This is a genomic window from Streptomyces sp. NPDC005878 (assembly GCF_040629815.1).
GTDB lineage: Bacteria > Actinomycetota > Actinomycetes > Streptomycetales > Streptomycetaceae > Streptomyces.
In genome coordinates this window covers 57,672-115,342 of the sequence record NZ_JBEXWK010000013.1, presented here as the reverse complement: position 1 = coordinate 115,342, position 57,671 = coordinate 57,672, and the positions used below count along the sequence as shown (strand labels likewise).

Here is a 57,671-nt window from a genome sequence, read left to right as displayed (position 1 = left end):
ACCTCGGACCTGGCGGCCGGGTTCCGTTACGGCATTCCGACCGTCGGCACCAGTGCGCACGCCTTCACGCTGCTGCACGACAGCGAGCGGGACGCCTTCCGGGCCCAGGTGGACTCGCTGGGCCGGGGCACCACCCTGCTGGTGGACACCTACGACGTGGCCGAGGCGGTCCGTACCGCCGTGGAGATCGCCGGGCCCGAGCTGGGCGCGGTGCGGATCGACTCCGGCGACCTGCTGCTCGTCGCCCACCGGGTGCGCCAGCAGCTCGACGAGCTGGGCGCCACCGGCACGAAGATCGTGGTCACCTCCGACCTCGACGAGTACGCCATCGCCTCGCTCGCGGCCGCGCCCGTGGACGCGTACGGCGTCGGCACCCAGCTCGTCACCGGCAGCGGGCACCCCACCTGCTCCATGGTCTACAAGCTGGTCGCCCGCGCCCACAGCGCGGATCCGAAGGCGCCGCTGGTGCCGGTGGCGAAGAAGTCGATGGGCGGCAAGTCCTCGATCGGGGGACGCAAGTGGGCGGCCCGGCGCACCGACGCGGAGGGGATCGCGGAGGCCGAGGTGGTCGGCACCGGGCCGGTGCCGCCCGCGCTCGCGGAGCGGCAGCTGCTGGTGGAACTGGTCAAGGGCGGCGCGGTGGTGGCCAGGGAGCCGCTGGACGCGGCCCGGGAGCGGCACATCGCCGCGCGCGGGACACTGCCGATGTCCGCGATGCAGCTGTCGCGGGGCGAGCCGGTGCTGCCCACGGAGTACGTGTGAGGCCGCACCCCGGGCCTTTGCGCACCAATTGCCCTCTGCCGTTGCCGCGGCGGAGTCTCTACGCTCGTTGAACAGCTCCCTGACCTAAGGACAGCCGACATGCACCGCGCGTTGATCGTCGTGGACGTTCAGAACGACTTCTGCGAGGGCGGCAGCCTCGCGGTCACGGGCGGCTCCGACGTCGCCGCTGCCATCACCGACCTGATCGGGCAGGCCGCCGGCTCCGTGTACCGCCATGTGGTGGCCACCCGCGACCACCACATCGACCCGGGCCCCCACTTCTCGGCGCACCCCGACTACGAGCGCTCCTGGCCGGTGCACTGCGTGGCCGGGACGGAGGGCGTGGGCTTCCACCCGAACTTCGCGCCGGCGGTCGCCAGTGGGGCCATAGACGCCGTCTTCGACAAGGGTGCCCACGCGGCCGCGTACAGCGGGTTCGAGGGGCGCGACGAGAACGGCGTGGGGCTGGCGGACTGGCTGCGCGAGCGGGAGGTCACCGAGGTCGACGTGGTCGGCATCGCGACCGACCACTGCGTACGGGCGACGGCGCTGGACGCGGTGCGGGAGGGGTTCGCGGTGCACGTGCTGCTCGATCTGACCGCCGGCGTCTCCGCGGAGACCACGGCCCGGGCCGTCGAGGAGATGCGGAGCGCAGGCGCGGAGCTGTCGGGGAAGCCGGTGGGCTGACCCGGGCCCCGCCGGCCCCGGCAGGGGGCTACGGCCGCAGCAGGGCCCTTATCGGGTGCCAGAGCTCGGCCCCCGGATGCGGCGCCGTGCGCCACAGCAGGCCGTCCGGGTGGTGCAGGACGGCCGTGATCTCGTCCGGCGTCGGCGGCTCGGTGTTGCCGCGCAGATAGACCGCGCGCAGCCCCAGGTTCCGCAGCCGGGTCAGGGCGCGGGCCCGGTTGGCCGCATGGACCAGGACGCGCACCTTGCGGCCCTCCCCGGCGGGGGACGGCAGCGTGAGCGCGACGACGACGCTGCCGTTCGGCAGCTTGCTGAAACCTCCGCCAGGCATGGCGTACCGCTCCCCCGTGAGACGTCGTGTCAATAAGGACTCGTAGGACGCACCTAAACACGATCGGCCGCCGCCCGCTAGAGGGCGACGGCCGATCGTGGTTTGACCTGCGGTTTTGCGTACTACTTGGTCGACGGACCCACCTTCACGGTGATCGACGAGCCGTCCTTGGGCTGCTGGACGATCGAGATCCGGGTGTTGGTGTCAGGAACCTGCACGCTTCCCGTGGGGTTCGCCTCGTACCAGTAGGTGCCCCGGTGGTCGTCGAACATCGGCACGCCCGGCTGCGAGCGGACCGTGGTCGCCACGTCGGCCTTGTGCAGCGTGATCGCGTTCGTCGGGTAGAAGCTGAACGCGGCGTCGAACGGCGTGATCTTGTTGCGCATCAGCGTGCCGTCGGCCCACTTCAGCGGCTTGGCGTGGGCGTCGATCGGAAGGATCTGGCCGTGGCCCGGGTGGACCGAGACGTTGTTGTCCTTCTGGGAGGTGTCCCACAGCCAGATCATCAGACCGGGCTGGTACGCGTAGTGCTCCACCCACGACGGGCGGGACTTGGCGAAGCCGAAGTTGTACGGGCCGACCTTGAGGGTCTGGTCGTACGACACGTACTGGCGGTTCTCCGCGATGTAGTACTGCGCGTAGTCGTTGGTGAACGACTCGCCGATGCGGGAGAAGTTCTTCGGCGTCCAGCCGTTGTCGTCGCCCTCGGCACCGTCGGTGAAGAGCGCGGCGCCGTCGGCGTTCACGGTGATCGCGTCGGCGGTGAAGCCCTTGCCGCCCGCGCCGCCGTCCGTGGCGTAGCGGAAGCGGAGGTCGATCTTCTTGCCCGCGAAGGCGTCCAGGTTGTACGAGAGCTTCTTGTACGCGCCCGACACGTCGGTCAGGGCCGGCTTGTCGCTGGGGTCGCGGCTGATCGGCTGGCCGTCGGCGGTGCCGTCCAGCGCGGTCCAGGTGGCGCCGCCGTCCGTGGAGGCCTCGGCGTACAGGAAGTCGTAGTCCAGCTCGATGTCCCACCAGCCCGACAGGTCCAGGGAGGCCTTGGACTTGCCGGTCAGGTCGACCGGGCGGGTCAGGGTGTTGTTGAGGTTGTCACCCGCGCCGCTCCACCACTGCTTGGTGCCCTCGGCGGGCTTCACGACCGTGGTGGTGACCGGCTTCTTCGGCAGCTCGACGACGAGCGCCTGCTTGTCCTTGGTGTTGTACTCCGACACGCCCAGCTTGGTGGTCGAGCGCGTCGCGGCCTTGACCGTGTCGTAGTTGAGCCAGCCCAGCTGGAGCTTGTCCCAGGCGGTCATGTCGCCCGGCATGTCGCCGATCGAGTCCTTGCCGGTGCCCAGCCAGGAGCCGGCCGACATCAGGGACCAGAAGCCGACCGAGTTCTCGGCCTGGTTGGTGGTGTCGTAGAGGTCCGGCAGACCGAGGTCGTGGCCGTACTCGTGCGCGAAGACACCGAGGCCGCCGTTCTCCGGCTGCATCGTATAGTCGCCGACCCAGATGCCGGTGTCACCGATCTGCGTGCCGCCGGCCTTGTTGTTCGAGGGGCCGGTCTTGCCCGCGTCCGTGCCGTAGGCGTACGAGCGGTGCGCCCACAGGGCGTTGGTGCCCTGGGCGCCGCCGCCGGCCGACTCGTCCTCGCCCGCGTGGACGATCTGGAAGTGGTCGATGTAGCCGTCGGCCTCGTTGAAGTTGCCGTCGTTGTCGAAGTCGTTGCGGTCCCACTGGTCGTACTGCGCCAGGGCCGCCTTGATCTGCTCCGTGGTCTGGCCCTTGGCCTTCTGGTCCGCGGCCCAGGCGTTGACGCCGTCACGGACCAGGTCCATCACGTTCGAGCAGTTGGTGGCGCCGCAGTAGTTCGAGCCGTAGCGGGCCTCGTTCGCGGGGACGCGCACCCAGTCGGTGACCGTGCCGTCGACCGAGTAGCGGCCCGAGGACGTCTTCTCGTAGTACGTCTTCAGGGAGTGCTTCTCGGTGCCGTCGGCGTTCTTGCCGGACCCGAAGTACAGGTCCTGGAAGTGCTGCCGGCTGTAGTCCGCCTGCCAGGCGGTGGAGTTGTCCTTGGTGCGGTCCGGCTGCTTGATCGTGTTGTGCGCCGGGCCGGGGGTGCCGCCGTACTTGACGACCGCGGGCTTGGGGCCGGTCGGACCGTCCGGGTCGAACATGGTGGTGCTGTCGACCTGGTCGCCGAAGTCCACCAGGACCGTGAAGATCTTGTCGGTCTTCTCCCGGGCGAGCTCGACGTACTTCTTGTCGTCCAGCTGGACGATCTTGGAGGCGCCCCGCTGCTGCACCTTCTTGTCACCCGCGATGACCTTCTCCAGCGCCGCCTGGCGCTGCTGCTCACGCTGCTTGGTGAACGGGCCCGGGATGTTGTCGACGTGCTTGCCCGAGACGGAGCCCGGGTCCCGCCGCTCGACGGGTGCCGGGCTCTTGGAGTCGGCCTGGGCGGTGGCGAACGCGGAACCTATCGCGCCGGTCGTGGCAAGGGCCACGAGTATGGCGGCAGCTCTGACCGCTCGTCTGTTGCTGGTCACTTGATGATGTCCTCCCCCGCGGCCGCAGGCACGGACCGGGGGTGAGGGGTCTGGTCTCCGGTGCGCGGCACGCGTCTCAAGTGACGACATTGGACCGGAGTTGCCAAGGAAAAGACAGATCTTGACTTGAGTCAGGCAATTACATTATGCAGAGCGGACGTTCCGGTATCCGAACGGTTCCGATGTGCTACCCAACCGGGACATCAGGTGCGCCTGTCCCACCTGATGGAATGCCGAATGACTCCGTGCGCCCCCCGTGCTCCGGCACCGTGGGTTAGGTCACGCTTACCATCGGTTCCGCAGGGGCAAGCACCGACGTAGAGTCGCTTGACAGTGCGATCCGGTTGCCCGGTCGAGAGACCCGCCCCCATCCGATGCCTGCCCCCGAGGACGGATACCGCCATGCCGCGTCCGACTGCCGCACAGCTCGCCTACGGTTCGGCCACCGTCGTCTTCTCGACCGTGGCCATGATTCTTCTCTCCCGGACCGACTCGGGTGTCGGCGTGGGAGTGATAGTGCTCGCCGCGCTCCTGCTGGGACTGCTGGTCGCCATGACGGTGCCCATGCCGAAGGCGGCGCGCACGGTCCGTACGAACCGTGCCGCCGCCGCCGGCGAGAGCGCCGAGCCGGGGGTGCGCGTCCCGGCCGACTCGGTGCGGAGCTGACGCGCCCCGCGGCCGGCCACCTGCGCGGGGTCAGTGGGCGGTGGACACCACCACCGTCTTGCCGGCCTTGTCGTGCAGGCCCTGCCGGTACGGCTTGTCCGTGAGGATCGTGATGATCAGGATGATCTGCCACAGGCACGGACAGCACAGCAGGGCGGGCAGCCACAGCACGGCCGTACGGGCAAGCGCGGCGCTCGTGGTGGGCACACTGCCGTCGTTGAGCATCGCGACCCGCAGGTTCAGCAGCTTCTTGCCGACCGTCTGACCGTCGCGCTTGAGCATGAGGGTGTCGTACGCGAGATACGCCACGATGCCGATGAGGTTCCAGGCGAGTCCGCTGCCGCTGTACGCACGGGAGATGACGTCGGAGGTGTCCTCGCCGGTCCTCGTCTCGTACACCCAGCGGTCCGAGGACGCCCACTCCAGCAGCGCGAGCGGGATCGCGATCAGCAGCGCGTCGATGACGCGGGCGAGCAGGCGCCGCCCGAAGTCGGCGAGCGGCGGCATCCCGCTGAGCGGGTCGGGGCCGCCGTACTGGTTGCCGCCGCCGTACGGGTCGTACGGCGGCGGGGTGCCGCCGTACGGCGATCCGGGCGGCTGGTCGTAGGGGCTCCCGGGGGGAGGGCTTCCGTACGGACCGCCGCCGGGGGGAGGGGTGCCGCCGCCCGGAGGCGGGCTCGCGCCGCCGGGGGGCGGACCCTGGCTCCAGCCGGGAGGGGGCTGGGAGGGCTCGGACGGCTTCTTGAGGAACGGGTCGTCCTCAGGGGGCTGGCCGGGCGGCGGTTCGTTGCTCATGCCCGCAGTCGACCGCGCGGGATGAGGCCCCGCAACGGCACGGGGCCCGTTCGGGGTACGGCCGCCGCCGGGCCCCGCTCCCCGGCTCCCCGCGCCCCGGCTTCCCGCTCCCCCGCTTCCCGCTCAGGTCCCCGCGACGAAGGTGCGGGCCGCCTTGTCGTGCCAGCACTGGCGCCAGGGGCGGTCGAAGAGGCACCACACGACGTTGAGCACCCCGACGGCGAGCACCCCGAGGACGCCGTAGACCAGCCAGCGGCGCAGGGCCGCGCCGAAGGCCGGGGGCTCGTGCGACTCGATGTCGCGCACCTGCACCCGCAGCAGCCGCTTGCCCAGGGTGCGGCCCCACTTGGCGGTGGGCAGCGCCTCGTAGACCACCCCGAGGAGCAGGAAGGCGCCGAGCACGATGGCGAGGCAGCCGGCGGTGGTGCCGTCCAGGAGGTAGACCGTCACCGTCTCGCCGGAGAGCTTCGCGGCGTCGATCTTCTCCTGGATGTGGTCCGCGGCCTTGATCCCGAGCGGTATGGCGAGCGCGGCGAGGGCCGCGCCGAGCACCGCGGTGTCCACCAGCCGGGCGGCGAGGCGCCGGCCGATCCCGGCGGGCCGGGCCGCGGTCTGCGCCCGTGCGGCCCGCAGGAACGGATCCTCCACGGGCGGCTTCCACGGCACCACGGGCTCCCCGGGGCCCGCCTGCTCCTCGGGCCGCGCCAGTTGGTGCACCTGCTGCGCCCAGGAGGCCGATCCCCCGCCGGGCCCGGTGGTAACCGGCGAGGCGGGCGGGGCGGACTGCTGCTCTACGGGAGCGGGCTGCGGGGCGAGTGGCGCCGAGGGCAGCGCGGCCCGGACGGGCGCCGAGGGGACGGCCTGCGGGGCACCCTGCGGCTCGGCGCCGCGCGGGTCGGCCACGCGCGGGTCGCCCGCGACGCGCGGGTCCCCGGACCTCGCCCGGCCGGGCAGCGGCTGCGCGGGCAGCGACTGCACCGGGACCGGCGCGCCGGACGGGCTCCCGCCGTGCCCCTGCCCCGGCGGGACGGGGGCCGGGCCGGCGGGGGACGGCAGAGGCGCCCCGGACCGCTCGGACGCCGACCCGGCGGGCAGCGGCTGCGGCTGGGACTGAGACTGCGGCAATGGCTGCGGCCGACCGGCCCCGGGCTGACCGGGGAACGGCTGCGGCCGACCGGCCCCGGGCTGACCGGGGAACGGCTGCGGCCGACCGGCCTCGGGCTGACCGGGGTACGGCTGGGCCGGGAGCGGCTGACCCGAAAGCGGCTGGGCGGGCAGGGGCTGAACGGGAAGCGGCTGCGCGGGAAGGGGCTGCGCCGGAACGGGCTGAAGCTCCTGCCCGGCCTGACCCGCATGCCCCGCCTGCCCACCCGGACCCGCGTGCCCGGCCTGACCACCCTGGCCGACGTGACCCGTATGGCCCGCCGGCCCGGCCGGACCCGCATGCCCGCCCTGTCCGGCCTGACCCGTATGCCCCGCCTGCCCCGCCTGCCCCGGACCGGGGTCACCCGGCTGGCCCCACGAGACCCGCCGCGCCGCGTCGTCGCCGAAGCCCGACTGGTGGGAGGCGTCCGCGTGCCAGGCCGGGCCGGGTTCGGGGCGGCTGCCGTGGAGGGGGGCGGCGCCGGTCTCGTCGAGGAAGACCGGGCCGGTCTCCTCCACGGCCGGCGCGGCGGCGGGCGCGGGCATCGGCGGGGCCGAGGCGAGGGCGGGCGCCGCCGGGGCCGCGCCGGCGGGCGGGACGGGCATGGCCTCGCCCTCCGCCGGGGCGGGCCGGCTCGTACCGGGCACCCAGGCGGCACCGTTCCAGTACCGGACATATCCGGGGATGGACGGATCTGGATAGAAGCCGGCGAGGGGGGTGCCGTCGCCGGTGGCCGGGGTGGGGGCGCTCATCACGGTCCCGTATCTGCTCGTGGGCCTCGTCAATACAAGGGTCCACATCTACCAGACGGGCGAGGGCCCCCGGGCGGGTCCGTCGGTACCGGTCCCTATCCGGTCACGCCGCGAAGGCCTTCCGCCCGCCCCGGGACCTGGCCACGGCCCCGTCCGGACCCGGTCCCGGGGCCGTCGGAAAAATCTTCGGGAAGTCGCGTCATAGCGGCGCCGCACCCCGCTCTCACCTGGTGCGGGCCGTTCCCGGTCCGCGTACGCGGAGAGGAAAGGCACTGTCATGCACACCGTGGTGGAACGCGAACTGGAGCTCAAACTCGTGCTGTCGCCCGAGCGCAGCATCCCGGTCCCGGCCCGGCTGACCTACCGCACGGACGACCCGTACGCCGTGCACATCACCTTCCACGTGGGCACCGACCACCCCGTCACCTGGACGTTCGCCCGCGAGCTGCTCGTCGAGGGGGTGTTCCGGCCGTGCGGGCACGGCGACGTCCGGATCTGGCCCACCAAGGTGGACGGGCGCAGTGTGGTTCTGATGGCGCTCAGCTCGCCGGACGGCGACGCGCTGCTGGAGGCGCCGTCCGCCCAGGTGTCGGCGTGGCTGGAGCGGACGCTGCGGGTGGTGCCCCCGGGTTCTGAGGCCGGGCGGCTCGGTATCGACGACGGCCTCACCGAGCTGCTCGCCACCACGACGGGCCGCAGCCGCGCCGAGGAGCTGTACCTGAACGACCCGTGGCCCTCGGACGAGTCCCGGCCGGAGGAGGGTGCGTGACGGGCCGGGACGGTGCCGTAACGGTTCCTCAGAAGAGCTTGCCGGGGTTCAGCAGGCCCAGCGGGTCGAAGGCCCGCTTGACCGCGCGCTGCATCTCCACGCCCACCGGGCCGAGTTCCCGGGCCAGCCACTCCTTCTTCAGCACGCCCACGCCGTGCTCCCCGGTGATCGTGCCGCCCAGTCCCAGACCCAGCGCCATGATCTCGTCGAAGGACTCCCGGGCCCGGCGCGACTCGTCCTCGTCGGCCGGGTCGAAGCAGACGACGGGGTGGGTGTTGCCGTCCCCGGCGTGCGCGCAGACGCCGATCGTCAGGTCGTACTTCGCGGCGATCGCGGAGGTCCCCGCCAGCATCTCGGCGAGCCGCGAGCGCGGGACGCACACGTCGTCGATCATCGTGGCGGGCTTGATGGTCTCCAGCGCGGTGAGCGACAACCGGCGGGCCTGGAGCAGCAGTTCGGACTCGGCGGCGGACTCGGCCGGCACCACCTCGACGGCCCCGGCCGCGGTGCACAGCTCCCCCACGGCCGCCAGGTCGGCGGCCGGGTCGGGGGTGTCGAAGGCGGCGAGCAGCAGCGCCTCGGTGGTGTCGGGGAGGCCCATGTTCGCGAGCCGGTTGACGGCTCGTACGGTCGTGCGGTCCATGAGTTCGAGCAGCGACGGCGTGTGGCCGCGCTCCATGATCGCGCAGACCGCTTCACAGGCGGCGGCCGCGGAGGGGAACTCGGCGGCGAGCACCAGTTGCGGGGGCGGCGCCGGCCGGAGCGCGAGGACGGCCTTCACCACGATGCCGAGGCTGCCCTCGGAGCCGACGAAGAGCCGGGTCAGATCGTATCCGGCGACGCCCTTGGCGGTGCGCCGGCCGGTCTCCAGGAGGCGGCCGTCGGCGAGGACCACGTCCAGACCCAGGACGTACTCGGCGGTCACGCCGTACTTCACACAGCACAGTCCGCCGGACGCGGTGCCGATGTTCCCGCCGATGGTGCACTGCTCCCAACTGGACGGGTCCGGCGGGTAGTAGAGCCCGTGTTCCATGACTTTCCGGGAGAGCACGGCGTTGACGACGCCCGGCTCGACGACCGCGACCCGGTCAACCGGGCTGATCTCCAGGATGCGGTCCATCCGGACCAGGGACAGCACGAGGCATCCCTCGGTCGCGTTGGCGCCGCCGGACAGGCCCGTGCGGGCACCCTGCGGCACGACCGGGACGCGCAGCTCGGTGGCGGTCCGCATCACGTGCTGGACCTCCTCGACCGTCCGCGGCAGCACCACCGCGGCGGGCGCCCCGGCGGCGCAGAAGCTCGCCATGTCGTGGGTGTAGGAGGCGGTGACGTCCGGGTCGGTGATCAGCGCGTCGGCGGGCAGGCCCGCGCGCAGCCGGTCGAGGAGGACGCCCGGTTCGGGGGCGGGCACGGCGACGGGCTCGGCTCCATCGTTCATGATCCCAGCCTGGCACCCGGGGCCATCGGTGTGAAGTCTGCGCGGCCCGGCGGGCGCGGGCGGGATGTGCTCTTCGTATCGACGCACAGTGATCGCCATGGAGACCGAAGACGAATGGCCGCCGCGCCGACGGACCCTGACGCTGCCGCCGCCCGCCCGGCCGACGCCGCTGGAGCCGGCCGGACCGCCGCCCGCCCGCACCGCGCGCCGCACGATGATCGGCGCGGCGGTCGCCGCGCTGCTGACCGCCGGGGTCCTCGTGGTCCTGCCGCAGACCCGGCTCGCCGGCCACGACGCGCCGCCGCCCGCGCCGGGGCCGGTCGCGCGGGCGCTGACGGCGGTGGGGGCCGGGGCGCCCGCCTCGGCCGCCGAGCTGACCGCGCTGATCGCCGACCGGCGGGCGTGGGTGCGCGCCCACCCCGCCGACGACGCCTCCTGGGCGGTGCTGGGCTCGGCCTATCTGGGGCGGGGCCTGCGGTCGGCGGACTCCTCGTACTACCCGCGCGCCGAGTGGGCCCTGCGGCGTTCGCTGGCGGTCCGCCCAGCCGCCCGGGGCAACGCGGCCGCCCGCATCGGCCTGGCGGCGCTGGCCAACGCGCGGCACGACTACGCGGCGGCGCGGACCATCGCCGAGGAGGTGCGCCGGGGCGACCCCAAGCGGTGGACGGTGTATCCGGTGCTGGTCGAGGCATACATGGGCCTGGGTGACCTCAAGGGCGCGGCCGGGGCGGTGGAGAAGCTGCTCGATCTGCGCGGCGGCTCCACGGCGCTGGCCGCGGCGGGCGCGGTGTACCGGGAGCGGGGCTGGCGCGAGGACGCGGCGGCGTCGCTGACCGAGGCGGCCGCGTACGCCGCCACACCGGTCCAGAAGGCGGACTGCCTGCGGCAGTTGGGGGACCTGGCGTGGGACCGGGGTGAGCCCGCCGAGGCGCTCGCGCACCACGCGGCGGCGCTGCGCACGGATCCGGGCGCGCACGCGGCGCTGGCGGGCCGGGCCCGCGCGGAACTGGCGCTCGGCCGTACGGGGGCGGCGCGCCGCGACTACGCGGCGGCGGTCGCCCGTCTGCCACGCCCCGAATACCTGCTGGAGCTGGGCGAGTTGTACGAGTCGCTGGGGCTCGCCGCCGACGCCCGCGCCCAGTACGCGCGGCTGCGGGCGCGGGCCGCGTCGGACGACGGCCACGGGGTGCGGGACGCGCTCGTCCTGGGCCGTTTCGAGGCGGACCACGGCGCCCCGGAGGCGGCGGTGGAGCGGCTGCGCGCCCAGTGGCGGCGGGCGCCGAGCGCGGCGGTGGCGGACGCGCTGGGGTGGGCGCTGTACCGGGCCGGGGAGCCGGAGGAGGGCCTGGTGTTCGCCAGGGCGGCGGCGGAGAAGGGCGGCCGGACCGCGCTGTTCTCCTATCACCGGGGGGTGCTGGAGCGGGAGCTGGGCCAGTACGGTCCCGCGCGGCGTTACCTCGACGAGGCGCTGCGGACGAATCCGTACTTCTCGCCGCTGCTGGCGCGGGAGGCCCGGGAGCAGTTGGAGGGGCTCGGAGAGCTGCCGGAGGGGGGCCCGAAGGACATGTACGGGTCGGCGGCGCCGCCCAAGCAGACGCCGTAGCCCCGCCCGGGCCGCCGCCCCTGAACACCCGCGGCCGGCAGGCGGGAACAGCCGCGGCCCCCACGGGTCAGGTCCGTGGGGGCCGCGTGATCGTGAAGGTACTTCAACTGGCCTGCGCGGGAGGCGGGTTGCGGGTCACAGGTTGCCGCGCTTCTCCTGCTCGCGCTCGATCGCCTCGAACAGCGCCTTGAAGTTGCCCTTGCCGAATCCCATGGAACCGTGCCGTTCGATCATTTCGAAGAAGACCGTCGGCCGGTCCTGCACCGGCTTGGTGAAGATCTGGAGGAGGTAGCCGTCCTCGTCCCGGTCCACCAGGATCTTCAGCTCGCGCAGGGTCTCCACCGGCACCCGGGTCTCGCCCGCCCACTCGCCCAGCGTGTCGTAGTACGAGTCCGGGGTGTCCAGGAACGCCACGCCCGCCGCGCGCATCGCCCGTACCGTCGCGACGATGTCGTTCGTGGCCAGCGCGATGTGCTGGACGCCCGCGCCGCCGTAGAACTCCAGGTACTCGTCGATCTGCGACTTCTTCTTCGCGATCGCGGGCTCGTTGATCGGGAACTTGACCTTCAGCGTCCCGTCCGCGACGACCTTCGACATCAGCGCGCTGTACTCGGTCGCGATGTCGTCGCCCACGAACTCCTTCATGTTCGTGAAGCCCATGACGTTGTTGTAGAACGCCACCCACTCGTTCATCCTGCCGAGCTCGACGTTGCCCACGCAGTGGTCGATCGCCTGGAACGTGCGCTTGGCCGGCGGCTCGACGATCGGGTCGGCCGCGACGAAGCCGGGCAGGTACGGGCCGGTGTAGCCGGACCGGTCGACCAGGGTGTGGCGGGTCTTGCCGTACGTGGCGATCGCGGCGAGCACGACCGTGCCGTTCTCGTCCTTCACCTCGTACGGCTCGGCCAGGCCCGTCGCGCCGTGCGCCGTGGCGTACGCGTAGGCCGCGCGCGCGTCCGGCACCTCGATCGCGAGGTCGACGACTCCGTCGCCGTGCTCGGCCACGTGGTCGGCCAGGAAGCGGCCGTGGTCGGTGGACGCCTTGATGACGGAGGTGAACACGAACCGGGCGGAGCCGTTGGTCAGGACGTACGAGGCGGTCTCACGGCTGCCGTTCTCCGGTCCGGAGTACGCGACGAGCTTCATGCCGAAGGCGGTCGAGTAGTAGTGCGCGGCCTGCTTGGCGTTGCCCACGGCGAAGACGACCGCGTCCATTCCCTTCACCGGGAAGGGGTCGGCCTGCCGGGCGGTGTCGGGCGTGTGATCGATGGTCTCAGTCATGACGGCAGGCTCCCCCCGTCCTGCAAGGTGCGCAATAGTTTGCGTCAGCGGTGGACAATCTGCCCAGCCGGACCCCGCCGGGTTCCTGCTTTCTGTACATCGTGACCATCCGGAGAGGCTCATGGCGATCGATCATCTGGACGGGCGGCTCATCGTGCTGCTGGCACGGGAGCCGCGTATCGGGGTTCTTGAGGCGTCCCGCAGGCTCGGCGTGGCGCGCGGCACGGTCCAGGCCCGGCTCGACCGGCTCCAGTCGAACGGGGTGATCCGGGGGTTCGGCCCGGACGTCGACCCGGCGGCCCTCGGCTACCCGGTGACCGCCTTCGCGACCCTGGAGATCAAACAGGGCCAGGGCGCCGACGTACGGGCGCACCTGACCACCGTGCCCGAGGTCCTGGAGCTGCACACCACCACCGGCCACGGGGACATGCTCTGCCGGCTGGTGGCCCGCTCCAACGCCGACCTCCAGCGGGTGATCGACCGGGTCGTGGGCTTCGAGGGGATCGTCCGGGCCTCCACGGCGATCGTCATGGAGAACCCGGTCCCGCTGCGGATCATCCCGCTGGTGGAGCAGGCCGCGGAGGACTCGGCCAGGGGGTGAGGGACGGACGCGCCGGTCCTTCACCCCCTGCCGGATCGCTCCGCACTGATCACTCCGCACAAGATCCCTCCGTACAAAGATTCCGATGCAAAGAAGTAGTTGCAAAGAAAGGGTTGCAACGGATCCTTTGCGGCTCTACGGTTGTCCCATGACCGAGAACGACGACCCGCGACCGGACACCGCCCAGCCCGAGCCGCGCGAGCGGAAGCTCGACGCGCACTCGCTGCGGGGCCTGGCCCACCCCCTGCGCATCCGGCTGCTGGGCGCGCTGCGGCACGACGGCCCGGCCACCGCCTCCCAACTGGGCGAACGGCTCGGCGAGTCCAGCGGCGCGACCAGCTACCACCTGCGCCAGCTCGCCGCGCACGGCTTCGTCGAGGACGCGCCCGAGCACGGCAAGGGCCGCGAGCGCTGGTGGCGGGCGACCCACGAGGGCACGAGCTTCACCGAGGAGCTGCACCACGACAAGGACCCCGAGGTGCGCGGCGCGGTCGACCTGTTCAAGCACGAGATCGCGACCATCCACACCCAGGAGCTCTCCACCTGGCTGGGGACGATGAACGAGTGGTCCGACGAGTGGTCCGCCAACGCCGACATGAGCGACTTCACCCTGCGGCTGACCGCCGCGCAGTTGCGCGAGCTGAACGAGAAGACCCACGCGCTCATCGAGAGCTACCGCGACCTGGCCCACCAGGACACCGACGACACGGCCCAGGTCCGCGTCCATCTGCACGCGTTCCCGCGCAAGAGCTACTGAAGCGAACCCCCCGACCGGCGAAGGGATCACGCACATGCTGCCCGACACGTACACGTACCTCACCCTGCACGAGTACCGCGCCGCCGAACTCCGCGAGGAGGCCGCCGCCCACGCGCTCGCCCCGCGCCGCGAACCCCACCGCATACGTACGCGGGTGGGCCTGAAACTGGTCGCGTTGGGCACCCGCCTCGCCCAGCCCGCCCCGCCGCGCCACCGCACCCGTATCGCATGAGCGGCGCCGGGGGGCACGAGGAGGAGCACGGGGAGCGCGGGGAAGGAGGCGGGCGGCACGAGGAAGGGGGCGGCCAGGGGCGTACCCGCACTCCCCTGGCCGCCGTCCTGACGGCCAACACCATCTCCACCGCCGGAAGTTCACTGACCCTGATCGGCGTTCCCTGGTTCGTCCTGGAGACGACCGGGAGCGCCGGACGGGCCGGGGTGGTGGCCTTCTGCGCCACCCTGCCGATCGTGGTGGCCGCGCTGGTCGGCGGCCCGGTCATCGACCGCCTGGGGCGGCGGCGGGTGAGCGTCGGCTCCGACCTCGTCTGCGCGCTCGCCGTCGGCGCGGTCCCGCTGCTCCACTTCGCGGGAGCGCTCCCCTTCTGGCTGCTGTGCGCGCTGATGGCCGTGGAAGGGCTGGCCGCGACGCCCGGCCGGACCGCCCGGTACGTCCTGGTGCCCGACCTCGCCGAGCGCGCCGCTACGACCCTGACCCGCGCGGCCAGTCTCTTCGACGCGGTGCAGCGCGGCGCCCGGATGGCGGGCGCGGCCCTCGCCGGGCTGCTGATCGCGCTGGCCGGCGCCGAATCCGTCCTGCTCCTGGACGCGGCGACGTTCGGTACGTCCGCGCTGCTGGTCGCCCTCGGCCTGCGCGGCACCCGCGCGGCCGAGCCGGTACGGAACGCGGCGCCGGTCTCCCTCACCACCTACCGGGCCGAACTCCGCGAGACGTACGCCTACTTGCTGCGCGCCCGGCTGCTGCTCGCGGTCAGTGTGATGGTCATGGTCACCAACGGCCTCGACCAGGGCTGGAACGCGGTCCTGCTGCCCGTGCACGCCGAGCGCGAACTGGGCGGCTCCACCCAACTCGGCCTGCTGACCGCCGCGTTCGGGGCGGGCGGGCTGCTGGGCGCGCTGCTGTACGGCGCGGTGGGCCACCGCTTCCCCCGGCGTGCGGTGTTCACCACGGCCTTCGTCCTGGCGGGCGCGCCCCGCTTCGTGGTGGCCGCGCTGACCGGCTCGGCGCTGCCCCTCGCGATCACGATGGCGCTCGGCGGCCTCGCGGGCGGCATGCTCAACCCGATCCTGACGACGGTGACGTACGAACGCGTCCCCCAGGAGCTGCGCAGCCGCGTCTCCGGCGCCCTGACGGCCGGCTGCGAGCTGGCGATGCCGCTGGGCGGCCTGGGCGCGGGCCTGCTGGTGGACGGCGCCGGGGCGCGGGGAGCGCTGCTGGTCGCGGGCGCGGTGTATCTGGCGACGACGCTGAGCCCGCTGGTGTTCCCGGCATGGCGGCAGATGAACGACCAACTCCCGCCCTCGGGCCCCGGGTTGAAGCCGGAACCGGCGGTCGCGGCACGCTGAGCACCCGGGCCGGGCGGGGGCGCGTCGGGTGGGGGCGCGCCGGGCGGTCGGGCGTCTGGCCCGGCGGTCGGGCGTCCAGGCGGGCAGCCGGGCGGTCGGGGGCGCCGATCCGGGCAGTCAGGCGTCCAGCCGACTGCTTGGCATCCAGCCGGACGGTCGGGCGTCCAGCCGGGCAGCCGGGCGGTCGGGGGCGCCGGTCCGGGCAGTCCCGCTTCTAGCAGCTGGGAACGTCCCCGCCCTTGTCCAGCGCCTTCAGCGCGGAGACCGCCCCCGAGAGCGTCGTGACCGGGATCAGCCGCAGACCGCTGGGCAGTTCGGCGCGCGCGTCCGCGCACTCGTCCTTCGGTACGAGGAAGACGCTCGCCCCGTCCCGCCGCGCGGCCCGCGTCTTCAGCGAGACGCCGCCGACCGCGCCGACGGTGCCGTCCGCGTCGATCGTGCCCGTACCGGCGATCGTCCGGCCGCCGGTGAGGTCGCCGCCGGAGCCGTCGCCGTGGAGCTTGTCGACGATGCCGAGGGAGAAGAGCAGCCCGGCGCTGGGGCCGCCGACGTCGGCGAGGTTGAGGGTGACCTTGACCTGCTTCGGAGCGAGGTGGAGGTAGTTCAGCGCGGCGGCGGTGGCGCTGTCCTGCGACTCCTTCATCTCGGCCCGGTTGTGCTCGCTGATCTCCTCGTCGCTGCCGCCGCTCGGGTAGACCGAGTCGCGGGGCATGACGGCCTGATCGGTGCGGAACCAGGCCCGGACGACGTCGGAGATCCCCACGCTGGTGGAGGGGCCGGTCGCCACGATGGTCACCATCCGCAGCTGCCCGGTGGTGGGCCGGGCGGGCCTGCCCTCGATGGTGATCACCGGCTTGCCCTTGTCGTCCCCGAGCACGTTCGCGGTCGGCCCCGGCTCGGCCACGGAGAACGGCAGCGGCGCGAAGCCGACGACGGCGAGCAGCGCGACGACCGGGGCGGAGCCGATGGCGAGGTTACGGAGGCGTGAGTGACGGGGATGCACGGACCCAATGTATCGGGGCGCGGCGGATGCCCCGGGGGGCTGGGGTGCGACACCACACGGCAGCCGGGGTGGCGGGCTCCCCGGGCCGGGGCCGGGCGAAGGACTCCCGAACCGGGTCCGGGCGGGGGCTCAGGCCGGGTTCGGGCGGCGGACTCCCGGGCCGGGCCCGCGTACCTCCGGTACCCCGGTACGCCGGTACGCCGGTACGCCGGACTCCCGCGACTCGCGCCCCCGCCCCCTCCCCGCCCAAAGATCACCGCAGCGCGTCCGCGACCTCCCGGGCCGCGTCCACCACCCTCGGTCCGACCCGTTCGGGGACCGCGTCCGCGAGCATCACCACGCCCACGCTCCCCTCTATCCCCGTCACCCCGACCAGCGGCGCGGCGGCGCCGCTCGCCCCGGCCTCCAGCTCGCCATGGGTGAGGGTGAAGCCGGGGTCGACGAGGCCGCCGGCCTGGCGGGCGGAGAGGATGGCGCGGCCCGCGGCACCCCGGTCGAGGGGGTGGCGGAACCCGGCCCGGTAGGCCACGTGGTAGTCGGTCCAGGTCGGCTCGACGACCGCGACGGCGAGCGCGTCCGCCCCGTCGACCAGGGTGAGGTGCGCGGTCGCCCCGATGTCCTCGGCGAGGGAGCGCAGCGCCGGCAGGGCCGCCTCCCGTACGAGCGGATGGACCTGCCGGCCCAGGCGCAGCACCCCGAGGCCGACCCGGGCGCGGCCGCCCAGATCACGTCGTACGAGAGCGTGCTGTTCCAGTGTGGCGAGCAGACGGTAGACCACCGTCCGGTTGACGCCGAGTTTGTTGGACAACTCGGTGACGGTCAGGCCGTGGTCGGTGTCGGCGAGCAGCTTGAGGACACGCAGTCCCCGGTCGAGCGTCTGGGAGGTCTCCGCGGTCACGACGCCCACTCCTTATGGTGAGTCGCGGCGGCTCCCCACGGACTCGCGGCACCGGTCCCATCGGCGACGCGCACAGAGGCCGCCGGCAGGCCATGGCACCGGCTGCGCTCCGCGGCGGCGCTGCCACGGGGCGTTTTGCATGGCCGGGACAGTAGCGACCGGTCCCGCTCAGCGGAAGCCCTCGTCCAGAATCCGGGCGCGCACGGTGGCGACCCGGGGTTTTCCTCCTGGTTCGGGACCGGATTCCAGGCTGCCGGGGCCGTACGCAGGACCGAGGTGCGGGGTCGACCGGAGGCGACCCGAACTCTCCCCCACCGGAGGAGCGTCAACGGGATCGGATCACCCCGCCCCCACACCCCCACCGGTCACTTCATCCGCGTGGCCCACTCCTGCACCTTCTTGATCCGCTCACGGATCTGCCCCGCCGTGGCCTCGGCGCTCGGCGGTCCGCCGCACACCCGCCGCAGCTCGGTGTGGATGACGCCGTGCGGCTTGCCGCTCTGGTGGACGTACGCGCCCACCATCGTGTTCAACTGCTTGCGCAGCTCCAGCAGCTCCTTGTGGGAGACGACGGGCCGCCGCTCGGCGGGCATCTCCAGGAGGTCGGCCTGCTCGGCCGGCTTCTGCCGGCTGTGCGCGATCTGCCGGGCCTGCCGCTTCTGGAGCAGCAGCTGCACCTGGTCGGGTTCGAGGAGCCCGGGGATCCCGAGGTAGTCCTGCTCCTCCTCGCTGCCGGGGTGGGCCTGCATACCGAACTCGGCCCCGTCGTAGAGCACCCGGTCGAAGACGGCGTCCGACTCCAGGGCCTCGAAGGGGAGCATGTCCTGGTCGCCGGTGTCCTCGTCCTGCTGCTTCTCGGCCTCGGCGAGGAGCTTGTCCTCCTCGGCGTACGGGTCCTCCTCCCCCTCCTTCTTCGGCTTGTCGAGCACATGGTCGCGCTCGACCTCCATCTCGGAGGCGAAGCCCAGCAGGGTGGGGATGGTCGGCACGAAGACAGAGGCGGTCTCGCCGCGCCGCCGCGACCGTACGAAACGGCCGACGGCCTGGGCGAAGAAGAGGGGCGTGGAGATGGTGGTGGCGTAGACGCCGACGGCGAGCCGGGGCACGTCGACGCCCTCGGAGACCATCCGGACGGCGACCATCCACCGGTCGTCGCTGTGGCTGAACTCGTCGATCTTCTTGGACGCACCCGTGTCGTCGGAGAGGACGACGGTGGCCTTGTGGCCCGTGATGTCCCGGATGAGCTTGGCGTAGGCGCGGGCGGAGTCCTGGTCCGAGGCGATGACGAGGGCGCCGGCGTCCGGGATGCCCTTGCGGACCTCGGTGAGCCGCTGGTCGGCGGCGCGCAGCACGTTCGGCATCCAGTCGCCGCGCGGATCGAGCGCGGTGCGCCAGGCCTGGCTGATGGCGTCCTTGGTGAGCGGCTCCCCCAGCCGCGCCTCGATCTCGTCACCGGCCTTGGTGCGCCAGCGCATGTTGCCGCTGTACGAGAGGAAGATGACCGGCCGGACGACACCGTCGCCGAGGGCGTTGCCGTATCCGTAGGTGTAGTCGGCGGAGGACCGCCGGATGCCGTCGTTCCCCTCCTCGTACGTGACGAAGGGGATGGGGTTGGTGTCGGACCGGAAGGGGGTGCCGGTCAGGGCGAGCCGCCGGGTGGCCGGGTCGAACGCCTCCAGGCAGGCCTCACCCCAGGACTTCGAGTCACCGGCGTGATGGATCTCGTCCAGGATGACGAGGGTCTTGCGCTGCTCGCAGCGGTTGCGGTGGAGCATGGGGCGCACGCCCACACCGGCGTACGTGACGGCGACCCCGTGGTACTCCTTGCTCAGCGGCCCCGCACTGTAGTCGGGGTCCAGCCGGATGCCTATCCGCGCGGCGGCCTCCGCCCACTGCTTCTTCAGGTGCTCGGTCGGCGCGACGACGGTGATCTGCTGCACGACGTGATGGTGCAGCAGCCACGACGCGAGCGTCAGCGCGAAGGTCGTCTTGCCGGCGCCGGGCGTGGCGACGGCGAGGAAGTCGCGCGGCTGCTCCTGGACGTACTTCTCCAGCGCCCCCTGCTGCCAGGCACGCAGCTTGTTGGCCGTACCCCAGGGGGCACGCCCGGGAAAAGCGGGCGAGAGGTGGTGGGAGGCGGTAGTAGTCACGGTCTCCGGTTCGTGCGCTCGGGTGCGGCGGCCGACCCGACCCGACCCCGGGCCCTCGACCACGTACGTACGACAACCGGGCCACCTTACCGGTGGAGCGGGGGTGGGGGCGGGGTGGCGGGGCGGGTGGGGGGTGGGGGGTGAGGGGGGTCACAGTGGGGGTGGGGGGTGGGGGCGGCGTCCCGCCGGGGGGAGGGGCGGAACTCCGGCAAGGGCAGGGGCGGAGCCCCGCCGGGGTGCAGGGGCGCGGCCCCGCCGGGGTGCAGGGGCGGAGCCCCGCCGGGTGCAGGGGTCCGGCCCCGCCGGGGGCAGGCGCGGAACTTCGGCAAGGGCAGGGGCGCGGCCAGGCCGGGGTGCAGGGGCGCAGTACCGCCGGGTGCAGGGGCGGAACCCCGCCGGGGGTGCAGGGGCGGAACCCCGCCGGGGGTGCAGGGGCGCAGCCCCGCCGGGGGTGCAGGGGCGGAACCTCGCCGGGGGTGCAGGGGCGCAGCCCCGCCGGGGGTGTAGGGGCGCAGCCCCGCCGGGGGTGTAGGGGCGCAGCCCCGCCAGGGGTGCAGGGGCGCAGCCCCGCCAGGGGTGCAGGGGGCGGAGTCCCCGCTCAGGGGTCCGGGGACGGAGTCCCCGGGTAAACCCCACCCCTCCACCCCACCTCCCCCCACCCCCGGAGGGTTCAGGGAAGGGGCGGGGAGGGGCGAACCTCCCGAAGCCGCACCCCCACCCACGCCCCCACCCCCGCGACAACCGCCATGGGCAGAAACACCGCCACGAACGCCCCGGGGTGCCCACCCCCAACAGCCCCACCAACCCCACCCACCTCATGCGCAGCCCCCACCGACCCCCCACCCAGCGCCGCGAACGCCGCCCCACCCCCCGCGAGCAGCAGCACGTTCGACAGCCCGTCCGAGATCTGGAGGGCGGCGGAGTTCGTCCCCGCCTCCCCCGGCGCCGAGAGCTTCAGCAGCAGCACGCTCGTAGCGGCGATGACCATGCCCATCCCGAAGCACCCCACGCCCCAGGCGACCGCCACCACCCACACCGGCACCCACGACACCAGCACGCTCGGCGCCGCAGCGATGGCCGAGGCGACCATCAGCATCCCCACCACCATGAGCCGCTCGCGGTACGGCTCGGCCCACGGCCGCGCCTGTACGTACGATCCGAGCGCCCACGTCCCCCCGCCCGCCGCCAGCGACAGCCCGGCCAGGGTCGGCGACATCCCCCGCTGTGTCACGAGCATCAGCGGTACGAACGACTCGGCCGCGATGAACGACCCCGCCGCGATCCCCCGCAGCAGCACCACGGACGGCAGCCCCCGCACCGCCCGGTACGTACCGCGCGGCAGCAGTGCGCGCCGCCCGGCGACGGCGGGCACCAGCAGCGCGGCGCCCGCGACCGCGGGCAGGAGGGAGAGTGGGCGCAGGTCCTGCCCGGCGTACTGGAGCAGCCCCGCGCCCAGCGAGATCATCAGCGCGAGCCGGATGCGGCGGCGGTCGAAGGGCTCGACGGGCGCGCCCGGGTCGGCGGGCCCGGACGCCATCCGCCGGATCGCGGGCAGCGCGAGCGCCAGCGGGAAGACGACGAGTACGGGAATGCCCACGAACACCCACCGCCACCCCAGGTGCTCGGTGACGCTGCCGGCCGCCAGCGGCCCGACCACCGACGGCACCACCCAGCTCGCCGCGAACGCCGCCATGATCGCGGGCCGCATGTGCTCGGGGTAGGCGCGCCCGACCACGACGTACAGCGCCACGATGACCAGCCCGCCCCCGAGCCCCTGCACGGCCCGCCCGCCGATGAAGGTCCACATGTTCACGGCGGTCCCGGACAGCAGCAGCCCCGCCCCGAACGCCGCGATCCCGACCGCGAGCGCCCCGAGCGGCCCGCGCCGGTCGGCCCACTGCCCGGCGACGACCATGCCGAAGAGGCTGGTGGTGAAGTACGCGGAGAAGGCGAACGCGTACAGCGACACCCCGTCCAACTCCCGCGCCGCCACGGGCATGGCGGTCCCGACGGCGGTCGCCTCGAAGGCGATGAGGACGACGACGGCGATGGTGCCGATGCTGAGCGCGCGATGGGTTTTGCCGAGGATGCCGGGGGTGCCCGAGGGGCCGGAGGGGTCGGGGGTGCGGGAGGGGGTGACGTCCGCGTCGGCTGATTCCAGGGCGCTCATGGGCCCACAGTAAGGGCCGAGAACCCCTTTGACCCCTGTCCAGAGACGGTCCCGCACCTCAGCATTTGGTCGTAAGCCCCAGCGCTCACTCCCGCCCCGGCCCCCAGGCGGCTCCTATGAACGGGCCCCTACAAACACGACTATGAACACGACATGGCAGTCACATTGCAGCCCCCACCCACCCCTTCCCCCGCCGCTCCCCGCCCCCTACGGTCAAAGAAGTCAACACCCGGCCGTGTGCCCGAGTGGCTCAGGGGCTCGCCTGCAAAGCGAGTAACGCGGGTTCAATTCCCGCCACGGCCTCCAACAGGCAAGCGCAGTGGGCGCCGTCCTACGGCGCTCACCCCTTCGGGGGTTCGCATTTCAGCTCCGCTTTGGCGAAGCGCACGAACTGTTGCATGAGAACAGTGAAGGTTTCCTTGGTCCGTTCGTCGCGGGGCGCGGATTTCGCGCTGATCCCCAGCTCTACGATTTTCACCTCAGCGGGCGATACGTTGCGCGGGGACGGCGGCCGCCCTGGGCGCTCGCACCGGAAGTAGGCGGAGACTCCCCCCCGGTAGACGATTCCTTTGTCGCCGGCGGCGATGGGAGTCGGATCGAGCGGCGCATTCGAATTCCAGACGAACTTCTCGACATCGCTTCCCTCGGACCACGAACGCTCCCCCCATGCCGTGAAATTCGCCACGCCATTGACTTCCACCTGACATCCGGCAAATTTCCTGCGCCCGTACAGGTCAAAAACCCGATCCCCCTTCACCTCCACGTCTTCATCTGTGCTTTTCGGAAGCAGGGACGCCACGGAGCCCCCCGGGAACGCTCCCCAACAAACCCTCTCGGGCAACTGCGGCGGTGAGTCTGCCTTCTCCTTGCCGCTTCCGGAGCATGCGCCGAGCAGCACCACAGCGACCAAAGAGGACGCCAGCGGGACGACTGACGCCCGGACCGTTCCCGGCGCCTCGCGTCGAGCCCTCCTCGGCGGAGTCACTTCTCGCCCTCCGCGTGGCGTGAACTGTCGAAGACGTCACGACCGCCCGCATGTGCCGTAGCCGCCTGGGTGGATGCCGAGCCCTGGTATTCACGGATGTCCGTCTCCGAAAGGCCCGAGCTACGTCCGGCGCTCCCCACTGCAGCCGCGGCGGACTCCTTGGCTCGCTTCTCACCCTGCACATAGGCATCTGCAGCTTCCTGGGTGGCTGCCGCAGCGGAATCCTTCTTGGCCCCGTCGACGACGACCTCCGTGATGTCCTCCTGAAGCCACTCCACGGCGTCCCCGCCGACAGGGAGCATCTCGATGTACTTCGCCCCAACCGCCCCGATAATACGGTTGGCCCACTTCGCCTTGTCCGCAATCGCCTTGTTGAACTCGGCGTCCTGGGCGGAGTACTTCTCATGGACCGCCTGTACGCGCGCCTCAGTCATCATCCCGGCGATCTCGCCACCGGGATGGACCGCGTTGCGCACCGCCTCCCCCACGTCGGACCCGTGGTTCTCCGGATGAGTGAAGACGTCCCGCACCAGGAGTGTCGTGTAGGCCTGCTGGGCGCTGGTGATCGAACCGTAGGCATCCGGGTCCTGGGCTACGGCGCAGATGAATTGCGACATTTCTGCCTTGTCGAAGTGCGCTCGTACCCCGAATGTCCTGGCCTGTTTCGCTCCATCCTCCGTGGCCGCCTGAAGGTCCGGCATGTACTCGGCGGCCATGTTCCCGAAGTTCGCGGACATACCTGCCAACGTTCCAGGCACGTCTCCGCTGCCCGTCAACAGCCCTGGGGCGCCCCCCACCTTCGAGACGACCCGCTCCATCACCTTGGCCATCTGCTCCGTGTGCTCCACGGGCCGCGCGTGCTCGTCCCCCACCACCCGCCCCGTGACCGCCGCCTCCAGCGCGTTCCCGGTCGCCGTCTGGAGTGGGGTCGGGAGGGGGCCGTCGGTGGGGGGTGCGTCGAACCAGTCCGCTGTCGACTTACGGTCCAGGGCGTAGTCGACCATCCCCTGGGGGCGGCCCTGCTCGCCGGAGACCGGCTTGTCGTCCGTGGTGACGATGCCGTTGCCGTCGCTGTCCTCGCGTACCGGCTCGTTGAAGAAGGCCGTGGAAGCCTCGGGATTGCGGCCCAGGGCCTGCATGAGGCCCGTCATGGGGTCGAAACCGCGGCCGCCCCCCTTGTCGAGGTTGAAGGCCAGCGCCGGGGACGTCGGGACGTTCCCTTCCCAGATGCCCGGGTCCTTGTGCTCCATCCCGACCATGTCGCGCCCGATCGGGACCAGGAACTCCTTGTCGTACCGGCCGTGGCGCAGCAGCGCGCCCAGTGCCTGGTACCCGTACACCTTCGCGCCGACGGCCGTGACGCCCGGGATGTCGATCCGCTTGCGGCCGGCGCGCATCATGTCGAGGGTCCACGAGGCGTCCAGATGGCCGCGCGTCCGAGGGTTGGTGGCGACGCCGAGCATCTCGCCCATGTCGTCCTGGAGGCCGTGCACCATCGCGACCCGGTCCCGCCCAGCCGCACCCAGACCCGTCGCGTCCAGCGACATCTTCGTGTACAGCTCCAGGGTGCCGTCCGCGCCCATCCGCCGGTAGAAGGCGGTGGCGAACTCCGGGTCCTTGGCGTTGTCGTGCACCAGCTCCTGGAGGCGGCGAAGCGCCTCGACGTTGCGTGCCACGCCCCCGGGCCCGGTGGCCTGCAGGGCCAGTTCGCGCGCCCGTGCCGCCTTCTCGTCCTTCAGGCCGGCGAACTCCGGCGCGGCGAAGTCGTGCTCGCTTCCGTCGTTCCCCGCCAGCGCCCGCCGCAGCGACTCGTCCGCCTCGCCGCACTCCTCCACGATGGCTTTGATACGCCGTTGCCACTCGGCGGCGGCTTCGTTCCGCCGCTGGAGCTCGGGATCGGCGGAGACTCCGGGGGTGGTGTGATGCGTGGAGTAGTCCCCGGCGACGGAGTAACGGGCGGTCACCCGGCCCTGGGAGTCCACGACGATTCCCGATTTCTCCGAGCCGTCGACGATCTTCTGTAACTCGTCCCTGGCCCGCTTGAACGCCGCGTACCCGTCCGCCAGAACCGCGTGGATCCCCTTCGCCTCCGCCGCCGCGTCCTCGAACTCCTTCGTCGTCTTGTCGATGAAGTGTTTGGTGACGCCCGCGTTCACCCCGGCCCAGTCCGCCTTGTCGGCGTGCGCCTTCATGCCCTTGCGGGCCTCCTCGGCGAGGGTCTTGAGACGCGTGACCATGTCCGACCAGTCGTCGACCGCGGTCTTCAGCTTGTCCAGCGGTGCGTTCACCACGTCGTCGTACGTGAGCATGTCCTGATACCGACCTTGGTGATTCGAAGTCCCGTTGACCGTTGACCCGTGTCCCGGGCCTACTTCAGGTATTCGTCGATCCGCGACACCGCGAGCAGCTCGCCCCCGACCCGCTGGTCGTCCTTCGCGTGGGCGGCCATCGAGTAGTCGAGGTGGTTGGAGATCTGCGCGCACGCGTCGCTGAGCGTGCGCAGCTGGGTGTCCCACTTGGCGCGGACCTTCGCGAGTTCGCCCCCGCTGGTGAAGTTGCGGGCGGTGAGCGCGGTCGCCGCGGCGCCGGTGGATTCGCGGGCGTGATTGCCGTCGCGCTTCAGCCCGTCGTGCAGCTTGAACGCGTCCCCGCCCACCACGCCGAGGTCGTCGCGCCGCACGCTGAGGTCGGCACCCGCCGGGGCGCTCGGCCCGTTGTCGGCGCGGTTGAGCCGCGTGGACCCCTTCGTGGCCGCACTCGCCTGTGCCTGACGCCACTCTTCCTCGAACGACATGCGGATTCCGCCCCCGACCGACTCTGCAACGACCTCAAACCGTAGGCAGGGTTCGCCCTTCGCGCCAGCACATGCTCCGGCTATGGGAGGACGTGGCCGTTTCATCCCCCCTGAATGGCTGGGATGGGGTGGGTGAGGTGTTGACGGTGACCGGTGGGGTGCCGGTCGTCTTACGTGGTGCGGCGACGCGACCGTACGAGCAGCACGGCGACGGCCACCGCGACGGCACCCGCCGCGCCCAGGCCCACCCACAGGCCCGTATTGCCACCACCACCGGAATCGGACGCGGCGGCACCGGCGGGGGTGGCGGGTGCGGGCTTGTGCGAGGCGGTGGGCGCGGGGGTCGGGGAGGCGGATCCCTGCGGTGCCCCGGCCGGCGCCAGGTCGGGCAGCGGCCATTCGTTCGCCGGGCCCGGGTCGCCCGGGGTCTTCAGGGCGATGCGGGGGCGGACGACGCCGTATCCGATGTAGTCGCTGCGCTTCTCCCCGTTCTTGGGGCCGCCGGCGGTGTTGAGCAGGACGCGGAGGACCTGGTTGTTGGTCCACTGGGGGTACTTGGACCAGATGAGGGCGGCGGAGGCGGAGGCGAGGGCGGTGGCGTCGCTGGTGCCGTGGCTGAGGCAGATCTGGGTGCCGCCGCCGCAGGCTTCCGTCATCTCGTCGCCGGGGGCGGCGAGGTCGACCTGCGGGCCGTGCTCGGACTCCTTGGTCGCCTCGATCTTCTTGTCCACGGCTGCTACGCCTACGACGCCCGGGGTTGCTCCGGGGTACTCGACCTGGTTGCCCTTGTCACCGCTGTTGCCGACAGCGGCGAAGATCAGGGATCCCTTGGACATGGCGTACTTCACCGCGCTGGTGAGTTCGCTCGAACTTTCCGGGGAGCCCTGCGAAATGTTGATCACCTTGGCTCCGTGATCCGCCGCGTAGCGGATTCCCTGGCTGAGCTTCTTGAGCCACATGGGGAGGTTGACGAGCTTCCCGCCCTCGGTGTCCTTCGGAAGCCTCACCGGCAGGATTTTCACGCCGGGGGCCAGGCCGTAGGCGCCATCCGCCGCGGACCTCTTGCCCGTACCGGCGATCAGGGAAGCCATGCTCGTTCCGTGGCCCTCCCAATCGTCGTGCTCGTCACCTTTGGCACTGGAGAGATTGAGCCCGGGCAGCACCTGTCCCCGGAGGTCGGCGAGGGTGTCATCCACCCCGCTGTCGATGACGGCGACGGTGATCCCCCTGCCTGTGCTGGTCTTCCACATCTCTTCCGCCTGCATGGCGTCGAGGTGCCACTGGCGTTGCCGCACCGTGTCCGCGTGGGCGGGCAAGGCCGCGATGCCCACCAGCAGCGTGCCCAGGAGTAGGGACACGGCACGACCATGCCGCATTGCTCGATGGCTGCTGGTAGACATGCGCTTCCTTCGTAGAGGCTCAGTCGATTACAGGCGGCACGATACGGCGGTCGCTCTGCTGCCAGGTCTCCTCGTCCTCGGTGAGGTAGTCCGGGCGCTCGCCCTCGCGCTCGTCGCGGCGTCCGGCCGGGGCGTGCGTGCCGGGGGGAATCATGCCTCGACCGCCGGAACGACCAGCGCTCGCACTGCGTTCGGCTGTGCCATTGCGTACGAGACCCGAGCCGCCCTCCGTGAACGGACGGCCGGTCCGGGTGCCCGGCTCGGTCGGGCGACCGCCGACGATGCCGCCGGGCTCGGCCGCCAGACGGCGTCCCCCGGAGAAGCCGCCCCGGCCTCCGCCGCCTCCCACGTGGCCGCCCGGGCCATGCCCCATCGGCGGGCGGCCCTGCATGCCCTGAGTGCCCCTGAGGCCCTGCCGGCCCTCGTCTCCCACGACAGTCCCCCGGGGAATGCCGCTGGTGGGCCGGCCTTCGCCGGGCGGTACGGGACGGCCGCCGACGATGCCGGGCTCTCGGGGAAGCGCGCTGGGCGGGAGGCCGCCCACGGTCGCCCGACCCGGCAGGCCGGGGCCGCGAAGACCGCCGGTCGCCTGCCGGCCGCCCGGGATACCGGGCTCCGGCACGCCGTTTTTCCCGCTTCCGGTGAACGTGGGTGGGATGGTCCCGAGAGGCGGCACAGGGCCGATGTCCGGCCTACCGACGGGTGACGGAGTGACGGGGACGACAGGGGCGGTGGAGGTTACGTCGGTGGGCGGCAGCGGTGTTTTGACGCCGTCGATGATCGTCCCGACAGGGATGTCGGGACGGTGAGTCGTATGCGTCTCCCCTACCGGAATCACGGTGTGCGGCGTCACCGTCGTGCTGTGTGTCGTCCCCGAAGTGCTCGAAAGGTGGCTGCCCGATTTCGACGTCGAAGCCGTGGTCCCTGTGCTCCCGCTCGACGACGTTCCTCCGCCTCCGACGTACTGTCTGTCGCTTCGGCTGCGTTCCGGCACAAACACCGCAGGCGGCGGCGGAAAAACCGGCGGTCGCAACCCCGCCACCTGCTCCCCCGACTGCACATACACATCCGCCAGCCGCTTCAGCTCGCGCACCGCCTCCTGGCGCTGGCCCTCCATCTTCTCGTTCAGGCCCGTCAGCTTGGCCGACGCCTCGCGGGCGTCCTTCTGGCCGTCGGGGTCGTGGTGGGCCGCGATGTACAGCTTCTGGGTGTCGGTCGCCTGCTGCTTGAGGGCCGGGTCGTACTCCGGGACCGCCGACTTCGCCTGGGTGATCGCGTGGGAGACCGAGGCGAGCCAGCCCGACGCGTCCTGGCTGTACTTGCCCAGCTCCAGCGTGGCCATCGCGGCGTCGTGGCCCCAGTTCGTGAACGCCTTCGCGCCCTCGCCCTGCCAGACCACCCGGCTCATGTGCAGCTTGAGGTCGTCGCCGATCTTCGTGATCGTCGTGGCGGCCTTCGCCAGCTTCTGGGCCAGGCCGTGGGCGGAGTCGCCCTTCATCCCCTGGACCATGGCCCACAGTTCCTGATGGGACTTGGACTCGAAGTCCGTACGCTCCACCGGCGGCGTCTTCGGCGCCCCCTGTCCGCCCTCGCCGCTACGGCCCTTGTTCTCAGCCATCCCGTCGCACCACCATTCCCCGACTTCCGTCGTCCCCCGTCACGTACGCCGCGTGTGCCGCGCGCGCCGCGTCCATCAGATCCCACCGGTCATCAGATCCCGCCGGCCATCAGATCCCACCGGTCGTCAGATCCCGCCGACCGTCGCGCCCTTGTCCGGCGCGGGGCCGTCGGCCTGCGGCGACGCGCCCGGGGTCGAGCCCGGGCCGTACCTCTCGTACTGCTTGTGCAGCTCGTCGCTGATCGCGCGCATGCGGTCGCGGACGTCCGCGTCCACGCCGTCGTAGCCGTTCTCCGCCGCCAGTACGGCGATGCACAGGCCCTCGATCTGCATGCCCAGCGCCTTGGAGAGCTGGCCGATCTGCTCGTGGACGACCTCGTACACCCCGTACAGGAACGCGCTCTCCTTGAAGGAGTCCGGTCCCAGCTCCGACTTGGCCAGGCGGTCCGCGCCGATCTTGACCGACGAGGCCTCGGACTCGTTGAGCTCGGTGAGCAGCGCGTCCACCCGCTTCTTGAAGATGAGCATCGACTCGGCCTCGCGGGCCATGTCCGCCGCCACTGCCACGGCGGCACCGGCCGCCGCTCCGAACCCGGGCATCATCCCGAGCACCGGCGCCAGCGCGCTCATCCCGGGCGCCACGCCCCCGCTGCCATCCTGCGCCACAGTCGCCTCCCCGTTCGCCGTTCCCCGTACAGCTCCGAAAGCAACTGTAGTCAGCGCCGCTGACAGACTGAACTCCTCCCTCTGCTTTCGGTCTTGACCGATCCCTTCTCGTACGAGGACACACGGGTGACCGGTTGGGTTCCCGTGGCATGACAAAGCCGGGCGGGACCCGTCGGCCCCGCCCGGCAACCTTCAGCAGCCGTCAGACGTCCGTCGTCCGTCGTCAGACGACAGACGACAGCCCCCGTCACCCGCCTACGCGCCCCCCACCGTCACCACCGCCGCCTGCGGGCGGATCGGGAGGCGGTTGACCGGGCGGCCCGTGGCCGCGCGGACCGCCGAGGCGATCGCCGCGGGGCTCGTCACCACCGGTACCGCGCTCGCCGCCTTCGCGCCGAAGGGAGCCACCACGTCGCGCTCCTCCACCAGCTTCACGATGCGGATGTCGGGGGCGTCCAGGGCCGTGGGGAGGGCGTAGCCCGTCAGGTCGGGGTGGCGGACCAGGCCGCGGGCCGTGCGGAGGTTCTCCGTCAGCGCCGCGCCCACCCCCTGCGTCACGCCCGCCTCGATACGGGCCGCCAGCTGCGCGGGGTTGAGGACGCGGCCCACGTCCTGGGCCACCGCCAGCTCCACCACGCGGACCGAGCCGATCTCGATGTCCACGTCGACCACCGCGCGGATCGCGCAGAAGGCGAGGCCCACGAAGGCGTCGCCCTGGCCCGTCTCGTCCAGGGGCTCGGTGGGGTGCGGGCGGCACTGGGCCGTGGCCCACAGCTCCTTGCCGTCCATCGCCTCGGTGACCGTCGTGGACAGCACGCCGTCGTACGACGTGATCTTGCCGTCGGCGATCTGGAGCAGCTCCGTCGACATGCCGAACTTGTGCGCCAGGGGTTGCAGGAGCTGGGTGCGGACCATCTTGGCCGCGCGTTCCACCGCCCCGCCCGACACCCAGGTGTGGCGGCCGTGCGACGCCGGGCCGGCCGGGGGCTGGTCCGTGTCGACGGGGGCCACGTGGACCTCCTCGATGCCCAGCGTCTCCTGGACGATCTGGCGGGCCAGCGTGGTGAAGCCCTGGCCCGTGTCGACCGCCGCGCAGATCACCGTGGCCACGCCGTCCTGCACCTTGACGGTGGCCGTGGACACCTCGTCGGTGCCCTCGGCGCCGAGCATGTGCACCATGCCGAGGGCGTAGCCGACGCCCCGGCGCACCGCGCCCGGCTCGCCCGCGCCCTCGGGGCCGCCCGGCAGCAGCCAGTCGTCCTCCGGGTCGTCCTTGGGCAGGGTGGGGAGCGGGAAGTCGCGTACGGCCGTGAGGAGTTCGGCCACCGGCGCGGGGCACGTCACCGTCTGGCCGGTCGGGAGCAGATCGCCCGTCGCCAGCACGTTGCGCAGGCGCAGCTCCGCCGGGTCCAGGCCCAGCTTCGCCGCCAGCTTGTCCATCTGGCCCTCGTACGCCGCGCACACCTGCATCGCGCCCTCGCCCCGGACGTGGCCGGAGGGCGGGTTGTTCGTACGGACCGCCCAGCCCTCGACGAAGGCGTGGGGCACCACGTACGGGCCGCAGGCGAAGGCCACGGCCGCCGCCAGGGACTCCGAGGACGCCTCCGCGTACGCGCCCGCGTCCAGCAGGATCTGCGCCTCCACCTTGACCAGGCGGCCCTCGGCGTCGGCGTGGTGGCGGTAGCGCAGCAGCGTGGGGTGGCGGTGGGCGTGGCCGAGGAAGGACTCCTCGCGCGTCGCCGTGAGCTTCACCGGGCAGCCGGTGCGCAGGGCGAGCAGGCCGAGCGGGAGCTGGAAGCCCAGGTCCTCGCGGTCGCCGGTGGCGCCGGGCACGCCCGTGACGACCACCTTCACCCGCTCGGGGTCCAGGCCGAAACACGCCGCCGCGAGGTCCCGGTCGGCGTGCGGGTCGGTGGAGGCGGTGTAGAGCTCCACCCCGCCGTCGGGGCGCGGCACCGCGAGCCCGGCCTCGGCGCCGATCGGGGCCGGGTCCTGGCGGCCGATCCGGTACAGGCCCTCCACCACGACCTCGCCGGTGACGTCCGGGTCGCCGTACTGGAGCGGGATGTGGCGGATCAGGTTGCCGTCGGGGTGCAGCGGTTCGGCGCCGAACGCCTTCTCCGGGTCGGTGACCGGTTCGAGCGGCTCGTACTCGACGGCGATCGCCGCCGCCGCCAGCCGGGCCGTGTCCGGGTGGTCGGCGGCCACCGCGGCGATCGGCTCGCCGTGGTGGCGTACGACGTCGGAGGCGAAGACCGGGCGGTCGGCGATCCCCCGGCCGTGGGAGGCGTCGCCGGGGACGTCGGCGTGGGTCACCACGGCCCGTACGCCCGGCATCGCGGCCGCGGCCGAGGTGTCGATCGAGACGATCCGGGCCGAGGCGTGCGGCGAGCGCAGCACGGCCGCCCACAGCAGGCCCTCGGCCCACAGGTCGGCGGCGTACGGGAAGGTGCCCTCGGTCTTGGCGCGCGCGTCGGCGGGGCGCAGCGAGGCGCCGAGGCCGTGGGTGGGCGCGGTCGGCTGCTCCGGCCCGGTGCCCGTCCCGTCGACCGCCGCGGTCGTCGCGGTGGCTGCGTCGTTGCTCACGCCATGCCTCCGTCGTGCGTGTGCGGGGGCTGGACGCCGCCCGCGCCGGGTCCCGCCTGGTGCGGAATACGGGCTTCTTCGCCGGTCGCGGTGGGGTGCCCCGGTGTCTGGCCGGACGCCTGGGCGGCCGCCGCCTCGCCCGCCGCGGCCGTCTGCGCCTCGCGCCCGGCGACCACTTCGCGTACGGCGTCGAGCACGCCCCGGTAGCCGGAGCAGCGGCAGAGGTTGCCGCAGAGCGCCTGCCGGGTCTCCAGCTCGGTCGGCGCGTGGTTGCCCTCCAGCAGGTCGTGGAGGGTCATGGCCATGCCGGGGATGCAGAAGCCGCACTGCACGGCCCCGCACGCGGCCAGCGCGCGCTGGACGTCGGAGGGCCGGCCGTCGGCGGCGAGGCCCTCGACCGTCCGTACCTCGGAGCCCGCGGTGGTGGCGGCGGGCACCAGGCAGGAGGCGACCAGCCGGCCGTCGACCTGCACGTTGCACGCGCCGCACTCGCCCTGCGAGCAGCCGTCCTTGGCCCCGGCGAGCCCCAGGCGCTCACGCAGTACGTAGAGCAGCGACTCGCCGACCCACGCCTCGGTGACGGGCCGGTCGGTGCCGTTGACGCGCAGGACGTAGGAGGCACGGGGGTGCTCCAGGTCGGCGGCGGGCGGCAGCTGCGGCTCGGGCTCGGGGTGGAGAGCGGCCACGGGTACGGGCCCGGGGTCCGGTGCCGCGTCCTGGAGGGGGTCCGGGGCGGGCTCGGGCTCGGGCTCCGGGAGCGGCTGGGCCTGCTCGGCGTGGGCGGGCCGCTCGTCGGCGTGGACGGGCGGCTCGTGGGCGTGGACGGCCTCGGGCAGCGGGTGGTCGGCGGGCAGCGGCTCGGCGGCGGGCAGCGGGTGGGCGGCCGGGGCGCTGCCGACCGGCTCCCCCTCGGTCGGCTCCGCGTCGGACCCGTCCGGCTCCTCCGCCTGCGCCCGTACGTCCTCGTGCTCGTGCTCGGGTACGGGCAGCTCCTCGGGGAGCTCCTGGCGTACCTCCGTGGCCAGCGCGGCCGCCCAGGGCGCGGGCGCGCCGCCGGGCAGGGTCGCGCCGGGGCCGGGCGCGTTCCAGGACAGGACCGGTTCCTCGCGTACGGGCGCGGGGACGGCCGGTGCGTCCAGGGCCTCCGAGAGGTCGAGGGAGGCCCCGTGGGCGTCGAGGGAGGCCTGGTGGTGGGCCTGCGCGAAGTCCTCCACGCGCGCGTCACCGGCCTCGGGGCCCGCCTCCGCGAGCGGCTCGGGGTGCGGCGACGGCTCGGGGTGCGGCTGCGGCTGCTCGGTCGCCCAGGGCGCGGACGCGCCGCCGGGCAGGGTCGCCGGAGGCGTCGTACCCCACTGCTCGATCAGAGAGGATGTACTGAATTCGCCCGATTCATCCGGCAGTTCACCACCGGCGACCGGGATCGTCCACTGGCCGGACATCTGCCCGTTCAGCGCCGGGTCGTCCGGATACGTCCACTGGCCGGTGGCGTGCGGGTCCTGCGGCGCGTCCCCCAGCGGATCGTTCAGCGGGTCCGGCTCGGGCCGCGGGTGCGCGGACGCGTCGGGCCACCGCACCGAGCGCACCTGGCTCTCGCCCCGGTCCGGCTCGGCCTGCTGCGCCGGGAACGTCCAGGTGCCGGTGGAGGCCGGGTCGGTCGCGGCGGCGGGCGTCAACGGCACGATCATCGGCGGCACATAGCCGTGCCCGGGCGCGGCCAGCGGGTCGCCGCCGAGCAGCGCGTCCAGGTCCGCGGGCAGCTGGACGAAGGCGGTCGCGCCGTCGTCGTACTCGCCGCCCTGCGGGACCGGCTGCCAGCCGCCCGTCCCCCGCACGCCCTCGTCGGCGTGGTTGCCGTGGTTGCCGTGGTTGTCGCTCACGACAGCGCCCTCCCCAGTGCTCGTCGGGCCAGTGCGGCGACCGTGCGCCGCAGGTGCAGGACGGCGGGCGACAGCGCGGGGGGCTCCGTGCCGTCGGCCGCCGGTGCCGGGTCCGGGATGCAGGCGGCGGCCACGTACTCGCCGAAGGCGCTCAGCGCCTCCTGGGCCAGCGCCGCCCGCTCGCCGTCCCAGTCGATCAGGGAGGCGATCCAGCGCTCGGCCTCCAGGGGCCGCAGCGGCATCGGCGCGATCGCGCCGACCGCGCAGCGCACCCCGCGCCGGGCCGGGTCAAGGACGACCGCGACCGAGGCGGTGGCGCGGCCGGGGCCGGTGCGGCCGGTCGCCTTGAGGAACACCTGGGGGGCGTGCAGCAGCGGCACGCGGACGTGGCCGATCAGCTCGGCGGGGGCCAGCAGCTCGCGCCCGGCCAGCAGGTGCGAGACCGGGATCTCCCGGCGTGCGCCCTCGGGGCCGGCGATGACCAGCGTGGCCTCCAGCGCGGCGAGCACGGGCAGCGCGTCTCCGGTGGGCGCGCCCGAGGCGATGTTGCCGCCCAGGGTGCCCGCGTTGCGGATCTGCGGGGGACCGGCGGCGCGCGCGGCGGCGGCGAGCGCCGGGATGAGCGCCGCGAAGTCCGGGCGCCCCATCCGCGCGTGGGTGAGCCCCGCGCCGAGCAGGGCGTGGCCGTCCTGGTACTGCCAGCCGCGGATCTCGTTGATCCGGCCGAGGCCGACGAGGCCCGCGGGGCGCAGCAGGCCCCGGTTCACCGCCGCCATCAGATCGGTGCCGCCCGCGACGGGCACGGCGGCGGGCATGGCGGCGAGCGCCGCCACGGCCTCGTCGAGCGAGGCCGGCAGTGTCACCGACTGCGCCGCCTGCGGTGCGTGCGTGGTCAACCCAGCTGCCCCTTCCCGGTGTCCCGGCCGTCCCGGCTGTCCCGCCGGTGTGTGGCTGTGTTGCTGCGCGTTGGCCGTACGGTACGTGCTCACAGCCCGGACGTGGCAACTCTGGCACATCTTCCGAGCCGCCCGACGCGAGGGTCCGCGAAGGACAGTTCCGTCCCCCACCAGGGGATTGGTCCGGATTCACGGTGGTTGTACGACTTATCCGTACGGGACTGTCACCGATCACCGTTCCAGGGTCGCGGGCGGCCGGTCACCGTCTTGCCCCTCACCTCACACGTTCGGGGGCGGCCCGTCGATCGGGCGTCCGAGGCCGCCTTCCATTTTCTCCGGGGCGGGGCGCCGCTGCCACGGCAACGGGCCGCCGGGCGGCCGGTAGTCGACGCCGAGGGCGTCAAGTCGGGCGTAGTGCGCGCGCATTCGGCGCTCGAACCCGGCGAAGTCGCGCGCGGCGGGGGCGGGCAGCGCCGACCACGCGACCTCGGCGAACGCCGCGAGCCGGGGGAACACCTGGTAGTCCACGCGCCCCTGGTCCTGCATCACCTCGGTCCAGACGTTGGCCTGCGTGCCCAGCACGTGCCGCGCCTCGGCCTCGGTGAGCTGGGGCGGCACGGGCTCGAAGCGGTAGACGTCCTCCAGGGTCCGTACGTAGCCGATGGGCATCGGCTCGTCGGGCCCGTCCGCCTGCCGGTGGTCCAAGTAGACCTGCTGCTCGGGGCACATGACCACGTCGTGACCGGCGCGGGCGGCCTCGATGCCGCCCGCGTAGCCGCGCCAGGAGGAGACGGCCGCGCCGGGCGCCAGGCCGCCCTCCAGGATCTCGTCCCAGCCGATGAGGCGGCGGCCCCGCTCGGTGAGCCAGCGGTCGAAGTGGCGGATGAACCACGACTGGAGCTCGTCCTCGCCGGCCAGCCCCAGCTCCTCGATGCGCGCCCGCGCGGCCGGGGACGCCTTCCACTGGTCCTTGGGGCACTCGTCGCCGCCGATGTGCACGAAGGGCGACGTGGCGGCGGGGAAGAGCGCGAGGACTTCTTCGAGCACTCCCTCGTAGAAGCGGAGGGTGCTGTCAGTGGGGGCGAGTACGTTCGGATTGACGCCCCAGGTGTCCCAGACGGAGAGGCGGGTGGTGTCGATGACGTCGGTGTTGCCCAGGTGCGGGTACGCGGCGATGGCCGCCTGTGAGTGGCCCGGGATGTCGATTTCCGGAACCACCGAGATATGCCGCTCGGCGGCGTACGCGACGATCTCGCGGATGTCGTCCTGGGTGTAGAAGCCGCCGTGCGGCGCCTCGTTCCACAGCGGCGACGCGCGATGGCCGTACTTGGTCCGCGAGCGCCAGGCGCCGACCTCCGTGAGGCGCGGGAAGCGCTTGATCTCCAGGCGCCAGCCCTGGTCGTCGGTGAGGTGGAAGTGGAAGACGTTGAGCTTGTGCGCGGCGAGCAGATCCAGATAGCGCAGCACGCCGTCCTTGGGCATGAAGTGGCGTGAAACATCCAGCATCAGGCCGCGCCAGGCGAACCGCGGCGCGTCCTCGACGACTTGGCAGGCGACGGCGCGCTCCGCGCCCGGGTCCGCGCACGCCCTGCGGTACGCGTCGGGGCCGAGCAGCTGGCGGAGGGTCTGCGCACCCCAGAACACCCCGGCCGGGCCGCCCCCGGCGAGCTCGACCGCCGCTGTCCCCACGGTGAGCCGGTACGCCTCGGGGGCGAGGGCCGGGTCGAGGCGCAGGGTCACGGTGTCCGGGGCGCCGGGCTGTCCGGGCGGCAGCGGGCGGGCGAGCGCCGCGCCGAGGACCGCGCGCAACCAGCGGGCCACGCCCTCGGTGCCGGGGCCGGCCGCGAGCGCGGTCGCCTCCCCCAGGACGAAGACGCCCTCCCCGTGGTGCACGGAGGCGGGCGCCGGAACGAGATCCACGTGGTCCATGGCCATGGGGCACACGGTAGCCCGGGGGCGCCGGGGGGCTGCGGGGCGCCCTGGAGGGCCGGGGCTGCGGGCCGGGGCTGTGGGGCGGGGCTGTGGGGCGGGCGGCCCAGGGGTGCGGGGGCGGGCCGCCTGAAGGCGCGGGAGCCTGCCGGGGGGCCGGGCCACCTACCGGCGCGGGAGCCTGCCGGGGGCGGGCCACCTACCGGCGCGGGAGCCTACGGGGGGCGGGAGCCTGCCGGAGGTGGGCCACCTACAGGCGCGGGGACCTACGGAGGCGGGCCACCTACCGGCGCGGGGACCTACAGGCGCGGGGACCTACGGAGGCGGGCCGCCTACCGGCGCGGGAGCTTGCCGGGGGCGGGCCCAGGGGCGCGGGGTCTGCGCGGGCGGGCCGTCTGTGGCTGGTCGCGCCATTCCCCGCGCCCCAGCGCTCCCAGGTGCCCCGGGGCGCGGGAAACGGCGCGGGGCACCGACCGGGCACGGCCCGCCGACGACAGCGCGCCGCACCCCGAAGGGCGCTACTTCTTGCCCTTGCCGTCCCCGCCCTTGTCCTTGTCGCCGCCGGCGCCCATGGACTCGTAGATCTCCTTGCACATGGGGCACACCGGGTACTTCTTCGGGTCGCGGCCCGGCACCCAGACCTTGCCGCAGAGCGCGACGACGGGGGTGCCGTCGAGCGCGCTCGCCATGATCTTGTCCTTCTGGACGTAGTGGGCGAAGCGCTCGTGGTCGCCGTCGCCGTTCGACACCTGCGGCGTCGGCTCGACGAGGGTCCCCGTACCTGCCCCGCGCTCGGGCTCAAGAGTGCTCATAAGTTCCTAGCCTACTGAAGCGCGGCGGCATCAGTTCAGCGAAGGGTCGTCCGGGTACGTCGCCACCATCGCCAGCTCGCTGCGCTGGCGGCGCAGCACCGCGCGCCACAGGGACTCCGGCTCCGGGGAGGAGACGTCGCCGGGTTCGGACTCCACCACGTACCAGGCCCCGTCCGTCAGCTCGGCCTCCAGCTGGCCGGGGCCCCAGCCCGCGTACCCGGCGAAGATGCGCAGCGAGCCGAGGGCGGCGGCGAGCAGCTCCGGGGGCGCCTCCAGGTCGACGAGGCCGATCGCCCCGTACACCCGGCGCCAGCCGAGGGGGCCCTCGTCGCCGGGGATCACGGCGACGCCGAGCGCGGAGTCCAGGGAGACCGGGCCGCCCTGGAAGACCACGCCGGGCTCACCGGCCAGGGACGCCCACGGCTCCAGGATGTCGCCGACGCCCACCGGGGTCGGACGGTTGAGGACCACGCCGAGCGAGCCCTCCTCGTCGTGGTCGAGGAGCAGCACCACCGCGCGGTCGAAGTTCGGATCCGCGAGGGCGGGGGTGGCGACGAGCAGCCGCCCTGTGAGCGAGGACACCTCGGTCATGCGGACATGATCCCGCATCTTCGCCCCCGAGGGGGAGCGCACGGCAGCAATGGGGCGCACCGGCTTGCCCGGCGGGCCCCGGTGGTGACCCTCCGCCGAACGGGGCTGAGCGGAGCGTGTTGTGGCGAATTCATTACGCTTGCGAACCCCCCTTGGCCATACAGGACATGGGTAGAAGCCCCTTACCCTTTTCTCTGGCCCCCTGCCCGACGATTCCGGAACGCGAGATACATGACCGGCACAGACGATGTACTGCTTGTCCACGGCGGCACTCCGCTGGAGGGCGAGATCCGCGTTCGCGGCGCCAAGAACCTCGTGCCGAAGGCGATGGTCGCCGCCCTGCTCGGCAGCGGTCCGAGCCGGCTGCGCAATGTGCCCGACATCCGTGACGTGCGCGTCGTACGCGGGCTGCTCCAGCTGCACGGCGTGACGGTCCGCCCCGGTGAGGAGCCGGGTGAGCTGGTCCTCGACCCCTCGCACGTCGAGAGCGCGAACGTCGCGGACATCGACGCGCACGCGGGGTCCTCCCGCATCCCGATCCTGCTCTGCGGCCCGCTGCTGCACCGCCTCGGCCACGCCTTCATCCCGGGCCTGGGCGGCTGCGACATCGGCGGCCGGCCGATCGACTTCCACTTCGAGGTGCTGCGGCAGTTCGGCGCGACGATCGAGAAGCGCGCGGACGGCCAGTACCTGGAGGCCCCGCAGCGGCTGCGCGGCACCAAGATCCGGCTGCCCTACCCGTCGGTGGGCGCGACCGAGCAGGTGCTGCTCACGGCCGTGCTGGCCGAGGGTGTGACCGAGCTCTCCAACGCGGCCGTGGAGCCCGAGATCGAGGACCTCATCTGCGTACTGCAGAAGATGGGCGCGATCATCGCCATGGACACGGACCGGACGATCCGGATCACCGGTGTCGACAAGCTCGGCGGGTACACCCACCGCGCCCTCTCGGACCGTCTGGAGGCCGCCTCCTGGGCGTCCGCCGCGCTGGCGACCGAGGGCAACATCTACGTCCGCGGCGCCCAGCAGCGCTCGATGATGACGTTCCTGAACACGTACCGGAAGGTCGGCGGCGCCTTCGAGATCGACGACGAGGGCATCCGGTTCTGGCACCCGGGCGGCTCGCTGAAGTCGATCGCGCTGGAGACGGACGTCCACCCCGGCTTCCAGACCGACTGGCAGCAGCCGCTCGTCGTGGCCCTGACGCAGGCCACGGGCCTGTCGATCGTCCACGAGACGGTGTACGAGTCGCGGCTCGGCTTCACGTCGGCGCTGAACCAGATGGGTGCGCACATCCAGCTGTACCGGGAGTGCCTGGGCGGCTCGGACTGCCGCTTCGGGCAGCGCAACTTCCTGCACTCGGCGGTCGTGAGCGGGCCCACGAAGCTCCAGGGCGCGGATCTGGTGATCCCGGACCTGCGGGGCGGGTTCTCGTACCTGATCGCGGCGCTGGCGGCGCAGGGGACGTCGCGGGTCCACGGGATCGATCTGATCAACCGTGGCTACGAGAACTTCATGGAGAAGCTGGTGGAGCTGGGGGCGAAGGTGGAGCTGCCCAACGGGGCGCTGAGCTGACCCCCGGGGTCTCCCCCACCCCGCCCCTTCCCTGAACCCTCCGGGGGCCGGGAGGGGGCGGCCCCATTTCCGGGGACCCGCGCCCCCGGTCCCGGGCCCGCCCCCGGCCCCCGTTTCGGGCCTACGCCCCGGCCCCGCGTCCCGTCCCGGGACCTGCGCCCCCGGCTCCCATCCCGGGTTGCGCCCCGGTCCCGTCCCGGGCCTTCGGCCCCGGCCCCGGATACTTTCGTCTGCGGACCGTGCTGGGTTGCCCGCGCAGTTCCCCGCGCCCCTAGGCACCCAGGGGCGCGGGGAACTGCGCGAGCAACCCACCCACAACCCGCAGACAAAGCCCGGCCCCCGAAGGGGCGCGGGGAACTGCGCGGCCAGCCACGGACAGCCCGCAGACGAACCCCCGGCGGAAAAGGGGCGCGGGGAACTGCGCGACCAGCCACAGCGCACCCGCAGACGAACCACCGGCCCGACAAGGGGCGCGGGGAACTGCGCGACCAGCCACAGACGGCCCGCAGACGAACCACCGGCCGACAAGGGGCGCGGGGAACTGCGCGACCAGCCCACCACCCGTCCGCAGACGAAGCGACCGGGCCGAATAGGGGCGCGGGGAACCGCGCGGCCAGTCGGCCGGCCGTCCGCGGGCGAGGAGCGGGCAACAGGCGGCCCGTGCACGCCCCTGGGCGCGACGGAGGGCGGCCACCCCCCTCCACGGGGGTGGCCGCCCTCATCGTTCAGCCAAGCGGCCTGCTCAGGGCGCTTACTTGCCCTTCGCGGCTTCCTTGAGCTTCGAGCCCGCGGAGACCTTGACGCTGTAACCGGCCGGGATGTCGATCGGGTCGCCGGTCTGCGGGTTACGAGCGGTACGAGCGGCCCGGTGGGTGCGCTCGAACGTCAGGAAGCCGGGGATGGTGACCTTCTCGTCGCCCTTGGCGACGACCTCGCCGACCGTCTCGGCGAGAGCGGCCAGAACGGCGTCGGCGTCCTTGCGGGTCACCTCGGCGCGGTCGGCCAGCGCGGCCACCAGCTCACTGCGGTTCATGTTCTTACTCCCGTGTTCTTCTTGCCTGTGAGGCGTGCCACGCGGCGGAAGCCGCATGTTGGGTACAGCGAAGCCGATGCTGCCAGGGCCCTCGGACAGTCCCCGGACCCGGGTCCGTGTGCACGACCTCGCGTCCTGGGGGTCCCCCCTGGACGAAGTCCTTGGGGGAGCATCCTGCCCCCACCTGTGGCGGTAAAGCCAATCCGGCACCCTTCGGAGTCACACGAAAAGCGCCAGACCCCCGTCGTGGTGACGCTCCGTCGACTCCCTGGAGACTCGCTGGAACCGCCGGGGCGGATGCGGTTCATGGTCCGCCACCCTACGGGCGGCCCCACAGCCCCGCATCCCACGACGCGCCGGAGCTCAGGCGGACGCCGCCTGGGCCGCCGTACGCACCGCGCCCGCCACCGCGCCCGCGACCTTGTCGTTGAAGACCGACGGGATGATGTAGTTCGGGTTGAGCTCGTCCTCGGTCACCACGTCGGCGAGCGCCGTCGCGGCGGCCAGCATCATGTCCGTGTTGACCGTACGCGACTGGGCGTCCAGGAGGCCGCGGAAGACACCGGGGAAGACCAGCACGTTGTTGATCTGGTTCGGGAAGTCCGAGCGGCCGGTGGCGACCACGGCCGCGGTCTGGCGCGCGACGGCCGGGTCGACCTCGGGGTCGGGGTTCGCGAGCGCGAAGACGATGGCGCCCTCGGCCATCGTGGCCACATCGTCGCCGTTCAGGACGTTGGGGGCGGAGACGCCGATGAAGACGTCCGCGCCGGCCACGGCCTCGCGCAGCGTGCCCGTGAGGCCCTCGGGGTTGGTGTTCTCGGCGATCCAGCGCAGCGCGGCCATGTCGGAGCCGGCGCCGGCGCCGTTCAGGTCCGCGCGGCCCGAGTGGACGACGCCCTGGATGTCGGCGACGACCGCGTTCTTCACGCCGGCCGCCAGCAGCAGCTTGAGGATGGCCGTACCGGCCGCGCCCGCGCCGGACATGACGACCCGTACGTCCCCGATGCCCTTGCCCACCACGCGCAGCGCGTTGGTCAGCGCGGCCAGGACGACGATCGCGGTGCCGTGCTGGTCGTCGTGGAAGACCGGGATGTCCAGGGCCTCGCGCAGGCGTGCCTCGATCTCGAAGCAGCGGGGGGCGGAGATGTCCTCCAGGTTGATGCCCGCGAAGCCGGGGGCGATCGCCTTGACGATCGCGACGATCTCGTCGGTGTCCTGGGTGTCCAGGCAGAGCGGCCAGGCGTCGATGCCGGCGAACCGCTTGAACAGGGCCGCCTTGCCCTCCATGACCGGCAGCGCGGCCTTGGGGCCGATGTTGCCGAGGCCGAGGACGGCGGAGCCGTCGGTGACGACCGCGACCGAGTTGCGCTTGATGGTGAGGCGGCGGGCGTCCTCGGGGTTCTCGGCGATGGCCATGCACACCCGGGCGACACCCGGGGTGTAGATCATCGAGAGGTCGTCACGGTTGCGGATGGGGTGCTTGGACGCCATCTCGATCTTGCCGCCGAGGTGCATCAGGAACGTACGGTCGGAGACCTTGCCGAGCGTGACGCCCTCGATGCCGCGCAGCTTGCCGACGATCTCGTCGGCGTGCGAGGTGGAGGTGGCCGCGATGGTGACGTCGATCCGCAGCTTCTCGTGGCCGGAGGCGGTCACGTCGAGGCCGGTGACCGAACCGCCGGAGGACTCCACGGCCGTGGTGAGCTGGGAGACCGCCGTTCCGCTGGCGGGCACCTCCAGCCTGACCGTCATCGAGTACGAGACGCTGGGCGCCGTTGCCATGACCGGGTTCCTCTGCTTTCCCTAGCTTCGTTGCTCACGCCGACCCGGGCTGTGGCCGGGCAACGCCATCCGATGTTCGCACCTACCGGCTGGTAGCCGGTAACGGGGCCCTCGTTCCGGAAAACAGTTTCCACCATACGAGAGATGATCGATCGGCGGAAGACCCGGACAGCACAACAGGCCCACGTCATCCGAGGATGACGTGGGCCTGTCGCTCACGCTGAGACACCGGCCCGCCATGCTCGCCTCGCGGCAAGTGGTCGCTCGAAGCGACTAAGGTTGGGCCCGGGGGCTTGGATCGAGCCGGTGCCACAACCAGGCTAACAAACCACTCCGGCAAGTGATTCGACCATCGCGCGTTGACTTCGGCGGATTTTTCGAAGCTCCCGGCATTCCGGACTTCCCGGGCGTCCCGGCGCTCCCCGCCCTCAGTCCCGCAGCAGGTCCGGCACCCCGTCCGCGTCCGGCTCGTCGCCCTCGCCCGAGACCACGGTGAGCTGCTGGGTCGCCCGGGTGAGCGCCACGTACAGCACGCGCAGCCCGGCCGGCGACTCGTCGGCGATCTCCGCCGGGGAGACCACCACCGTCGCGTCGTACTCCAGCCCCTTCGCCTCCAGGCTGCCGAGCGCCACCACCCGCTCCCCGAGACCCGCCAGCCAGCGCGCGGCCTGGTCGCGGCGCCGCATCGCGACCACCACGCCGACCGTGCCGTCGACCCGCTCCAGCAGCCGGGCCGCCTCCTCCCGCACCGACTGGGCGAGATCGGGACCGGCCACCGCGAAGCGCGGCTCGACGCCGGTGGAGCGGACCGCCGCCGGGGACTTCATGCCCGGCATCGCCAGCGCCAGCACTCGTGCCGCCAGCTCGGCGATCTCCGCCGGGTTGCGGTAGTTCACGGTCAGCTCGAAGCGCCGGCGCGGGCGCGAGCCCAGCGCCTCGTCGCGGGCGGCGGCCGCCTCGTCCGGGTCGGACCAGGACGACTGGGCCGGGTCCCCGACGACCGTCCAGGTGGCCGTGCGGCCCCGGCGGCCGACCATGCGCCACTGCATCGGCGTGAGGTCCTGCGCCTCGTCGACGATGACGTGGGCGTACTCGGTGCGCTCGAGCGCCAGCCGCTCGGCCCGCTCGCGCTGGGTCTCCTCGCGCTGCGGCATCAGCTCCTCCAGGCCGGTGAGCGCGTCCAGCGGGTCGTACTCGCGCTTCTTCCTGGGTCTGGCCGGGGTGCCCAGCAGCGTCTGGAGCTCGTCCAGGAGCGCCACGTCGTGCACCGAAAGGGGGCCCTGACCGCTCGCGTCGAGCCGGGAGAGCGAACGGGCCAGGCGCCGGGTCTCCCCCGGCGTCAGGACCCGCCGCGCCCAGCGGCCCAGACGCCGCTCGTCGCCCATCGCCGCGAGCACCCCGCGCGGGGTGAGCTCGGGCCACCAGGCGTCCAGGAACGCGATGAAGGTGTCCTCGGAGGTGATGTCGTCGTCGAAGGAGGAGCGCAGCTCGGCGGCCAGCTCGGGGTCCGTGTGGCGGCCGGCCGCGCCCGATCTGCTCCATAGGGCGTCCAGGAGCAGCTTGCGGGCGCGCGGGCGCAGCAGGTTGACCGGCGCGGTGCCGGACAGCGCGGCGTGCCGGATGCGGCGCAGCTCCTCGGCCTCCAGCTCCACGCGCCGCCCGAAGGCGACGACGCGCAGCCGGGTGGGGGTCGCGACCGCCCGGGCGGCGCTCTCCCCGGTCTCCCCGGCCTCTCCGGCGACCCCGGCCTCCGCGCCCTCCTCACCGAGGGCGAGCTGCCCGTGGTCCCGGGCGGGGGCGCCCCGCCGGTTCCTGGCGCGCGCCGGACCGGCCGTCTCCAGGGCTCCGCGCGCCGCCTTGCGCAGCACGTGGAGCATCCGGGAGGAGCCCTTGATCCGGGCGACGGCCGGCTCGTCGTACGCCGTGGCCTCGGCGCCGTCGACCAGGCTGCCGACCGCGCGGATCGCCACCTGGCCCTCCTCGCCCAGCGAGGGCAGCACGCCCTCGGTGTACGCCACGAGCAGCGGGGTCGGGGAGACGATGAGGATGCCGCCCGCGTACCGGCGGCGGTCCTGGTAGAGCAGGTACGCGGCGCGGTGCAGCGCGACGGCGGTCTTGCCGGTGCCGGGGCCGCCCTCCACGTAGGTGACGGACGCGGCGGGCGCCCGGATCACCAGGTCCTGCTCGGCCTGGATGGACGCCACGATGTCCCGCATGGTGTGGCTGCGGGCCTGGCCGAGCGCGGCCATCAGGGCGCCGTCGCCGACCACCGCCAGCTCGGCGCCGTCGAGGGTGGCGGTGAGCTCCGGGCGCATCAGGTCGTCCTCGACGCCGAGCACCTTGCGGCCCTTGGAGCGGATGACGCGGCGGCGCACCACCCGGCCGGGGTCGACCGGGGTGGAGCGGTAGAACGGCGCGGCGGCGGGCGCGCGCCAGTCGATGACCAGCGGGGCGTAGTCGGAGTCCAGGACGCCGATACGGCCGATGTGGAGCGTTTCGGCGATCTCGGCGTACTTGCCGCTCGCGTCCTCCCGTACGGCCCCCTCGGCGGGCTCCACGGCCGTGTAGGCCCCGTCGGGGCCCTTCTTGCCGTCCTGGCCGAGGAGGAGGTCGATCCGGCCGAAGAGGAAGTCCTCGAATTCGTTGTTGAGGCGGTTGAGGTGGATCCCGGCCCGGAAGACCTGGGCGTCCCGTTCCGCCAGGGCTCCGGGCGTTCCCACCTGGCCGCGCTGGGCGGCGTCGTTCATCAGGAACTCCGCCTCGTGGATCTTCTCCTCCAGGCGGCGGTACACCCTGTCCAGGTGTTCCTGTTCGACTCCGGTCTCACGGTCTCTGACCGAGTCGACAGCGGCTTCCTGCGCGGCCACCGGGGCCCCCTTCTGACGTGCATTGGGCAGCCGTCAACCGTACGCCAAGGGGGCGGGTCTGTCAGGCGGTGACCGGCCGCCCGGCCGGTCACCGCTCAGGCCGGGACGTCCACCAGGGCCTTGCCGTCGAGGGTCCGGACCTCGAAATGATCAATCTCGTCCCGGTTCATGGCGGTACCGCCGTGCACATAGAGCGGGTACTCCGCCTCCTTGTGCGGGCTGTCCTTGATCCCGTATCCCCACTTCGGCACCGCCCAGGTGGTCACGGTCTCCTGCGCGCCGTCGCGGCCGACCGCGATGAGGCTGCACTTGAGCGGGCCCTTCACGTTCTTGAGCTGGAGGACGGTGTGGGTGCCCCAGCCCTTCTTCTCGGTGCCGACGGTCGCGGTGACCCCGGTCGTGGCGTCGGTCGCCGCCACCTTCTGGGTCATGTGGTTGAAGAAGGCGTCCTCGGCGGGGCTGGTCGGGTGCGGCTCGGCACCGGCGCTCTGGCGCGTACCGCCGTCGGAGGTGGCCACCACGGCGATCGCCGGGCCGCCCACGATCAGCGCGGCGGCCGCCGCCACCAGGTAGGTGGTGCGGCGCCTGCGCCTGGCCCGGCGCGCCGCCACCTCGTCGATGAGCCGCTCGCTCATGCTCGGCGGCGCCGGGCGCAGCGGCCGCGCGGCGGGCCCGGGGAACTCCTTCAGGGTGGCCAGGAGCGGCTCCAGCCCGCCGAGCCGGTCGAGCTCGGCGGCGCACAGCTCGCAGCCCGCCAGATGGGCCTCGAAGGCGGTGGCCTCGGCGTCGTCGAGGATGCCGAGCGCGTACGCGGCGACCGCCTCGTGCTCGGACTGGTACTCCGGCGTGCTCATGCCGTCACCCCCCGTTCCTCCAACGCGAGTTTCATGGACCGCAGGGCGTAGAACACCCGGGACCTGACGGTCCCGCTCGGCACACCCAGCACTTCGGCCGCTTCATTGACCGTACGTCCTTTGAAGTACGTCTCGACCAGCGCCTCGCGGTGTGCGGGTGTCAGGTCGTCGAGCGCGTCCGAGAGCGTCATCAGCCACAGCGCCTTGTCGATCTCGTCCTCCGCGGGCATGACCTCCAGCGGCGACGGATCGACCTCCTGCGGCCGGGCCTGCCGGCTGCGGTGGCCGTCGATGACGATGCGCCGTGCGACCGTCACCAGCCAGGGGCGGACCGAACCGGTCGCTCTGTTGAGCTGACCGGCGTTCTTCCAGGCACGGATGAGCGTCTCCTGCACGACGTCCTCGGCTCGCTGGCGGTCGCCGGCGACGAGACGGAGCACATACGCGAGCAGCGGGCCCGCGTGTTCGCGGTAGAGCGCCCGCATCAGCTCCTCGTCGGGGACGGAGCGGTGCCGGGCGCCTTGCGGACGGTCATCGGCCACGGCGGCATCCTTGCGCACCAGAACCTCCCGGTCGAGACCCGGCCGGCGCGCGGGTCGCGTTCCGGCTCACCTCTCCATACGGGCGGTTGACCGCATCCATTCAAACGATGGCCGAGAAATGTTTGGCGGCCCCGCGGCCCGGCTGACCGGCCGGGTCTCACGGCCCGGCCGACCGGCCGGGTCTCACAGAGCCGCGGCGGCCGTGCGCCGCCGGTGGCGCGCCACGCGCTCGCGGTTGCCGCACACCTCGCTGGAGCACCAGCGCCGGCGCCGTCCGCGCGAGGTGTCGAGGTAGAGCCGGAAGCAGTTGTCGCCCTCGCACCGGCGCAGCCGGGACCGGTCCTGCGGGTCGGTGAGCAGCTCCACCGCGTCCCGGGCGACCACGGCGAGCAGCGCGGTGCAGTCGGGGGCGTCGCTGAGGCTGCGCACCAGCCGCCCGTCGGCGCCGCGGATCGCACGTACGCCCGGGGGTGCGGCGGCGGCCAGGGCATTGACCCGCTCCAGCGCGGCCGTGGCCGTCCCGCCGCGCCCGCCGAGCTCGGCGTCGACCAGATCCCGGATGTGCTCGCGCAGTTCGGCGAAGCGCGCCGGCCACTGCCCGTCCGCCTCCGGGAGGGGGGTGCCCGGCGGCACGAGTCCGGCGCCGACGAGCCACTGTCCGAGCCGCCCGGCGCCGTCCAGCTGATCGCTGTCGTACGTCCCGGTCGCCACCAGATCCAGACAGATCCGCCCGGAGTCGAACCGCAACATGCGCCACCGCCTTGGGGGTTGCCGGTGCGTGCCGTACCCCCAGAGTGCCCGCCCATCGGCGGCGCCGGAAGCCCTCCTGCCGGCCGCGCCCCGACCGGCGCCCGCCCGGGGGCGGCTCCCCCGGGCGGCCGCTCCTCAGCCGTCCGCGTACTTCGCGTCCGCCGCGGGGTCGAGGGCCAGCCGGTAGCCGCGCTTGACCACGGTCTGGATGAGCTTGGGGGCGCCCAGGGCCGTACGCAGCCGGGTCATCGCGGTCTCCACGGCGTGCTCGTCGGTGCCCGAGCCGGGCAGCGCCCTGAGCAGGTCGGCGCGGGAGACGACCCAGCCGGGCTGCTGGGCGAGGGCGCGCAGCAGCGACATCCCGGCGGGCGGGACGGGCCGCACCTCGCCGTCGACCAGGACCGCGTGGCCGCGGATCTCCACCCGGCGCCCGGCGATCGGCAGGGCCCGCGCCCGGGCGGGCAGTTCGCAGCAGAGCAGCTGCACCAGCGGCCCGAGCCGGAACCGCTCGGGCGAGACCGTCTTGATCCCGCGCGCCTGGAGCGGCAGCGCGGTGACCGGCCCGACGCACGCGGCCAGCACGTCCCGGTCGAGCGCCCGCAGCAGCTCGGGGAGCTGCCCGCGCTCCTCGGCCCGGGAGAAGAGGGAGGCGGCGGCGGGCGCGCTGGTGAAGGTGAGCGCGTCCACGCCGCGGCTCAGGGTGAGGTCGAGCAGCCGGTCGAGCGGGCCGAGGTCCTCGGGCGGCAGCCACCGGTAGACGGGGACGCCGACGACCTGGGCGCCGCCCGCCCGCAGCGCCTCCACGAAGCCGGGCAGCGGCTCGCCGTGCAGCTGCACGGCTATCCGGCGGCCCTCGACGCCCTGCTCCAGGAGCCGGTCCAGGACCTCGGCCATCGAGTCGGACGAGGGCGACCACTCCTCGGTGAGCCCGGCCGCCCGTATCGCGCCCTTGACCTTCGGGCCGCGCGCGAGCAGCTCGGTGGCGCCGAGCCGGGCGAGCAGTGACTCGCCGAGCCCCCAGCCGTCGGCGGCCTCCACCCACCCCCGGAAGCCGATCGCGGTGGTGGCGACGACGATGTGCGGCGGCTCGTCGATCAGCTCCTTGGTGGCCGAGAGCAGTTCGCCGTCGTTGGCGAGCGGCACGATCCGCAGGGCGGGCGCCTGCACCACGGCGGCGCCGCGCCGCTGCAGGAGCGCCCCCAGCTCGTCGGCGCGGCGGGCGGCGGTGACTCCGACCGTGAACCCCGCGAGGGGTCCGTGCTGTGTGTCGACCATGGCTCTCCAACCGGGGTGGTGCGGCGGCTGGCCCGAGCCTGCCAACCCCGCGTGACAGGCTCGGTTCGCGCGCGTGTCCCCCGCGTTACGGCGGGGGCGGGCGCGCGCGCCCCGTAGGACCTATTAGACCTCGTCAGACCTCGGCGTATACGGGCTCGGACGCGGTCGGTGCGCTGACCGGGCGGCGAAGGTATACCGCCCAAGTGGTCGTGAAACAGGCCGCGTAGAAGGCGAGGAAGGAGACGAAGGCGGCGGTTCCGGTACCGCCCGTCATGAACGACTGGCGGAAGGCGAGGTTGATCCCGAGGCCGCCGAGCGCCCCGACGGCGCCGATCAGCCCCATGGCGGCCCCGGAGAGCCGCCGCCCGTACGCCGCGGCGGTCTCGCCCTCCATGCCCCGGGAGACGGCCGTGGCCTGGAAGATCGCCGGGATCATCTTGTACGTGGAGCCGTTGCCGAGCCCGCTGAGCACGAAGAGCGCGATGAAGCCGACGAGGAAGACCCCGAGGGACTTCTGTACGGAAGCGAAGATCACTACCCCGGTCGCGGCGGCCATCGCGGCGAACGTCCACAGCGTGATCCTCGCCCCGCCGACCCGGTCGGCGAGCGAGCCGCCGATGGGCCGGATCACCGAGCCGAGCAGCGGCCCGATGAAGGTGAGGGAGGCGGCCTGGAGCGGGGTGCGCCCGAACTGCGTCTGGAGGACGAGCCCGAAGGCGAAGCTGTAGCCAATGAACGACCCGAAGGTCCCGACGTACAGGAACGCCATGATCCAGGTGTGCCGCTCGCGGACGGCCTCCAGGGCGGCGCCGGTGTCGTTCTTCACGGGCGCGAGGTTGTCCATCTTCAGCGCGGCGCCGAGGGCGGCGGCCACGATGAGCGGCACGTACACCCCGAGCACGATCCGCGGGTGCGTGGCCCCGGCGGTCCCGATGACGAGCAGCCCGATGAGCTGCACGACGGGCACCCCGATGTTGCCGCCCCCGGCGTTGAGCCCGAGCGCCCACCCCTTCTTCCGCAGCGGGAAGAACGAGTTGATATTGGTCATGGAGGAGGCGAAGTTCCCGCCGCCGATGCCGGCGAGGGCGGCGACGAGCATGAAGGTCGTGTACGAGGTACCGGGCTCCATCACGGCGAACGCGGCGCCCGCGGGCACCAGCAGCGACAGCGCGCTGAAGATGGTCCAGTTCCGGCCACCGAACTTGGCGACGGCAAAGGTGTAGGGAATCCGCACGACCGCGCCGACGGCGGTGGCGGTGGAGATCAGGAAGAACTTCCCGGCGGGGTCGACGTGGTAGGCGGGCCCCATGAACAGGACCATGACCGACCACATGGTCCAGATGGAGAACCCGATGTGCTCGGAGAACACCGAGAACCAGAGGTTGCGCCGGGCGATCCGCTCCCCGGTCCGCTCCCAGAACACCTCGTCCTCGGGATCCCACTCCTCGATCCAACGGCCTTTCATGACGCCTCCCTGATCGACGGGTCGTAGCGCTGCGGCGCGCGGGACCGCCCCCGCTGGCTGTTTCCGGACACCGACGGTAGGGAGGCCGCATTTCACCCCCGTGCCGCCGCGTGACCACGGGGCAACCTTGTGTTCACGGACGAAGGCCGGATGCGGTGAGGCCGCCCCCCTCCCCCGCCCTCACGGCACCGGTCCCTGCTGTGTGAGCACGCCTGTACGGGGTGATCCTGGGGGAAGGGGGGTTTGTCGGGAACGGGGGGTGTCCGCAGTCGCACAGGGTGTGGGGCAGGGCCGGGCACGGCGCGAGGGCCCGGAGCAGTGCTCCGGGCCCTCGGGTACCGCGATCCGGCCGACGGGCCGCCGTCAGTGCTTGCGGCGGTCCCGCGCCCTGCCGTCCGGCCAGAGCCGGGGGCTGCGCTTGGCCGCCACGTCCTCGATCCAGCCCGTGGACAGGATCATCAGCCCGATCAGCGGCCAGACCAGGACGAACATCCACTCGTCATAGGTCGTGGTCAGGAATCCGTCGAAGTGCGAGCCGATGCCGGGGACGTTCCACAGCTGGTCGAGGAGCGGCACGGCAGCGGCGATCAGCGCGTTGTGCCACAGGTAGATCGTGACGGCCCGGTTGTTGGAGAGCGTGACCAGGCGGTCGGAGCGGGCCAGCCGGCCCGGCAGTTGCGGCCAGGACGGCGAGTAGGCCAGCAGGATCGCGCAGAAGCCGAACGACCAGGTGGCCTGCGCCAGCGGGATGTCGTTGAGGTCCCAGCCGTCCTGGGTGGGGTGCCCGGAGGCCCACCACAGGCCGAACGCCATCACCATCGACGCGCAGGACACCAGCAGATAGCGCGGCAGCTTCTGGATCAGCCGGTCGTGGTGCGCGAAGCCGAGCACCCAGCAGGCCGCGTAGGTGACGAAGTCGGTGATCACCGCACCGGTGTCGCCGGGGATGGTGACCACACCGGTCCCCAGGACCGCCGTCAGCGCCAGCGGGGCCAGCAGCACCGCCCAGGGCAGCTTGCGGAACAGCTTCAGCAGCAGCGGCGAGGCGAGCACGAACCACAGATAGGCCCGCAGGTACCAGAGCGGCTCGGCCGCCTGGACGGCCCAGGTCTGCTCCAGCATGCCGTCCTTGTGGCCGATCGACCACGGGAAGGGCGGGGTGCCCACCGGCACCAGGTAGTTGAAGAGCTTGGCCCACCACCACAGGCCCTGCTCCTTGTCCGGCTTCCAGCCCGCCGCGAACATCGCGGCCAGGATCACCGCGCCGAACGCCCACATCGGCGGCAGCAGCCGCCGCAGCCGGCCGCGGATGACGCTCCAGGCGGGCCGGCTCAGCGAGCGCGCCATCAGCGATCCGGCGAGCGCGAACATCACGCCCATCGACGGGAAGACGATCGAGAGCCAGGCGAAGCCGAAGAGGTGGTAGACGACCACGCGGACGAGCGCGAGCGAGCGCAGCAGGTCCAGATAGCGGTCGCGGCCCGACGCCTTGGGCTTCGTCTCGGCGCTCACCGCGGCCACGGCCGCGGGCACCTCGACGAAGGGCTGGGGTATCGGTGCGGTCATGCGACGGGCCTCCGGTCGACGTTCTCCTTGCTGCCGCGCTGGCTGGGGATGCCCCCCGGCGCCTCCACCACGCCCGTGCGCCGCAGCTTCTGCCAGCGCAGGCGGCCGCCGGTGAGGGCGGTGATCCAGGACTGGAGGAGCACCACGTACATCAGCTGGCGGTAGAGGATCTGCTGGAGCGGGAGCGACACCAGGTGGGTGAGGCGTTCGCGGTCCAGGCGGAAGGCGTAGGCCGCGCAGACCAGTTGGATCAGCAGCACGCTCAGCCACGCCACGACGGTCTTCTGGGTCGGGCCGAAGACCAGGCCGTAGAGGAGGAACACGTCGATCAGGGGGGCCAGCAGGGGGGCCAGGACCATGAACAGCGACACCAGCGGCAGGCCCACGCGGCCGAAGCGGCCCGAGGGGCCGCGCTCGAAGACGGCGCCGCGGTGCTTCCAGATCGCCTGCATCGTGCCGTACGACCAGCGGTAGCGCTGGGACCAGAGCTGCTGGACGGACTCGGGGGCCTCGGTCCAGGCGCGCGCGTTCTCCGCGTACACCACGCGCCAGCCGTCGCGGTGCATGGCCATGGTGACGTCGGTGTCCTCGGCGAGGGTGTCCTCGCTGATGCCGCCGACCCGCTCCAGGGCGGTGCGGCGGAAGGCGCCGACCGCGCCGGGGATGGTCGGCATGCAGCCCAGCACGTCGTACATCCGGCGGTCGAGGTTGAAGCCCATCACGTACTCGATGTGCTGCCAGGCGCCGATGAGCGAGTCGCGGTTGCCCACCTTGGCGTTGCCCGCGACCGCGCCGACCTTCGGGTCGCCGAACGGCTGCACCAGCTCGCGTACGGTCGACGGCTCGAAGACGGTGTCGCCGTCCATCATCACGACGATGTCGTAGCGGGCGTTGCGGATGCCGTTGTTGAGGGCGGACGGCTTGCCGCCGTTGGGCTGGCGGATCACCCGGACGTTCGGCAGCCACATCGCCTCGACGATGTCCGCGGTGCCGTCGGTGGAGCCGTCGTCGACGACGAGGACCTCGATGGGGTGGTCGCTCGCCATCAGCGAGCGCACGGTGTTGGCGATGCACTCGCGCTCGTTGTACGCCGGGACGATCACCGAGACCGGTTCGGTGACCTCCGGGCCCCAGCGGAAGCCGCGCCCCCGCACCTTGCGCGCGTGCAGGAACGACAGGATCAGCATCAGGCCGAACCGGGCGAAGACCAGCACCCCGATCACGGCGAGCCCGCCGACCAGGACGTCGGTGGTGCGCTCGGAGACCTGGACCGCGAAGACGAACGCCTTGCCCTTCCACAGGTCCATGCCGGTGACCGGGGTGTGCCGCTTGGCGCGTTCAGGGCCTCGGTCAGGTTCACGAACGTGTAGCCCTTGCCCTGGAGCCGGGGCAGGAAGGTGTCGAGCGCGGCCACGGTCTGCGAGCGGTCGCCGCCGGAGTCGTGCATCAGGACGATGGCGCCCCTGCCGTGCTTGGGCGTGGCGTTCTTGATGATCGCCTCGATGCCCGGGCGCTGCCAGTCCTCACTGTCCGTGGAGTCCAGCGCGGTGATGTACCCGCGGCTGCCCACGTACTGGATGACCGGCCAGTTCTGGTCGTCGATCGCATCCGCGAACGACGAGTACGGCGGCCGGAAGAGGGACGTGCGGATGCCGGCGGCGCCTTCGAGGGCGAGCTGGTTCTGTGCGAGCTCCCAGTCGATGCGGGCGTGCGACTGGTAGGAGAGGTCGGGGTGGTTGAAGGTGTGCAGGCCGACCTCGTGGCCCTCGTCGACCATCCGCTTGATCAGTCCGGGGTAGCGGGCGGCGTTGGCGCCGGTGACGAAGAAGACGCCGTGCGCGTGGTACTTCCTCAGCTGGTCGAGCACCTTCGGGGTCCAGGTGGGGTCCGGACCGTCGTCGAAGGTGAGCACCAGCTTGTGCTGGGGGATGTCGAGGCTGGTGGGCTTGGCCGTGCCCCGCGCGTCGATGACCGGGCCGCCGTCCAGGATGCGCTCGGGCACCTTGCCGGTGGATGCCTCGGGGCGTATGCGGTGGTCGGCGAGTATCTCGTTGTGGACGTACCCGCGCAGCATCAGCATCGCGAAGAGGGCGACGAGGAAGAGCAGGGGCAGCAGGTACCGCATGGGCGGCTTGCGGCGCCTGGGCTTGCGGGACGTACCGGGACCCGTGCGAGGGGTCCTGCGGCGAGGGGCTTTCACGTACTGGCTCCAGAGGGCGGAGTCGGCTTCGTCGACAGTCCTGTCGGGCTGCCGGACGAAGCGGTGGGGAGGCCGGGGCCCGCCGAGTGGCCGCCGGTCGGCTTCGCGGTCTGCGAGGTGCGGGGGCGCGGGGAGGCGGGGGCGGGCTTCGCGGGGTGGCTGGACTTGGCCGGCTTGGGGGTGCCGGAGGCCTTGGGCCGCCCGGATCCGGTGGCCGTGGGGTGCGTCCTGCTCTTGGCGGGGACGCCGGGCCTGACGGTGGCGGGGCGGGGGGTGTGCGACTCGGTGGGGGCGGGGGTGACCTGGACGGTCTCGGTCTTCTTCTCCTTGGCGGCGGGCCCGGGTATGCCGAGCCAGGGCGCGCGGGAGCTGCCGCCGAGCAGACTGCCGACGAGCATCACGGCGTAGCAGGTGCATGCCAGGCCGAAGACCCAGCCGAGCCGGCGCAGGTTCTTGCCGCGGCGGCCGCTCTCGTCCACGAAGACGGGGCCGTCCGGGTCAGCGCCGGCGACCGGCGCCTGGATGTCGACCCGCACCTCGGGCTGGGCCTGCGTGTGGGCCTGGTGCTGGACCTGCGCGTGTGCCCGGGGCTGGACCCGCGTCTGCGCCTGCGGCTGGACCTGGGTCCGCTCCTCGGACGGGGACCAGCCCTGCGTCGGGATCCGCGTCCCGGCCCGCACGGGATCCTGCGCCGACGGGCCGCCCGGCAGGCGTCCGGCGACGTTCAGTTCCATCGTGAAGTCGTCGAGCGGGCCTCGGGGCTCCTCGACCGGGTTGGGGGATCGCCCCTGAGATATGTCTTTTCGCCAATTGTCCACTTTGCGTACGCACTTCCCCACTGGATGATTCGCGGGTTGCGCGCACTCCTCTAGCGGGCGCTGCGTTCCGGATCGGGTCCCCACCCGTTCCACGCACCCCCACTACCACACCGCACCCGGGGAATGAATGTAGCGCACACCGCTGTGAGCCAGGTTCACGCACGATGTGTTGTTCCTCAACTGGAACACCAGAGTGGCATCAGCGAGACATGAGCGACAGATCCCCCTCCGGAAGCCAGCTGCCGGGGGGCAGATCCAGCCATCCGGACACTTCGCCCATCCGCCGGGCGACCTCGCGCAGAACCCGCAGGCCCGGGTGGGTCAGCCCCTTGCGCCACACCAGGGACACCGGGGACAGCGGTACGGGAGCGGTCAGCGGCCGGAGCACCATCCCGGGGATCTCCAGGAAGTCGGTGCTGGCCAGCACCGACCAGCCGCGCGCCAGTACCACCCGGGCGAACTCCTCCTTGCCGGAGATCTCCGGGAAGGGAGCGGCCAGTTCCGCACCCCGCCCGGCGAAGAGCCGTATGGCCAGATCCGTCCACTCCGCGGTCGCCGGATTGCCCGCCCCCGCATAGAGCGTCTCCCCCGCGAGCGCGTCCACGGGCACCTCCGCGAGCCCCGCGAGGCGGTGGCCCTCGGGCAGCAGCACCGCCATCCGCTCGTACCGGACCGGCTGGTGCGACAGACCCGCGAGCACCGAGGGGCCGAGCCCGGCGACCCGGCCGAAGGAGACGTCGAGGCGCCCGGCGAGGATGTCGGCGGCGGCCCCGGTGAGCCCGCTCAGATAGCGCGCCACGAACTCCTGCCCGGCCGCCGCCTCCCGGGCCCGCACCAGCACCCGGTGGCCGGTGCCGACGGGGGCGCTGATGTCGACGAGCAGCGGCCGGGACTCGGCGGCCCAGCCCGCCCGGAGCTCGTCGTGCGCGGCGAGTACCCGTCGCGCGTACGGCAGCAGCCGCTCGCCGTCGGCGGTGAGCTCCACCGCGCGCGTGGTCCGCACGAACAGCTCGGCGCCCAGGTCGCGTTCGAGCCGCCGCACATCCCGGCTGAGCGCCTGCTGGGCGACGAAGAGCCGGGCGGCGGCCCGGGTGAAGTGCAGCTCCTCGGCGACGGCGGTGAACGCGCGCAGCAGCCGGGGGTCGATGTCCTGGGTCACGGACGGCAGTCAACCGTACGGCCGTTGACAACGGAAGTGCGTGAATGGCCTCTGATCAGGTGTTGGACGCCCGCGCCCACGCCCGGGGAAGCTCGGTGCATGCCGCAGCTGATGACCGTCTCGGGTTCCACCCTGGTGCTCGCCGGGCCCGCTCCCTACGAACGCCCTCCCCGCGGGCCCCGCCGCACGGCGCCCGCGAGAGCCGCCCGGACCGCCCCCTACCGCAGCCTCTTCGCCGTCCCCGGCGCCCGCGCCTTCACCCTGGGCAACCTCATCGCCCGGCTGCCCATGGGCATGTTCACCGTGAGCGCCGTGATCATGATCGCCGGGTCGCGGGGTTCGTACGCCCTCGCCGGGGCCGTCACCGCCACCGGTCTCGCCACCACCGCCCTGGTCGCGCCGTGGACCGCTCGGCTGGTCGACCGCCACGGCCAGGCCCGCGTCGCCGTGCCCGCCACCGCGGTCGCGGTGCTCGGCTCACTGGCGCTGGTGCTCTGCGTCCGCCTCGGCGCGCCCGACTGGACGCTCTTCGCCTCCTACGCCGCCACCGCCACCACCCCGAACACCGGCGGGATGTCCCGGGCGCGCTGGGCGCACATCCTGCGCGGCGACTCGGCGGCCCTGCACACCGCCAACTCCTTCGAACAGGCTGTGGACGAGCTGTGCTTCATGCTCGGCCCGGTCGCCGCGGCCTTCCTCTGCACGGCCCTGTTCCCGGAGGCGGGGACGCTGGCCGGGGCGGTGCTCCTGATGACGGGCGTGCTGGTCTTCTCGGCCCAGCGTGCCACGGAACCGCCGGCGGCCCCGCGCGCCGCCGCCCGCCCGCCGCTGCGCCTGCCCGGCCTGGCCCCGCTGCTCGGCGTCTTCCTCGCCACGGGCGCGGTGTTCGGCTCGATGGAGGTGGTGACCCTGGCGTACGCGTCGGGGCTCGGCCAGGGTCCCTCGGGCGGCGCGGTGCTCGCCCTCCAGGCGGCCGGGTCGGGGGTGGCCGGACTGCTCTACGGCTCGGTGCGGCCCGCGCGTTCGCTCTCCCGGCGGCTGCTCGTGTGCGTGGGGGCGATGACGGCGCTGATGTGCCTGCCGCTCCTGGCGGCGGCCACCGGTTCGCTGGCGGTGCTGGCCGGCGCCCTGCTGCTGGCCGGGGCGGCGACCGCGCCGACCATGGTCACCGGGATGACCCTGGTCCAGCGGCTCACGCCCGAGGGCCGGCTGAACGAGGGGATGACCCTCGCGGTCACCGCGATCCTGGGCGGCATCGCGGCCGGCTCGGCGACGGGCGGCTGGCTGACCGACCACGCCCCGGCCACCACGGCGTACCTCGCCCCGGTCTGCGCGGCGGGTCTCGCGCTGGTGGCGTGCGCGGCGGGCCCGGCGCGGCGGCGCTGAGGGCGGGTGGTCCGTACCGTACGGACGGCACAGGGCCCGGCACGTACGACGAAGGCCCGGCCGCTCAACGCGGCCGGGCCTTCGCCTCAACATGGGAAAGTGGAGATGGCGGGAATCGAACCCGCGTCCAACGGTGCTGAATCAGGGCTTCTCCGTGTGCAGTTCGCTGCGCTTTTCTCGGCCCCGGAGATCACGCGAACAAGTCTCCGACGGGCTCAGCCACTGTTTGATTTCCTTCTGGGCCCCGTGGCCGGGCTCAGAAGTTTAGATCCCTTGATGATGCCAGGATCCGGGTCGGGATCACCCCCGGGCTGACACTTCGCAAG

44 protein-coding genes, 1 tRNA gene, 1 other RNA gene and 1 pseudogene (2 of these 47 cut by a window edge) are annotated in these 57,671 nt (G+C 72.8%); 12 read left to right on the top strand and 35 right to left on the bottom strand.

Translation table 11 applies throughout. The annotated features are described in order from the left end of the window. Together ABZ404_RS20495 and ABZ404_RS20490 are read left to right on the top strand one after the other, a co-directional pair. Positions 1–762, top strand: partial view of a nicotinate phosphoribosyltransferase gene (locus ABZ404_RS20495; RefSeq protein WP_358835860.1) — the 3' portion only. It extends 567 nt beyond the left edge of the window; the window shows 762 of its 1,329 coding nt (coding positions 568–1,329); the start codon falls outside the window, past its left edge; it ends in the stop codon at positions 760–762. Positions 763–861: 99 nt separating this feature from the next. Continuing rightward, a complete protein-coding gene (locus tag ABZ404_RS20490; RefSeq protein WP_358835859.1) occupies positions 862–1,449 on the top strand; it encodes a nicotinamidase in 588 nt (195 codons plus the stop codon). 28 nt (positions 1,450–1,477) lie between these two features. Here the strand turns inward: ABZ404_RS20490 and ABZ404_RS20485 are convergent, their stop codons facing one another. Continuing rightward, positions 1,478–1,780: a hypothetical protein gene (locus tag ABZ404_RS20485; RefSeq protein ID WP_358835858.1), complete on the bottom strand. Its 303-nt coding sequence runs from the start codon at positions 1,778–1,780 to the stop codon at positions 1,478–1,480. A 122-nt stretch (positions 1,781–1,902) separates the two neighbouring features. Next, positions 1,903–4,311, bottom strand: a complete 2,409-nt coding sequence (locus ABZ404_RS20480; protein ID WP_358835857.1) for an immune inhibitor A domain-containing protein — start codon at positions 4,309–4,311, stop codon at positions 1,903–1,905. Positions 4,312–4,713: 402 nt separating this feature from the next. Here ABZ404_RS20480 and ABZ404_RS20475 point away from each other — a divergent pair, with 402 nt between their 5' ends. Continuing rightward, entirely contained in the window at positions 4,714–4,977 is a 264-nt protein-coding gene (locus tag ABZ404_RS20475) for a hypothetical protein (RefSeq protein ID WP_358835856.1), read from the top strand. 30 nt (positions 4,978–5,007) lie between these two features. On the opposite strand, the gene ABZ404_RS20470 is transcribed toward ABZ404_RS20475, so the two are convergent. Further along, positions 5,008–5,772, bottom strand: a complete 765-nt coding sequence (locus tag ABZ404_RS20470; RefSeq protein WP_358835855.1) for an RDD family protein — start codon at positions 5,770–5,772, stop codon at positions 5,008–5,010. 123 nt (positions 5,773–5,895) lie between these two features. Then, on the bottom strand, positions 5,896–7,668 hold the full coding sequence (locus ABZ404_RS20465; protein WP_358990646.1) for an RDD family protein: 1,773 nt from the start codon (positions 7,666–7,668) through the stop codon (positions 5,896–5,898). A 277-nt stretch (positions 7,669–7,945) separates the two neighbouring features. On the opposite strand from ABZ404_RS20465, the gene ABZ404_RS20460 reads away from it, so the two are divergent. After that, on the top strand, positions 7,946–8,437 hold the full coding sequence (locus tag ABZ404_RS20460) for an SsgA family sporulation/cell division regulator (RefSeq protein ID WP_358837742.1): 492 nt from the start codon (positions 7,946–7,948) through the stop codon (positions 8,435–8,437). A 28-nt stretch (positions 8,438–8,465) separates the two neighbouring features. Here ABZ404_RS20460 and ABZ404_RS20455 read toward each other — a convergent pair whose 3' ends face one another. Next, positions 8,466–9,875: an FAD-linked oxidase C-terminal domain-containing protein gene (locus ABZ404_RS20455; protein ID WP_358837743.1), complete on the bottom strand. Its 1,410-nt coding sequence runs from the start codon at positions 9,873–9,875 to the stop codon at positions 8,466–8,468. 97 nt (positions 9,876–9,972) lie between these two features. Here ABZ404_RS20455 and ABZ404_RS20450 point away from each other — a divergent pair, with 97 nt between their 5' ends. Next, positions 9,973–11,478 (top strand): hypothetical protein, encoded by a 1,506-nt coding sequence (locus tag ABZ404_RS20450; protein WP_358990643.1) that lies wholly within the window; start codon positions 9,973–9,975, stop codon positions 11,476–11,478. A gap of 135 nt (positions 11,479–11,613) precedes the next feature. Here ABZ404_RS20450 and hppD read toward each other — a convergent pair whose 3' ends face one another. After that, the gene (gene hppD, locus ABZ404_RS20445; RefSeq protein ID WP_358833255.1) at positions 11,614–12,759 is read right to left on the bottom strand and encodes a 4-hydroxyphenylpyruvate dioxygenase; all 1,146 of its coding nucleotides are present in this window, start codon (positions 12,757–12,759) and stop codon (positions 11,614–11,616) included. 121 nt (positions 12,760–12,880) lie between these two features. On the opposite strand from hppD, the gene ABZ404_RS20440 reads away from it, so the two are divergent. The 4 genes from ABZ404_RS20440 (at position 12,881) to ABZ404_RS20425 (ending at position 15,701) form a co-directional block, all read left to right on the top strand. Beyond that, complete coding sequence (locus tag ABZ404_RS20440) at positions 12,881–13,360, top strand: Lrp/AsnC family transcriptional regulator (RefSeq protein ID WP_358833256.1); 480 nt, start codon at positions 12,881–12,883, stop codon at positions 13,358–13,360. Positions 13,361–13,508: 148 nt separating this feature from the next. Then, entirely contained in the window at positions 13,509–14,117 is a 609-nt protein-coding gene (locus tag ABZ404_RS20435; RefSeq protein WP_358833257.1) for a winged helix-turn-helix domain-containing protein, read from the top strand. Positions 14,118–14,151: 34 nt separating this feature from the next. Further along, a complete protein-coding gene (locus ABZ404_RS20430) occupies positions 14,152–14,349 on the top strand; it encodes a hypothetical protein (RefSeq protein ID WP_358833258.1) in 198 nt (65 codons plus the stop codon). Beyond that, positions 14,346–15,701, top strand: coding sequence for an MFS transporter (locus ABZ404_RS20425; protein ID WP_358833259.1), 1,356 nt, complete (start codon positions 14,346–14,348; stop codon positions 15,699–15,701). The genes ABZ404_RS20430 and ABZ404_RS20425 overlap by 4 nt, the downstream gene beginning before the upstream one ends. 214 nt (positions 15,702–15,915) lie before the next feature. Here ABZ404_RS20425 and ABZ404_RS20420 read toward each other — a convergent pair whose 3' ends face one another. From ABZ404_RS20420 to ABZ404_RS20405, 4 genes are all read right to left on the bottom strand, one after another. Beyond that, positions 15,916–16,704 carry a S16 family serine protease gene (locus ABZ404_RS20420; protein ID WP_358833260.1) on the bottom strand — a complete coding sequence of 263 codons (789 nt, stop codon included), beginning with the start codon at positions 16,702–16,704 and terminating at the stop codon, positions 15,916–15,918. A gap of 253 nt (positions 16,705–16,957) precedes the next feature. After that, positions 16,958–17,602, bottom strand: coding sequence for a helix-turn-helix domain-containing protein (locus ABZ404_RS20415; protein ID WP_190091831.1), 645 nt, complete (start codon positions 17,600–17,602; stop codon positions 16,958–16,960). Between the two features lie 365 nt (positions 17,603–17,967). Then, on the bottom strand, positions 17,968–19,752 hold the full coding sequence (locus ABZ404_RS20410) for a DEAD/DEAH box helicase (protein WP_358833261.1): 1,785 nt from the start codon (positions 19,750–19,752) through the stop codon (positions 17,968–17,970). Positions 19,753–20,422: 670 nt separating this feature from the next. Then, the gene (locus ABZ404_RS20405) at positions 20,423–21,922 is read right to left on the bottom strand and encodes an MFS transporter (protein ID WP_358835175.1); all 1,500 of its coding nucleotides are present in this window, start codon (positions 21,920–21,922) and stop codon (positions 20,423–20,425) included. A 231-nt stretch (positions 21,923–22,153) separates the two neighbouring features. Here ABZ404_RS20405 and ABZ404_RS20400 point away from each other — a divergent pair. Further along, a tRNA-Cys gene (locus ABZ404_RS20400) sits at positions 22,154–22,228 on the top strand. Between the two features lie 34 nt (positions 22,229–22,262). Here ABZ404_RS20400 and ABZ404_RS20395 read toward each other — a convergent pair. From ABZ404_RS20395 to ABZ404_RS20340, 12 genes are all read right to left on the bottom strand, one after another. Then, positions 22,263–22,721 carry a hypothetical protein gene (locus ABZ404_RS20395; RefSeq protein WP_358835174.1) on the bottom strand — a complete coding sequence of 153 codons (459 nt, stop codon included), beginning with the start codon at positions 22,719–22,721 and terminating at the stop codon, positions 22,263–22,265. Positions 22,722–22,903: 182 nt separating this feature from the next. Then, positions 22,904–25,216, bottom strand: a complete 2,313-nt coding sequence (locus ABZ404_RS20390; RefSeq protein ID WP_358835173.1) for a DUF6571 family protein — start codon at positions 25,214–25,216, stop codon at positions 22,904–22,906. A gap of 59 nt (positions 25,217–25,275) precedes the next feature. Further along, a complete protein-coding gene (locus ABZ404_RS20385; RefSeq protein WP_358835172.1) occupies positions 25,276–25,701 on the bottom strand; it encodes a hypothetical protein in 426 nt (141 codons plus the stop codon). Between the two features lie 170 nt (positions 25,702–25,871). Next, positions 25,872–27,059, bottom strand: coding sequence for a type VII secretion-associated serine protease mycosin (mycP, locus tag ABZ404_RS20380; protein WP_358835171.1), 1,188 nt, complete (start codon positions 27,057–27,059; stop codon positions 25,872–25,874). Between the two features lie 61 nt (positions 27,060–27,120). Next, entirely contained in the window at positions 27,121–28,719 is a 1,599-nt protein-coding gene (locus ABZ404_RS20375; RefSeq protein WP_358835170.1) for a hypothetical protein, read from the bottom strand. Positions 28,720–28,845: 126 nt separating this feature from the next. After that, positions 28,846–29,385 carry a hypothetical protein gene (locus ABZ404_RS20370; RefSeq protein ID WP_358835169.1) on the bottom strand — a complete coding sequence of 180 codons (540 nt, stop codon included), beginning with the start codon at positions 29,383–29,385 and terminating at the stop codon, positions 28,846–28,848. Between the two features lie 255 nt (positions 29,386–29,640). Then, positions 29,641–31,971 (bottom strand): xanthine dehydrogenase family protein molybdopterin-binding subunit, encoded by a 2,331-nt coding sequence (locus ABZ404_RS20365; RefSeq protein ID WP_358835168.1) that lies wholly within the window; start codon positions 31,969–31,971, stop codon positions 29,641–29,643. Next, positions 31,968–33,848, bottom strand: a complete 1,881-nt coding sequence (locus ABZ404_RS20360; protein ID WP_358835167.1) for a (2Fe-2S)-binding protein — start codon at positions 33,846–33,848, stop codon at positions 31,968–31,970. Before ABZ404_RS20360 ends, ABZ404_RS20365 begins: the two co-directional genes overlap by 4 nt. Next, positions 33,845–34,744, bottom strand: a complete 900-nt coding sequence (locus ABZ404_RS20355) for an FAD binding domain-containing protein (RefSeq protein ID WP_358835166.1) — start codon at positions 34,742–34,744, stop codon at positions 33,845–33,847. The genes ABZ404_RS20360 and ABZ404_RS20355 overlap by 4 nt, the downstream gene beginning before the upstream one ends. 279 nt (positions 34,745–35,023) lie before the next feature. Next, the gene (locus ABZ404_RS20350; protein WP_358835176.1) at positions 35,024–36,673 is read right to left on the bottom strand and encodes a beta-N-acetylhexosaminidase; all 1,650 of its coding nucleotides are present in this window, start codon (positions 36,671–36,673) and stop codon (positions 35,024–35,026) included. A gap of 518 nt (positions 36,674–37,191) precedes the next feature. Beyond that, positions 37,192–37,485, bottom strand: coding sequence for a DUF3039 domain-containing protein (locus ABZ404_RS20345; RefSeq protein ID WP_358837678.1), 294 nt, complete (start codon positions 37,483–37,485; stop codon positions 37,192–37,194). Between the two features lie 30 nt (positions 37,486–37,515). Further along, positions 37,516–38,076 (bottom strand): YqgE/AlgH family protein, encoded by a 561-nt coding sequence (locus ABZ404_RS20340; protein WP_358837677.1) that lies wholly within the window; start codon positions 38,074–38,076, stop codon positions 37,516–37,518. A gap of 231 nt (positions 38,077–38,307) precedes the next feature. Here ABZ404_RS20340 and murA point away from each other — a divergent pair, with 231 nt between their 5' ends. Then, complete coding sequence (murA, locus tag ABZ404_RS20335) at positions 38,308–39,648, top strand: UDP-N-acetylglucosamine 1-carboxyvinyltransferase (RefSeq protein ID WP_358837676.1); 1,341 nt, start codon at positions 38,308–38,310, stop codon at positions 39,646–39,648. A gap of 751 nt (positions 39,649–40,399) precedes the next feature. Here murA and ABZ404_RS20330 read toward each other — a convergent pair. The 12 genes and pseudogenes from ABZ404_RS20330 to ABZ404_RS20275 form a co-directional block, all read right to left on the bottom strand. After that, positions 40,400–40,681, bottom strand: coding sequence for an HU family DNA-binding protein (locus ABZ404_RS20330; protein WP_015033921.1), 282 nt, complete (start codon positions 40,679–40,681; stop codon positions 40,400–40,402). A gap of 363 nt (positions 40,682–41,044) precedes the next feature. Beyond that, positions 41,045–42,463 carry an NAD-dependent malic enzyme gene (locus ABZ404_RS20325; RefSeq protein WP_358833520.1) on the bottom strand — a complete coding sequence of 473 codons (1,419 nt, stop codon included), beginning with the start codon at positions 42,461–42,463 and terminating at the stop codon, positions 41,045–41,047. Between the two features lie 428 nt (positions 42,464–42,891). Next, positions 42,892–45,330 carry a UvrD-helicase domain-containing protein gene (locus ABZ404_RS20320; protein ID WP_358833519.1) on the bottom strand — a complete coding sequence of 813 codons (2,439 nt, stop codon included), beginning with the start codon at positions 45,328–45,330 and terminating at the stop codon, positions 42,892–42,894. Positions 45,331–45,425: 95 nt separating this feature from the next. Beyond that, entirely contained in the window at positions 45,426–46,184 is a 759-nt protein-coding gene (locus ABZ404_RS20315; RefSeq protein WP_358833518.1) for a zf-HC2 domain-containing protein, read from the bottom strand. Next, on the bottom strand, positions 46,181–46,744 hold the full coding sequence (locus ABZ404_RS20310; protein WP_101388525.1) for a sigma-70 family RNA polymerase sigma factor: 564 nt from the start codon (positions 46,742–46,744) through the stop codon (positions 46,181–46,183). The genes ABZ404_RS20315 and ABZ404_RS20310 overlap by 4 nt, the downstream gene beginning before the upstream one ends. 165 nt (positions 46,745–46,909) lie before the next feature. Further along, a complete protein-coding gene (locus ABZ404_RS20305; protein WP_358833517.1) occupies positions 46,910–47,476 on the bottom strand; it encodes an ABATE domain-containing protein in 567 nt (188 codons plus the stop codon). A 135-nt stretch (positions 47,477–47,611) separates the two neighbouring features. Continuing rightward, positions 47,612–48,751 carry a uroporphyrinogen-III synthase gene (locus tag ABZ404_RS20300; RefSeq protein ID WP_358833516.1) on the bottom strand — a complete coding sequence of 380 codons (1,140 nt, stop codon included), beginning with the start codon at positions 48,749–48,751 and terminating at the stop codon, positions 47,612–47,614. Between the two features lie 133 nt (positions 48,752–48,884). Further along, a complete protein-coding gene (locus tag ABZ404_RS20295; protein ID WP_358833515.1) occupies positions 48,885–50,216 on the bottom strand; it encodes a nitrate/nitrite transporter in 1,332 nt (443 codons plus the stop codon). A gap of 363 nt (positions 50,217–50,579) precedes the next feature. Continuing rightward, positions 50,580–51,782 carry an acyltransferase gene (locus ABZ404_RS20290; protein ID WP_358833514.1) on the bottom strand — a complete coding sequence of 401 codons (1,203 nt, stop codon included), beginning with the start codon at positions 51,780–51,782 and terminating at the stop codon, positions 50,580–50,582. Continuing rightward, a pseudogene (locus ABZ404_RS20285) lies at positions 51,779–53,907 on the bottom strand (bifunctional polysaccharide deacetylase/glycosyltransferase family 2 protein). Before ABZ404_RS20285 ends, ABZ404_RS20290 begins: the two are co-directional and overlap by 4 nt. A 71-nt stretch (positions 53,908–53,978) precedes the next feature. Continuing rightward, positions 53,979–54,716: a hypothetical protein gene (locus ABZ404_RS20280; protein WP_358833513.1), complete on the bottom strand. Its 738-nt coding sequence runs from the start codon at positions 54,714–54,716 to the stop codon at positions 53,979–53,981. Positions 54,717–54,999: 283 nt separating this feature from the next. After that, the gene (locus ABZ404_RS20275; protein WP_358833512.1) at positions 55,000–55,959 is read right to left on the bottom strand and encodes a LysR family transcriptional regulator; all 960 of its coding nucleotides are present in this window, start codon (positions 55,957–55,959) and stop codon (positions 55,000–55,002) included. A gap of 99 nt (positions 55,960–56,058) precedes the next feature. On the opposite strand from ABZ404_RS20275, the gene ABZ404_RS20270 reads away from it, so the two are divergent. Further along, positions 56,059–57,345 carry an MFS transporter gene (locus tag ABZ404_RS20270; RefSeq protein ID WP_358833511.1) on the top strand — a complete coding sequence of 429 codons (1,287 nt, stop codon included), beginning with the start codon at positions 56,059–56,061 and terminating at the stop codon, positions 57,343–57,345. Between the two features lie 97 nt (positions 57,346–57,442). Here the strand turns inward: ABZ404_RS20270 and ssrA are convergent. Beyond that, positions 57,443–57,671, bottom strand: a transfer-messenger RNA (tmRNA) gene (gene ssrA, locus ABZ404_RS20265); it runs 141 nt beyond the window's last position.

Excerpts from the sequence above, each read along its gene's own strand:
- ABZ404_RS20490 (WP_358835859.1), top strand. The coding sequence starts at position 862 with ATGCACCGCGCGTTGATCGTCGTGGACGTTCAGAACGACTTCTGCGAG.
- ABZ404_RS20485 (WP_358835858.1), bottom strand. The coding sequence starts at position 1,780 with ATGCCTGGCGGAGGTTTCAGCAAGCTGCCGAACGGCAGCGTCGTCGTC.
- ABZ404_RS20475 (WP_358835856.1), top strand. The coding sequence starts at position 4,714 with ATGCCGCGTCCGACTGCCGCACAGCTCGCCTACGGTTCGGCCACCGTC.
- ABZ404_RS20470 (WP_358835855.1), bottom strand. The coding sequence starts at position 5,772 with ATGAGCAACGAACCGCCGCCCGGCCAGCCCCCTGAGGACGACCCGTTC.
- ABZ404_RS20465 (WP_358990646.1), bottom strand. The coding sequence starts at position 7,668 with ATGAGCGCCCCCACCCCGGCCACCGGCGACGGCACCCCCCTCGCCGGC.
- ABZ404_RS20460 (WP_358837742.1), top strand. The coding sequence starts at position 7,946 with ATGCACACCGTGGTGGAACGCGAACTGGAGCTCAAACTCGTGCTGTCG.
- ABZ404_RS20455 (WP_358837743.1), bottom strand. The coding sequence starts at position 9,875 with ATGAACGATGGAGCCGAGCCCGTCGCCGTGCCCGCCCCCGAACCGGGC.
- ABZ404_RS20450 (WP_358990643.1), top strand. The coding sequence starts at position 9,973 with ATGGAGACCGAAGACGAATGGCCGCCGCGCCGACGGACCCTGACGCTG.
- hppD (WP_358833255.1), bottom strand. The coding sequence starts at position 12,759 with ATGACTGAGACCATCGATCACACGCCCGACACCGCCCGGCAGGCCGAC.
- ABZ404_RS20440 (WP_358833256.1), top strand. The coding sequence starts at position 12,881 with ATGGCGATCGATCATCTGGACGGGCGGCTCATCGTGCTGCTGGCACGG.
- ABZ404_RS20435 (WP_358833257.1), top strand. The coding sequence starts at position 13,509 with ATGACCGAGAACGACGACCCGCGACCGGACACCGCCCAGCCCGAGCCG.
- ABZ404_RS20430 (WP_358833258.1), top strand. The coding sequence starts at position 14,152 with ATGCTGCCCGACACGTACACGTACCTCACCCTGCACGAGTACCGCGCC.
- ABZ404_RS20425 (WP_358833259.1), top strand. The coding sequence starts at position 14,346 with ATGAGCGGCGCCGGGGGGCACGAGGAGGAGCACGGGGAGCGCGGGGAA.
- ABZ404_RS20405 (WP_358835175.1), bottom strand. The coding sequence starts at position 21,922 with ATGAGCGCCCTGGAATCAGCCGACGCGGACGTCACCCCCTCCCGCACC.
- ABZ404_RS20390 (WP_358835173.1), bottom strand. The coding sequence starts at position 25,216 with ATGCTCACGTACGACGACGTGGTGAACGCACCGCTGGACAAGCTGAAG.
- ABZ404_RS20385 (WP_358835172.1), bottom strand. The coding sequence starts at position 25,701 with ATGTCGTTCGAGGAAGAGTGGCGTCAGGCACAGGCGAGTGCGGCCACG.
- ABZ404_RS20375 (WP_358835170.1), bottom strand. The coding sequence starts at position 28,719 with ATGGCTGAGAACAAGGGCCGTAGCGGCGAGGGCGGACAGGGGGCGCCG.
- ABZ404_RS20350 (WP_358835176.1), bottom strand. The coding sequence starts at position 36,673 with ATGGACCACGTGGATCTCGTTCCGGCGCCCGCCTCCGTGCACCACGGG.
- ABZ404_RS20345 (WP_358837678.1), bottom strand. The coding sequence starts at position 37,485 with ATGAGCACTCTTGAGCCCGAGCGCGGGGCAGGTACGGGGACCCTCGTC.
- ABZ404_RS20340 (WP_358837677.1), bottom strand. The coding sequence starts at position 38,076 with ATGACCGAGGTGTCCTCGCTCACAGGGCGGCTGCTCGTCGCCACCCCC.
- murA (WP_358837676.1), top strand. The coding sequence starts at position 38,308 with ATGACCGGCACAGACGATGTACTGCTTGTCCACGGCGGCACTCCGCTG.
- ABZ404_RS20330 (WP_015033921.1), bottom strand. The coding sequence starts at position 40,681 with ATGAACCGCAGTGAGCTGGTGGCCGCGCTGGCCGACCGCGCCGAGGTG.
- ABZ404_RS20325 (WP_358833520.1), bottom strand. The coding sequence starts at position 42,463 with ATGGCAACGGCGCCCAGCGTCTCGTACTCGATGACGGTCAGGCTGGAG.
- ABZ404_RS20315 (WP_358833518.1), bottom strand. The coding sequence starts at position 46,184 with ATGAGCACGCCGGAGTACCAGTCCGAGCACGAGGCGGTCGCCGCGTAC.
- ABZ404_RS20305 (WP_358833517.1), bottom strand. The coding sequence starts at position 47,476 with ATGTTGCGGTTCGACTCCGGGCGGATCTGTCTGGATCTGGTGGCGACC.
- ABZ404_RS20300 (WP_358833516.1), bottom strand. The coding sequence starts at position 48,751 with ATGGTCGACACACAGCACGGACCCCTCGCGGGGTTCACGGTCGGAGTC.
- ABZ404_RS20295 (WP_358833515.1), bottom strand. The coding sequence starts at position 50,216 with ATGAAAGGCCGTTGGATCGAGGAGTGGGATCCCGAGGACGAGGTGTTC.
- ABZ404_RS20290 (WP_358833514.1), bottom strand. The coding sequence starts at position 51,782 with ATGACCGCACCGATACCCCAGCCCTTCGTCGAGGTGCCCGCGGCCGTG.
- ABZ404_RS20280 (WP_358833513.1), bottom strand. The coding sequence starts at position 54,716 with ATGGAACTGAACGTCGCCGGACGCCTGCCGGGCGGCCCGTCGGCGCAG.
- ABZ404_RS20270 (WP_358833511.1), top strand. The coding sequence starts at position 56,059 with ATGCCGCAGCTGATGACCGTCTCGGGTTCCACCCTGGTGCTCGCCGGG.